The organism is Phaeodactylibacter sp. (assembly GCF_022763345.1).
Taxonomy (GTDB): domain Bacteria; phylum Bacteroidota; class Bacteroidia; order Chitinophagales; family Saprospiraceae; genus Phaeodactylibacter.
This window is the reverse complement of sequence record NZ_JALEGS010000084.1, coordinates 1-48767: the sequence shown is the minus strand read 5'-3', so window position 1 is coordinate 48767 and position 48767 is coordinate 1. Positions and strand designations below refer to the sequence as shown.

The 48767-nt window shown below is 51.1% G+C and carries 41 protein-coding genes; 27 read left to right on the top strand and 14 right to left on the bottom strand.

Features of this window, described 5'->3' with window-relative positions:
- Window positions 1–536 precede the first annotated feature (536 nt).
- Window positions 537–764: a hypothetical protein gene (locus tag MRY86_RS21755; RefSeq protein WP_293563755.1), complete on the top strand. Its 228-nt coding sequence runs from the start codon at window positions 537–539 to the stop codon at window positions 762–764.
- On the top strand, window positions 761–1564 hold the full coding sequence (gene dapF / locus MRY86_RS21750; protein ID WP_293571934.1) for a diaminopimelate epimerase: 804 nt from the start codon (window positions 761–763) through the stop codon (window positions 1562–1564). The genes MRY86_RS21755 and dapF overlap by 4 nt, the downstream gene beginning before the upstream one ends.
- Before the next feature lie 71 nt (window positions 1565–1635).
- On the opposite strand, the gene MRY86_RS21745 is transcribed toward dapF, so the two are convergent.
- Complete coding sequence (locus tag MRY86_RS21745) at window positions 1636–3201, bottom strand: NADP-dependent isocitrate dehydrogenase (protein ID WP_293563759.1); 1566 nt, start codon at window positions 3199–3201, stop codon at window positions 1636–1638.
- A 244-nt stretch (window positions 3202–3445) separates the two neighbouring features.
- On the opposite strand from MRY86_RS21745, the gene MRY86_RS21740 reads away from it, so the two are divergent.
- Window positions 3446–4183 (top strand): tryptophan-rich sensory protein, encoded by a 738-nt coding sequence (locus MRY86_RS21740; protein WP_293563761.1) that lies wholly within the window; start codon window positions 3446–3448, stop codon window positions 4181–4183.
- Window positions 4184–4206: 23 nt separating this feature from the next.
- Here the strand turns inward: MRY86_RS21740 and MRY86_RS21735 are convergent, their stop codons facing one another.
- Window positions 4207–4920 carry a TetR/AcrR family transcriptional regulator gene (locus tag MRY86_RS21735; RefSeq protein WP_293563763.1) on the bottom strand — a complete coding sequence of 238 codons (714 nt, stop codon included), beginning with the start codon at window positions 4918–4920 and terminating at the stop codon, window positions 4207–4209.
- 403 nt (window positions 4921–5323) lie between these two features.
- On the opposite strand from MRY86_RS21735, the gene MRY86_RS21730 reads away from it, so the two are divergent.
- The 5 genes from MRY86_RS21730 to MRY86_RS21710 all read left to right on the top strand — a co-directional run bounded on the left by MRY86_RS21730 (window position 5324) and on the right by MRY86_RS21710 (window position 8952).
- Complete coding sequence (locus tag MRY86_RS21730) at window positions 5324–5497, top strand: hypothetical protein (protein WP_293563764.1); 174 nt, start codon at window positions 5324–5326, stop codon at window positions 5495–5497.
- Between the two features lie 173 nt (window positions 5498–5670).
- Window positions 5671–6657 carry a retropepsin-like aspartic protease gene (locus tag MRY86_RS21725; protein WP_293563766.1) on the top strand — a complete coding sequence of 329 codons (987 nt, stop codon included), beginning with the start codon at window positions 5671–5673 and terminating at the stop codon, window positions 6655–6657.
- 5 nt (window positions 6658–6662) lie between these two features.
- On the top strand, window positions 6663–7628 hold the full coding sequence (locus MRY86_RS21720) for a hypothetical protein (RefSeq protein WP_293563767.1): 966 nt from the start codon (window positions 6663–6665) through the stop codon (window positions 7626–7628).
- 83 nt (window positions 7629–7711) lie between these two features.
- Complete coding sequence (msrA, locus tag MRY86_RS21715) at window positions 7712–8413, top strand: peptide-methionine (S)-S-oxide reductase MsrA (protein WP_293563768.1); 702 nt, start codon at window positions 7712–7714, stop codon at window positions 8411–8413.
- Window positions 8414–8535: 122 nt separating this feature from the next.
- The gene (locus MRY86_RS21710) at window positions 8536–8952 is read left to right on the top strand and encodes a hypothetical protein (RefSeq protein WP_293563770.1); all 417 of its coding nucleotides are present in this window, start codon (window positions 8536–8538) and stop codon (window positions 8950–8952) included.
- Here the strand turns inward: MRY86_RS21710 and MRY86_RS21705 are convergent, their stop codons facing one another.
- The 5 genes from MRY86_RS21705 to MRY86_RS21685 all read right to left on the bottom strand — a co-directional run bounded on the left by MRY86_RS21705 (window position 8953) and on the right by MRY86_RS21685 (window position 13531).
- Window positions 8953–10023, bottom strand: a complete 1071-nt coding sequence (locus MRY86_RS21705) for a cyclic nucleotide-binding domain-containing protein (RefSeq protein WP_293563772.1) — start codon at window positions 10021–10023, stop codon at window positions 8953–8955.
- A gap of 182 nt (window positions 10024–10205) precedes the next feature.
- Window positions 10206–10913, bottom strand: a complete 708-nt coding sequence (locus tag MRY86_RS21700; RefSeq protein ID WP_293563774.1) for a hypothetical protein — start codon at window positions 10911–10913, stop codon at window positions 10206–10208.
- Window positions 10910–12457: a hypothetical protein gene (locus tag MRY86_RS21695; protein WP_293563775.1), complete on the bottom strand. Its 1548-nt coding sequence runs from the start codon at window positions 12455–12457 to the stop codon at window positions 10910–10912. Before MRY86_RS21695 ends, MRY86_RS21700 begins: the two co-directional genes overlap by 4 nt.
- Window positions 12458–12546: 89 nt before the next feature.
- Window positions 12547–13128, bottom strand: coding sequence for a penicillin-binding protein activator LpoB (locus MRY86_RS21690; protein ID WP_293563777.1), 582 nt, complete (start codon window positions 13126–13128; stop codon window positions 12547–12549).
- 97 nt (window positions 13129–13225) lie between these two features.
- Complete coding sequence (locus MRY86_RS21685) at window positions 13226–13531, bottom strand: hypothetical protein (RefSeq protein WP_293563779.1); 306 nt, start codon at window positions 13529–13531, stop codon at window positions 13226–13228.
- A 234-nt stretch (window positions 13532–13765) separates the two neighbouring features.
- Between MRY86_RS21685 and MRY86_RS21680 the strand changes: the two genes are divergently transcribed.
- The 3 genes from MRY86_RS21680 (at window position 13766) to MRY86_RS21670 (ending at window position 16429) form a co-directional block, all read left to right on the top strand.
- Window positions 13766–14995 carry a class I SAM-dependent rRNA methyltransferase gene (locus MRY86_RS21680; RefSeq protein ID WP_293563781.1) on the top strand — a complete coding sequence of 410 codons (1230 nt, stop codon included), beginning with the start codon at window positions 13766–13768 and terminating at the stop codon, window positions 14993–14995.
- Window positions 14996–15037: 42 nt separating this feature from the next.
- The gene (locus MRY86_RS21675) at window positions 15038–15346 is read left to right on the top strand and encodes a hypothetical protein (protein WP_293563783.1); all 309 of its coding nucleotides are present in this window, start codon (window positions 15038–15040) and stop codon (window positions 15344–15346) included.
- A gap of 90 nt (window positions 15347–15436) precedes the next feature.
- Complete coding sequence (locus tag MRY86_RS21670) at window positions 15437–16429, top strand: hypothetical protein (protein ID WP_293563785.1); 993 nt, start codon at window positions 15437–15439, stop codon at window positions 16427–16429.
- A gap of 78 nt (window positions 16430–16507) precedes the next feature.
- On the opposite strand, the gene MRY86_RS21665 is transcribed toward MRY86_RS21670, so the two are convergent.
- Complete coding sequence (locus MRY86_RS21665) at window positions 16508–17431, bottom strand: pseudouridine-5'-phosphate glycosidase (protein WP_293563787.1); 924 nt, start codon at window positions 17429–17431, stop codon at window positions 16508–16510.
- Between the two features lie 195 nt (window positions 17432–17626).
- On the opposite strand from MRY86_RS21665, the gene MRY86_RS21660 reads away from it, so the two are divergent.
- From MRY86_RS21660 to MRY86_RS21650, 3 genes are all read left to right on the top strand, one after another.
- Complete coding sequence (locus tag MRY86_RS21660; protein WP_293563789.1) at window positions 17627–18940, top strand: hypothetical protein; 1314 nt, start codon at window positions 17627–17629, stop codon at window positions 18938–18940.
- A 103-nt stretch (window positions 18941–19043) separates the two neighbouring features.
- Window positions 19044–19637, top strand: a complete 594-nt coding sequence (locus tag MRY86_RS21655; protein ID WP_293563791.1) for an archaeosortase/exosortase family protein — start codon at window positions 19044–19046, stop codon at window positions 19635–19637.
- Window positions 19634–20260, top strand: a complete 627-nt coding sequence (locus MRY86_RS21650; protein WP_293563793.1) for a hypothetical protein — start codon at window positions 19634–19636, stop codon at window positions 20258–20260. The genes MRY86_RS21655 and MRY86_RS21650 overlap by 4 nt, the downstream gene beginning before the upstream one ends.
- A gap of 182 nt (window positions 20261–20442) precedes the next feature.
- Here the strand turns inward: MRY86_RS21650 and MRY86_RS21645 are convergent, their stop codons facing one another.
- A complete protein-coding gene (locus MRY86_RS21645) occupies window positions 20443–22338 on the bottom strand; it encodes a tetratricopeptide repeat protein (protein WP_293563795.1) in 1896 nt (631 codons plus the stop codon).
- 505 nt (window positions 22339–22843) lie between these two features.
- Between MRY86_RS21645 and MRY86_RS21640 the strand changes: the two genes are divergently transcribed.
- The 4 genes from MRY86_RS21640 (at window position 22844) to MRY86_RS21625 (ending at window position 31795) form a co-directional block, all read left to right on the top strand.
- Window positions 22844–23521 (top strand): OB-fold-containig protein, encoded by a 678-nt coding sequence (locus MRY86_RS21640; RefSeq protein WP_293563797.1) that lies wholly within the window; start codon window positions 22844–22846, stop codon window positions 23519–23521.
- A 43-nt stretch (window positions 23522–23564) separates the two neighbouring features.
- A complete protein-coding gene (locus MRY86_RS21635) occupies window positions 23565–25688 on the top strand; it encodes a flotillin family protein (protein WP_293563799.1) in 2124 nt (707 codons plus the stop codon).
- Between the two features lie 242 nt (window positions 25689–25930).
- On the top strand, window positions 25931–30757 hold the full coding sequence (locus MRY86_RS21630; protein WP_293566390.1) for a DNA repair ATPase: 4827 nt from the start codon (window positions 25931–25933) through the stop codon (window positions 30755–30757).
- A gap of 711 nt (window positions 30758–31468) precedes the next feature.
- The gene (locus MRY86_RS21625) at window positions 31469–31795 is read left to right on the top strand and encodes a hypothetical protein (protein WP_293566389.1); all 327 of its coding nucleotides are present in this window, start codon (window positions 31469–31471) and stop codon (window positions 31793–31795) included.
- Here MRY86_RS21625 and MRY86_RS21620 read toward each other — a convergent pair.
- Both MRY86_RS21620 and MRY86_RS21615 read right to left on the bottom strand, forming a co-directional pair.
- Entirely contained in the window at window positions 31785–33218 is a 1434-nt protein-coding gene (locus tag MRY86_RS21620; protein ID WP_293566388.1) for a hypothetical protein, read from the bottom strand. The two genes, MRY86_RS21625 and MRY86_RS21620, sit on opposite strands and share 11 nt — an antisense overlap.
- A 343-nt stretch (window positions 33219–33561) precedes the next feature.
- The gene (locus MRY86_RS21615) at window positions 33562–34809 is read right to left on the bottom strand and encodes an ectonucleotide pyrophosphatase/phosphodiesterase (RefSeq protein WP_293566387.1); all 1248 of its coding nucleotides are present in this window, start codon (window positions 34807–34809) and stop codon (window positions 33562–33564) included.
- Between the two features lie 121 nt (window positions 34810–34930).
- Here MRY86_RS21615 and MRY86_RS21610 point away from each other — a divergent pair, with 121 nt between their 5' ends.
- From MRY86_RS21610 to MRY86_RS21595, 4 genes are all read left to right on the top strand, one after another.
- The gene (locus MRY86_RS21610; RefSeq protein ID WP_293566386.1) at window positions 34931–36295 is read left to right on the top strand and encodes an HTTM domain-containing protein; all 1365 of its coding nucleotides are present in this window, start codon (window positions 34931–34933) and stop codon (window positions 36293–36295) included.
- A gap of 22 nt (window positions 36296–36317) precedes the next feature.
- The gene (locus MRY86_RS21605; protein ID WP_293566385.1) at window positions 36318–37343 is read left to right on the top strand and encodes an LD-carboxypeptidase; all 1026 of its coding nucleotides are present in this window, start codon (window positions 36318–36320) and stop codon (window positions 37341–37343) included.
- A 29-nt stretch (window positions 37344–37372) separates the two neighbouring features.
- Entirely contained in the window at window positions 37373–37807 is a 435-nt protein-coding gene (locus MRY86_RS21600) for a hypothetical protein (protein WP_293566384.1), read from the top strand.
- A 373-nt stretch (window positions 37808–38180) separates the two neighbouring features.
- Window positions 38181–40955, top strand: a complete 2775-nt coding sequence (locus MRY86_RS21595) for a TonB-dependent receptor (protein ID WP_293566383.1) — start codon at window positions 38181–38183, stop codon at window positions 40953–40955.
- 9 nt (window positions 40956–40964) lie between these two features.
- Here MRY86_RS21595 and MRY86_RS21590 read toward each other — a convergent pair whose 3' ends face one another.
- Window positions 40965–41579 carry a hypothetical protein gene (locus tag MRY86_RS21590; protein WP_293566382.1) on the bottom strand — a complete coding sequence of 205 codons (615 nt, stop codon included), beginning with the start codon at window positions 41577–41579 and terminating at the stop codon, window positions 40965–40967.
- A 117-nt stretch (window positions 41580–41696) separates the two neighbouring features.
- Window positions 41697–42500, bottom strand: a complete 804-nt coding sequence (locus MRY86_RS21585) for a response regulator transcription factor (protein WP_293566381.1) — start codon at window positions 42498–42500, stop codon at window positions 41697–41699.
- A 317-nt stretch (window positions 42501–42817) separates the two neighbouring features.
- Here MRY86_RS21585 and MRY86_RS21580 point away from each other — a divergent pair, with 317 nt between their 5' ends.
- Entirely contained in the window at window positions 42818–43837 is a 1020-nt protein-coding gene (locus MRY86_RS21580; protein ID WP_293571932.1) for a histidine kinase, read from the top strand.
- Between the two features lie 126 nt (window positions 43838–43963).
- Complete coding sequence (locus MRY86_RS21575; protein WP_293566928.1) at window positions 43964–45019, top strand: discoidin domain-containing protein; 1056 nt, start codon at window positions 43964–43966, stop codon at window positions 45017–45019.
- 189 nt (window positions 45020–45208) lie between these two features.
- Here MRY86_RS21575 and MRY86_RS21570 read toward each other — a convergent pair whose 3' ends face one another.
- The gene (locus MRY86_RS21570; RefSeq protein WP_293566927.1) at window positions 45209–46075 is read right to left on the bottom strand and encodes a T9SS type A sorting domain-containing protein; all 867 of its coding nucleotides are present in this window, start codon (window positions 46073–46075) and stop codon (window positions 45209–45211) included.
- A gap of 244 nt (window positions 46076–46319) precedes the next feature.
- Here MRY86_RS21570 and MRY86_RS27250 point away from each other — a divergent pair, with 244 nt between their 5' ends.
- The 3 genes from MRY86_RS27250 to MRY86_RS21560 all read left to right on the top strand — a co-directional run bounded on the left by MRY86_RS27250 (window position 46320) and on the right by MRY86_RS21560 (window position 48348).
- Window positions 46320–46565 (top strand): T9SS type A sorting domain-containing protein, encoded by a 246-nt coding sequence (locus MRY86_RS27250; RefSeq protein ID WP_363325417.1) that lies wholly within the window; start codon window positions 46320–46322, stop codon window positions 46563–46565.
- 403 nt (window positions 46566–46968) lie between these two features.
- Window positions 46969–47370: a hypothetical protein gene (locus MRY86_RS21565; protein WP_293566926.1), complete on the top strand. Its 402-nt coding sequence runs from the start codon at window positions 46969–46971 to the stop codon at window positions 47368–47370.
- A gap of 102 nt (window positions 47371–47472) precedes the next feature.
- Entirely contained in the window at window positions 47473–48348 is an 876-nt protein-coding gene (locus MRY86_RS21560; protein WP_293566925.1) for an RNA polymerase sigma factor, read from the top strand.
- Window positions 48349–48767: the final 419 nt, after the last annotated feature.

Sequence of the window (48767 nt, the reverse complement as noted above, 5' to 3'; positions counted from 1 at the left end):
CGTCTACGTTCGATGGTGTTGGACAATCCTGTGCGAAAGCCTGTGGAAGGCCCAGGAAAGTCAACAGCGCGAACGCAAATGCGCCTGCTAGCCGCGAAGGAGAAACGAAAGTAAACTTCGTTTTTTCCATAAGATCACGATTTGTTTTAAAAAAAATTAGGTTAAAAAAAAGGTCGTTAAACTGTATATCTATCCAAAGGGATAGAGTAATTCTTGTAGGTATCGGTCGTCTTATCAAGAAGCTGCGCGTGTTAGCTGACAGGCATCAAGCCTGCAACTTATATTATTTTTTCTCCTACAAGCTTCTCAATTCAGCCGTAAAGATAGTATTATTTTACATTCAAACACAACAATGCACCTTCAAAGAAGAGGACACACCACTACAAGAACTAAATAACTTCCGAAACAACTGACAATCAATTACTGACGTTTTTTCTGACGTTCAAAGATCTTTAAACAGGCTATTTGTCACTTATGAAAAGATTGTATTCTTCCCGACATAGGCTCTATATTTGTTCTTCAAAAATTAGATAGGTATGGCTCAGGAACCTGAAAAAAAAGACCCATTTGATGGGGAGTATATTGGCAACATATGGGGTTGGCGAATCTCCCTCATTGGTGCGGCCGTAATTGTGCTGCTTTCTGCTTTTGCAGCATACCGGCACTACACGCTTGATGTTCCATTCGGATTGGAAGCGCCGGATGAGATCAAGGAAAAATCCGCAGCAGATAGCACTCATCTTGAAAAGCCTGCGACAGAATGAAGCTCCTGCATTTTTACAAATATCAGGGTACGGGCAATGATTTCATCATGATCAATCAGATGGAAACAAAGGTATTAGATGGAAGCGAGACCGCCCTTATCAGAAGGCTTTGCGACCGGCGCTTTGGCATTGGGGCTGATGGCCTGATCCTATTGCAGCCTAGAGACGGATATGATTTTGAAATGGATTATTTTAACGCTGACGGGCGCCGAGGCTCAATGTGTGGCAACGGAGCCCGGTGTACAGTTGCCTTTGCCCGTTCCCTTGGGCTGGAACAATCAAGTTATTACTTCTTTGCCCCGGACGGGCCTCACCGGGCCCGGCTGAGCACGGAAAAAGAAAGCTGGATTGAAATTGAGATGTCAGATGTGCAAGAGATAGAACGTGGTCAGGACTATTTTTTTATAGATACCGGCTCACCGCATTATGTCAGGTTTGAAGAAAAGCTGGATGCCCTGAATGTCGAAAAAGAAGGGCGCCGAATCCGATACAACGAGCGATTTGCAGCCGACGGCACTAATGTCAACTTCGTTTCGGCATCACCGGACCTCCCCCTTCAGGTTTTCACTTACGAGCGCGGCGTGGAAGCGGAAACCCTTTCCTGTGGCACAGGTGTGACCGCAGCAGCTATAGCCTACACGCTACAGCATAAACTAACACAGGGAGCGGCTATAAAAATCCCGGTGAAAACCAAGGGCGGCCCACTTGAGATCCGAATGGAACAAAGAGAGGGAAAATACAGCAAGATTTGGTTATGCGGCCCTGCAAAAGAGGTGTTTCAGGGACACCTTAATATATAGGAGAGAAAAAGAGAAGCCAGGCTGTTGCACCTGACTTCTGCTTTTGCGACTAGATAAAAAATATAGCCTTTTTATTCTCCCTGACCGAGAGAATAGGCACGTTCGCCATTTATTTCGTAGAGGTTCTCAATCTTAATAAAATTGAGCCCTTCTACGGTAAGCCGTTGTAGCAAACCTGTGATTTGCTCGTAGGTAACGGCAGCCATACGTGGCTTTCCGCCGGCTTCTGTCCCCCCGGCGGCGGCAGCAATAAAGCGGCAGCGCCAGTGATCAGTACAGAAGGTCTCCGGGAATCCATTAGGGTACACTTTAACGCCCCGGTTCGTGATCATTTTGAGCTTAAAGTCTGCCTTGGCAATTTCCTCCAGTGCCCGGCCCAATTCGTTAGGGTCACGCTCACCTACTGCCCAGTCGATAAAGACATCTACTCCAACCAGCTTTTTATTGGCTGGTACGAAAGGCTTGACCCTAACTTCGATAGGCTTTTGAGCTGATGACGGTTCCACTTCTTTGAGGTGTTTGGGCGCCTGACCAAGACGTTCAATCAGGGCTTTTCCAAACTCCTTCGTACCAACTCTCTGCCGGGTATAAGCCTCACTGTAAAGGTCGCCTGTATGAATGCCATCCTCAAGCGTACGCAATAAGGCATTTTGAATTCGAACAGCGATATCATTTTTGCCCATGTGTGCCAGCATCATACAGGCTGCATGAATCAGACCAGAAGGGTTAGCGATACCTTTGCCTGCGATATCTGGTGCGGAACCATGAATCGCTTCAAACATGGAAATGGGGTCTCCAATATTTGCAGAACCACCCAAGCCCACAGAACCAGCCACCTGAGCCGTGATATCAGATACGATATCCCCGTAAAGGTTTAGCGTGACAATCACATCGAACTGTTCCGGGCGGTCAGCAAGCAGCGCAGACCCAATGTCTATAATATGGTGTTCGTTTTCAATATCCGGGTACTCCTTAGCCACCTCGTCAAAGATGGAGTGAAAAAGTCCATCGGTATGCTTCATGATGTTATCCTTACTCATGCAAGTCACTTTCTTACGCCCATTTGCACGGGCGTACTCAAAAGCGTACCGGATGACGCGCTCACAGCCCGGGCGGGAAACCAGCTTCAGGCACTGAACCACCTCAGCAGTTTGCTGATGTTCAATACCTGCGTACAAGTCTTCCTCATTTTCACGGACCACTACAAGGTCCATATCCGGGAAGTTGCTATCTACATAAGGAGTAAAAGCACGGCAGGGGCGCACATTGGCAAAAAGCCCCAGCGTCTTACGAATCGTCACATTAAGGCTTTTGTACCCGCCACCCTGAGGTGTGGTGATCGGGCCTTTCAGAAAGACCCGGTTGCGGCGTAAAATATCCCAGGCATCAGGTGCGATACCAGACTGATGGCCGCTGAGGTACATTTCTTTTCCAATCTTCACTTCTTCGTACTCTAGCCCGGCACCTGCAGCCTCGAGGATATCGAGGGTTGCACGCATAATTTCCGGACCGATACCATCACCGAAAGCTACGGCGATGCGATTGGATAGAGACTTTGATTCTGCTGTAGAGCCTTGTGACTGAGGGCTTGAAGCATTGCCCATGGCGCTGTTGTCAGCATTCCATTGTTCTTTCATAAATTGGACAATTGTTGATGTTTTAAAGTTTTACTATCAACAATAGAAGTGAATTACTGTTCGGTGGAAAACAAAAATTTATCGGACTAAACCGATAGAGTATTGGTGGGTAGTTTGGTTTTTATTTTTCAGAATACTTTGAAAGTATAACTATCACTAGGGTTTGGCAAAGAATTTCCAAACCTCTGCTTCAGGGCATGTGTTTATATTTAACAGGAAAAAACTATCAAAAAATTTACCCGGAATGCCAGCAAAGACCCTTAGACTCCTCAATCTACTTGGCTTCATACTCGTCATTACTCTGAATGTCTTGGCGAATGCCCTTCCTATTAACGGCATGACCACCGGCGAACTATCGGCGCTTTACCCTAACCGCTTTGTGCCCGCTGGGTTTACATTCGGGATATGGGGCGTCATTTACCTGGCTTTGCTTGGGTTCATCGTTTTCCAGTTTTTCCAGTCTGCGGGGAAAGCGGTAACAAGCATAGGCACTTGGTTCTTCGTATCTTGTGTAGCGAATGCAAGCTGGATTCTGACCTGGCACTACCAATGGCCGTTGCTTTCGCTTGGGCTCATGCTGTTGCTGCTCTTTACCCTAATTAAAATCTACCTTGCTTTAAATCCGCTCAAATGGACTTCCAACTGGCCTGCTAAGGTGCCTTTTCAACTCTATCTGGGATGGATATCTGTTGCCACCATTGCTAACACCACTGCCGTACTCATAAGTTACGGTTGGACTGGCGGGCCTTTGCCTGAAGTAGCCTGGGCTGCAATTATGGTTGCGGTGGCTGCAATTGCCGGCCTGTTCTTCGCTACCCGCTATAAGGATATACTTTATAATGGTGTGCTTTTGTGGGCGTTCTATGGCATCTACGCTCGACAGGCTTCGCAAGGGCTGCTCCAAACCACCCTCTATATTGCGGGCAGTGCTTTGATTGTAGCTACTCTTTTCGCATTACTAAGAAGGGCTCAGCGAGCCTGAGCGTACCAAAGGCTCACCGAGCTTCATTTTGGTTCTTGCTCCTGCGGTCCGCTTTCGTTGGTTTGAAGGCAGCCGAACGCAAAAGAAAATAGCATTTCCACAACCCGGTCCAGGTAATTTGCTTCAAACTTAATATCTGTCAAACGGGGCAGGTGCTCCGCGAAGTAAATATTATTATTTGCTGATTCCAGCAGCATACTGGCCAGCGCCCTGGGGTAGGAATAAGTCGGCCTAATTTCTTGGATAATATCGGCAATTTTCCCGCAAAGCATTTTATACGCCAGGAAAAAACCATACTTGTTCTCTTCGTCTACGTTCTTTTTGTGGTAAGCTTTGGGCCCCTCCGTGACCACAATCCGGTGCAGTACTTCTGTATCAATAAAATCAACACTTGTGCTTTTCCGGGAAGTATCAACAATTGCACGCAGCGCAGACTTCAACTTATCCTCCGGAGCGGGGATGTTCATCGTGAAGAAGGTCACCCGAAAACGCATCCATTCCCAGTACCAGTTTACCAAATAGATAAAGAGGTAGTGCTTATTTTCGAAGTACCGGTAAATAGAGGCTTCGGTAGAGTGAATCCGATCAGCCAGTTTGCGGAAAGTAAAGTTCTCAAACCCTACTTCGTCAAATAATATGACAGAATACTCAATAATACGGCGCCCCAGCGCAGTTTCCTGAGGGTTCTTAATGAACAGCTTCTCATTGATGTCCAGGTTTACATTCACTTGCAGCATTGACGCACTTTTTTTCCGGATTTTATGCCAGCCCTCTTTCGCAAATTATACTTTTCGAAAAAAAACTGGAAATCTAAATTAATAAAATCTGCCGATAAAATAGCTTTACTTCTACATTCAATAGCCTAAAATGTTTGCGCCGATTACTGTTTTGAGGGCATAAGATTAGTTTCACTCCATCCACAGCCTTAGACCTAAGCTGGCAAACCAAAGCTTTCGTTCAATTCTACCTTTCTATTTATTGAAGCAGGTTCGGCACCACCAAAGTAGTCCTGTCTAAACGAAAATCAAAAAAGTTCTACTTTCTGCGAACACAAAAAGAACCTGATTGTCTAATAGTAAAACTACCAATATTGACAACTAAGTAATCAGTTTCAAGGCTACGAGTATCAAAAAAGACATCATGGCACTAAAAGCAGATCTTTGGCTCTTTTTACTAAGCTTGATTGCGGTCATCGCCGGTCTGGGTTGCTATTTGTACGGTATGTACAGCCACTGTGTCTTTTTCCTGGTTATTGGTTTAGGCTATTCAGCCTACATTATAAAGAATCAAAAAGAGAAGCACTTAGGGCATTAAAGTTGTGCTTTCAGTATGCAGTAGTATGGTGCTGCCCGCTTAGTCGGGCAGTTTTTTTTGCCCCTACCCCACCCACTGCCTTGTCGGCTATTTGTCAGGTTTCGTAGAAGTAAGGTGCAGCCTATCCTCAGATTTTGCATCTTTCCAAGTATAGAAATCACCACCGACACACTATGTTATCCCGACTGTTTCTGTTATCAATGGCGCTTGCGGCTTTGCCGGTTTTGGGCAGTGCCTCTCCGTTCCCGGTGTCTTACCCTGTACTAGAGCAAAGACAAGTAGCGCCGCCACAGTTCCCCAATGCAGAGCGGCTTTCCACAACGACTATCCGAATCCCTTTCAAGCTGGCAGGGCACCTCATACTTGTACAGGCGGAAGTTGCAGGGCAGTCCGGCAACTTCATCCTCGATACCGGCTCCAGCAAGCTCATTTTGAATGCAAGCCACTATTCCGGCGGACAATCAGCGCCAAACACCGTGGGTATGAGCATGACCGGTGCTATCAAAGACCTCCGGGAAGCAACAGTCAGAGACTTTACCATTGATTCCCTGCAATACGACCGGCTGTATGCCGATGTCATAGACCTCAATCACATTGAGCGCAAAAAGAACATCCGCCTTCTTGGGCTTCTGGGTTACAACGTAGTAGAAAACTACGAACTCATGATTGACTTTCAGCTCAAGCAGCTGACCCTGACCGCTCTGGACGATGAGGGCAACCGCATAGATACCCTTGCCTTTTATGAAAAGCCGACCGATAGCCTCCGAGTAACAATGGACAAGCACTTTCTGGTTATCAACGGTGAAGTAGACGGCAAAGCCCTTAGGCTTGGGTTAGATTCCGGGGCGGAGCTCAATTTGCTGCACAACCGGGTAAACCGGGCTATTCTTGACCATTTCAAAATTAGCAGGCGGACTCACCTGGCGGGCATGTCGGGACAACAGGAGCTGGAGGTCATCGCTGGTAAACTGTACCGGTTCCGCTCAGGAGAACAGCGGTGTTCCGGTATGCGAACCCTGCTAACCAATATGCATACCTTCAACCGTACTTACCGAACACGCCTCGACGGGCTTATCGGCTACGAATTTTTGTGCGTCCGCCGTACCCTGATCAACTATAAGAAACAAAAGTTGTACTTCTTTAAATGGTATCAACCTTAATCGGAATGAAAACGCCGCATTTATATATCCTGCTCTGCCTTTGGAGTGCCTTGCAAATACCTTTGCAGAGCCAGGAGCCCTATCATGCCTATTTTTTCGAAGGGGATGAAGTCGTTTTCGAATTTGACATCCGGTACTTTGAGGAAGCTTCCCGGGCCGGTGCTTTCTGGAAGACCGATTTTGAAGACATCGACGTAGAGTCGGTTGCCATTGCCGGGGACTTCAACAATTGGTCTGCTGATGAATGGCGGATGAAAAAAGTGGGCGAAGGCCGCTATCAACTCCGCAAGCAGATCGAAGACTTTGAAGATGCTTTCCGGTGGGAATTCAAGTTTGTCGTCAACGGGAAGTTCTGGGCAGAGCCTTCTGAGACCATACGCAACAAAGGCAAAACCACGCCCACAGGCTCTTTCTGGCAAGAGACCTACAACATGGAGCTTTACACCGCCCGCCCGGATACTACTGCCGACGATTGCTTTTTCCTGCCTGGCTATCCGGATGCAGAAAAGGTAGTGCTCAGTGGCAACTTCAATGCCTGGGATGAATCTGCTTTCACCATGCAAAAAGTGGATGGTGGTTGGGAGACCTGCCTGAGCCTCGATGCAGGGCGCTATGAATATAAGTTCATTGTAGATGGCGAATGGATGCACGACCCGAGTAACCCCCAGACCGTTAAGAACCAATACGCCACCCTTAACTCCGTTTATGAAATCAAGCGGGAGACACAGTTTCGCCTGGCGGGTTTCGAAGACGCGGAGGAAGTCCGCCTGGCCGGTTCTTTTACCGACTGGGAAGACCGCGCGCTGAGGATGCACCGGGAAGGTAAAGCCTGGGTGGTCAGCCTGCCGCTTACGGGAGGCAAGCACCTTTACAAGTTCATCGTGGACGGCAATTGGATCACCGACCCCGCTAATCCCATAAAGGAATACGACTGGAAGGGCAACCTCAATTCGGTCAAGATGGTGGAATAAGCCCGTACTTGTCGCCTGTTCGCTATTGAGGACACTCTGTTTTTAACAAATAGTGCCACATTCCTGTTACCAAAAGAAAAAAAATGAAACGCATATTTCTTTTTCTAACGTTAAGTACTATGGTACTCAGTTGTGCTAATTCGCAGAAGGCCAATAGCACTATGGCTGAAAAAAGCCAAACAATTGATTACCCGGAAGGCGTCGTCCCAGTCGGCGAAATCGATGCGCCCTATGAAGACCTTTCCAAAGCGGTCTTTGCAGGTGGCTGCTTTTGGTGCGTAGAAGCCGTATTCGAACGCGTGGAAGGCGTAGAGGAAGCCATTTCCGGCTATGCAGGGGGAACCACAACCGATCCAACCTACAAAAAGGTGGCTTCGGGTATGACTGATTATGCAGAATCGGTCATCGTTTACTACGATTCCACCGTGGTCAGCTACGACGAGCTGCTCACTGCCTTCTTTGCAGGGCACGACCCCACACAGCTCAACCGGCAGGGGCCGGATGTAGGCCCACAGTACCGTTCTGCTATTTTCTATGCGGATGCGTACGAAAAGGACAAAGCAGAGGCTTTTATACAACAGCTGGAGGAAAGCGGCAAATTCCAAAAGCCAATCGTGACCAAACTAAACCCGCTCAGTACTTTCTACACAGCCGAAGGCTATCATCAGGACTACATCGTGCACAATCCCAACCAACCCTATGTGGTCGGTGTGTCGATGCCCAAGATTGAGAAGTTTATGAAGGCGCACCCGGAGCTGCTGAAAAATCAGTACAAAAAGCCCTAAAACAAGCCTTTAGCGCTGCCCTGCTCCCTATGCCCGTAAGGTAACCTTCTCCTTACGGGCATTACTTTTGATTTGAAAATCCCGCCAACTTTCTGCAATATTGCAGACAAAGCTAAACGACTATGAGCGAGTTTAAACAAGTCATCAAAGATGGAGCAGGCACAGTAGGTGGCTGGATCAAACGATTTTTCGTCATCCTACTCACTTTAGCCATACTTGGCGGAGCAGGCTACCTCTGGGTTTGCAACTGGACCTACAGTGATGGAACACGGGCGGGAACACTGATCAAGATTTCCTACAAGGGCGTTGTCCTGAAAACCTACGAGGGGCAACTCAACCTGGGCGGCTTTCGCCAAAATGCAAGCGATGGCGTTTCCGGGAACATCTGGGAATTCTCCGTGTGGGACGATGAGGTCTACCGCACTTTGCAAAACTACGAAGGCAAGCAGGTCAAGCTGTACTATCGGGAAAAATACAAGGCGATGCCCTGGCAAGGCGACACCAACTACTTCATCTATAAAGTGGAGGAGGTCAAGTGATTACTTGAGCAGTTTACTGGTCACCACCACGCGCTGAGCCAGCACTTTCGCCAGGTTGCGCCAGATGATGGTTCGGTCTGATTCCTTTGTTAACTGATCGATAGCAGATTCCTGAAAGAGGACAACTTCTGTATCCGGGCTCGCAGAGACTATTTTTGCGGTGCGCTTGGTATTGAGAATGTAAGCAATCTCCCCAAAAAGATCACCTTCTCCCAGCATCACCACTGTCTGGCCGCCGATTTCCACCCTTAGCAGCCCTTTACGCACATAACCGATGGCTTTGCCTGCGTCATTCTCCGCAAACAGGACCTCGTCCTGCCGGCAATTGACAATCATGGCATCTTTTAGGAAAGCTGCCTTCCCTGCTTCGCTCAACCCTTCCGTAATAACATGGTGACCATGGAAATCATCGTGGTCTTCCGGGTAAAAAGCGGTACCGGTCTGCAGCTCTTTGTGCTCACGAACCAGCTGATAGTACCAATCGCAAATTTCCTGATACCGGTCGAAAGACACCCCACGGAGCATGGGCAGTAAAGGTGAGTGAATGACGGCCAGGTAATCCATATCCGGCAGGCCGATCATAGGGATTTGAAAGTCGCCCCCCTCCCCCATTTGCAGCGGGCCAATGGGGCGCATGCCCAGACGCTTGTAGATAGAATAATGCCCGGGGTCGCACTGCATGAGCAAAGCCTGCCCTTCGGCCTTCAGGACTTCCACGAAGCAGTGGCTGAGCAATACAGGAACAGCGGGCGTATTGAGGTAAGCGCTATCAAAGGATAAATGAGAAACCACAGCCAGCTTGGGCAGATAGCCCGTCTTCACGTATCCGAAGGCTTCTGCCGCTTCTTCTGCCCGGTCAACGGCATTACTAAGGACCAGGCAGGCAATGATTTCACTACGGCGGGTATCCTGACAAGCCACCAATTGCCCTTTTTCGGGAAGCTCACGGGCGCTGTCATAATTCAACAATCGCTCGCAAGCTTCCCGGTCCCGCGCTTCTGTGACAAAGAAGGCCCGGTATTTACCGATCCACAGATCCCACTGCAGTGATATGTTTTGGAGTAGCCCCATGGGGCTGAAGATAAGAAGATTTAGACTATGTTGGGAATTCGCTTTTGGAGCGAATGAAGTCAAATTTTATCCTGAACAAGGCGCGATGAAGGAGCCTAGCCAAAGCTAAGCGACTGAAGAGCAACGAAGTGCAGGATAAAATTTGGCAAATACAGCCCAAAGGGTGAAATCCCAATATAGTCTTAGAACTTCAGCCCTACGCTAAACTGTAGAAAATGGGCATCTGCATTCCGGGTGCCCAGGGTGTTCTCCTGATAACGGTAGCCAAAGGAGGCCACATAAGCCATATTTGGATTGACCGAGCGCTGAATACCGCCACCAATACCAAACATAATGCCCCCCTCTGTTGCCTCGTCCAAAAAGCCAAGCCCATAGCCAAGGTCGCCGTAGAAGAAGGGCGCCCACTCGGTAAGCGTTGGATAATACCGGACATCTGCATAAAGCGGTACGAGCTCGTAATCACCATACCATTCCACACCTACCCCAAGTCCCAGGCTGACACTTCGATTGATGTGGTAGCCATTGACGGTATGGATCGCAAAGTAATCTTCATCATTATTCATGGCCCGTTCATCGCCTATTGTCCCAATGCCAAAACCGTAGCCCAGAGTGGTGATATTGGTGAATCCCTCTCCGTCGTGGACGATGATTTTGTTCTTCAGGTTATCATGCGGGACTTCCTCCCGGACAATACGGCGGACCTCATCCGGTGAGAAGGTGTAGACATCACTTTCGGTTGTCATAATTTGTACGCCATCCGCATCCATGGGTTTAATGATGGAGCCTTTGATGACTTGTCCGTTTTTGAGGTAAATGACGTCCATTTTGTCTTGCCCAAAGGCCGCAACGGCCATCAGGGTCATAAAGCAAGTGAGCAGTATCGTTCTCATGGTTGTACAGGTTTTTGATTTTTAGTGGCAGCCGGTTGCAATACACGGCTGTCGGGTGTCGTAACATGCCTGACCTGCAGCCTGCCCTCACCGTTGAGGCGCAGGTAATGCTCTTCCAGGCGTTGATTGTATTGGTTGTAAAAGGTCACTCGGATTTCATTAGCGCCCCGTTTCAATGGTACTCGCTGATAGTGGATTTCGGCAGGCAGGGTCTGCCACGACCGTATGTCAGCACGCTCGGTAGCGGCGTTGACGATGCTCATTGTGGTGCCCAGGATCAGGCCCAGTGTTTCGTCATACTCCACGTCCTCATCATTGTCTTTATCCTCGTCTTTTGATTTTTTCTGCTCTTCATTTCCATCGTCATCCTCATCGTCGTCCTCCTTTTTGGTTTTGATGGAACGCAGGCCCGCCTCCACGGCTTCCTTGGCGGCCAGGCGAATCAGGGCATTGGCCAGCTCCCGCCCAAAGCGGTCGCGCAGAGACTGCTCCGCTACCACATTGAGGTCTTCGAGCATTTCCATGCGCTGTAGGCCGCCCGGGTATTTGATATCTGCACGATGAAGTGGATACTGACGTGGCCGGAAGGCCGGCAGTGCCAGCCGAATGGTATTAATGCCGGCGAAGCCGTTGTATTCGTTATAAATGTCTTCTCCAAAATCGTACTCCATGCCCATGCTGTTGTTCACAAAGCGGACCTGCGAGCGGTCGCCCTGCCGCATCACATCAAACCCGATGATGTTTTCTTCCTTGACCGGCCCCTGCCCGTTTTCCCAAAAGAGCACGAGCGAGCCGCCTTCGCCCACATCATCTTTGCAGCGTGGGTCGAGGAGTCTGCGGTAGCGGCTCGCATCATTGGCAAACCCAAGCTGATCCGCCATGCGCACAAGGTCACATTTGAGCTGCTCGGGGATTTGCACGCCCATATAGGGCTGTACTTTGCCCTCCTGAATGAAAAGCTCCGCCGCGTTGCGGTAAGCGATGAAGGCATTGTTCCACTCTCCGTTCATCTCATAGCTCAGGCCCATGATAATATGCCCGAGCACATCATCATGATATTTCAGTGGTTTTTCGGGTACGGCGTCGTTGAGTTCCTGTAGGCGGATATTGGTCCGCCGGGCTTCGACGCGGGCCGCTGACACATCATTCAGCTGAAGATAGTTCAGGCTTTTGAGGTAATGTACAGCGATATTCTCAAAGTACTCTGTGCGGTAAGGCAATACCCGTGGGTTGCTGACTACGGCCAGCCCCTGTGAGCCGATGGAAGCTCTTCTGTCTTCGATGAGGAGATCAGCCTTATTGAGGTATTCATTGCTCTTTGCAAGATCGCCCTGCATACGAGCCAGCGCCCCCAGCTCCAGGTAGCGAAGTACTTCGTTGCGGTCTTTTTTATAAAACCGCTTGTTTTCGATCAGGCGAGTGGCCTCTTCAAAGTTGCCGGCTTCAATGCGGTCATTGTAGAGTATCCGGTAACGCTCGAAGGAAGCACAGGAGGTGAGCCCACCGGCCAGGATAAACAGCGACAGTAGGTAAAGGTATTTCATGGGCGTGTCAGGTTGGGGCGAGAAAAAGCAGGGAAAACAGGGGCTGATCACAGGGAGCAGCCCCCGAACTAACAGATTCAGTCCTTCTGTTAATTTTTCACAAACTTCTTGATCTTCTTGTCTCCAATCCAGACCACCTCATTGGTCTCCATGTTGGTCAGGGTCATGTCAATCTGATAGTAGATGACTTTTTTGCGCTTGTAGGCGTCCATAATGGAGTTGATGGAGCCCTGCAGCATGTAGTCCGCGCCGACTTCAAGCCCCCAGCTTTTCATAGTAGACTGGGAAGCGTTATTTTGCTGATCGGCCCGCTCACGGCGGATTTGCTCGCGCTTGGCACCGCCCTGTACGAGACGTACCCGGCCGCTTTTGACGAAAGCTTTCTCCAGTTCCTTGATGAAGACTTCCGCTTCGATATGTTCATGGGATTTGTTTTCCACCATACCAACGATGACCACCGGTTCTTCCCCGCTGTTGTTGCGCTTGTGGCGCTCCAGCCAGGGTTGCCCCATGATTTCGGAGACCAGTTCGGCAGCAGTCAGGCGGGCATCAGTGTCATTCCAGCGGCCGCTGAGGTCAACGGTAGTGTCGGTTTCAATACGTTGTACCTGCCGGTTGCAGGAGGTGCTGAGAAGGATAGCGAAAAGCAAAAGAGGAAGGAAGGGTTTCATGTAGATTGTGTTTTGGTGTGAGGTGCATGCCAGACTGGTAAATACGATCTGGCACGCACCTGTTTCGTTTTGTTAATTTTAGAAGGTCTGCCAGAGTTTACCAGCCGTACCAGCCCCAAGGGCGGCGTGGCGCAATAAACTGTGGGCGGCGTGCCCGTTCGAGGCGGAGCTGCCGGCGGAAGTCGCGGCGTTCCTGACGGCGGGCTTCTTTGATCAGGATGGGGTCGTAGGCTTCGTAGGTCTGATCCATCGTCACGCCCATGGTATTGGCGTGGTCAGTGGGGTTTTCCGTTTGGTACGCTTCGTAAGCCAACTGTGCCCGCGGGTTCTGATCAGCAGATTGTGCTGTAAGAGTCAGCCCGGAGACCAGGGCGAAGGATAATGCGAGCAGTTGCTTTTTCATGGCTTTTGTTTTTGATTACACTTCAAATATAGGGGCTTTACCCATACGATGCAGGGCTTTAACGGAGGGTTAACGCAAAGCCGGGCAATTTAATAGCCTGCTAACTGCCGCAAGCTGAAGAATCTTAAAATTGTTAAGATTTAACAGTTCCTGAAGCGGATGCAGCATCCGTTTTGTTCAATAAACCTGCGATGTGCCTATCGGAATAGAACGGGCAGTGCCTACCTTTGCCACATGGACACATTAGCACATTTGCCAAACCCACCTGCCCAACGACTGGCCATCCAAGTCAAGCCGGCCGCAGAGCGCGCCCTGCGGCGGGAGCATCCCTGGGTTTTTGAGGAAGCCATTACTAAACAAAATACCAAAGGCATAGCTGGCAGCCTGGTGATTATTTTTGACCGTAAAAAGGATAAATTTCTGGCAGCAGGTTTGTATGACCCCCACTCTCCTATACGGATTAAAGCCCTGCAGTTCGGTCAGCCAGCGCGGATTGATGCCCTTTGGTTCTCAGGCAAAATCGAGTCAGCCTATGAACGGCGGAAGCCCCTCCTGGAAACCGATACCAACAGCTACCGGTTCCTATACGGTGAGAATGACGGGCTGCCGGGCCTCGTAGCAGATGTGTACGATCAGGTGCTGGTCCTCAAGCTTTATTCGTTTATCTGGCTGCCTTATTTAAAAGCGGTACTGCCCCCGCTGCTCCGTTTGAGCGAATGCACCACTGTCGTCCTTCGGCTGAGCCGCAACCTACAGGCCCGCCCTGATCTTTGCTACGGATTGTCTGACGGTCAGGTTATTCACGGCACGCTGGAAAAGGAGGAAGTTCTATTTCGGGAACACGGGCTGTTGTTTTCCGCTAATGTGGTAAAGGGCCATAAAACCGGCTATTTCCTCGATCACCGGCACAACCGAAAACGCATTGGAGAACTGGCGAAAGAGAAAACCGTTCTTGACGTCTTCGCATATGCAGGAGGCTTTTCCGTACACGCTCTGGCAGGAGGCGCAACAGCCGTAACCAGCCTGGACATCAGCGCGCAAGCCCTCGAGATGGCTGCCCAAAACGTAGCCCTAAATCATTTGCAAGGCCGCCACCGGACACTAGCCGGCGATGCCTTTGAGCAGATGGAGCAGCTGAGCCAAACCGGGCAGCGCTTTGATATTGTCATCGTTGACCCACCGTCTTTTGCCAAACAACGCAGTGAACGGGAAAAAGCCCTACAGGCTTACCGTCAACTTGCTACACTGGCAGCCGGAATTGTCGCGCCGAATGGGTTGCTCCTCCTCGCTTCCTGTTCAAGCCGCATTACAGCTGCGGCCTTTTTTGAAGCCGTACTGGAAGTGCTGGACAATCACCCCCGACAATTCCGCGAAAGCAGGCGCACCTACCACGATACAGACCACCCCATTGGTTTCCCGGAAGGGGCCTACCTGAAAGCCATTTACATGGAAGCTCAACAGTAGGGCGAACATGGTCCCGAAACAGCCGTTTTACCAGAAAAGCCAATGCGACATTTTGATAACCTGGTAGAAGCTACCCAGACCCTGAAAAAAGAGGGATACGACCACGAATTTACCCTAAAGCGCGACCGCATTTATTGCGAAGACTTAAACAAGGCATTCACCCCTGACCACTTTGAGGTAGAGCAGGTGCTCCACTTTGAAGGTGCAGACAGTAGCCCTAATACACGCTCCACACTATTCCTCATCAAGACAGATAGTAATGATAACGGCACCCTGATCGAAGAGGACGGAATGTACGGCACAGATAACGTTTCTCCCCAACTACTGGAAAAATTTAAGCAGCACAAATAGGGTCTTCATAGTTGGGTGATGTATTTTTGATGCGCTGCTTTCCCCTCCACTTGCAGCGCATTATACATCATTCTCAAACTGAACAGATTTATGAAGCATCCACTACTCACTACGCTGTACATTTTCCTGCTTGTCTTAGGGCTTACCAATTGCCAGTCCTGCTCCTCAGAAGGCGCTGTGGCATCTGATCAGCAGGACACCACCGCTGTAACTACTGAAGCAGACCCAAGGCTCGATTTCACAATGGTCCCTGGCACACGTGTAGGTCTTGTTGACCTGAAATCCGCTACTGCCGCTGATGTATTGGAAGCTTATGGTGACTTTGCACTGGAAGACAGCATTCACCTGGGCGAGGGTATTTTTGAGCCAGGCATTGTCCTGTTTAAAGATAGCAAAAACCAAGTGGATTTGTACTGGGATGCGGCAATGGGTTCCGATCGCCCCAGCTATGTTAGCATCTATGGCAAGGACGGGCAATCTGACTGGTCAACCCCCAACGGTATTACCATTGGTACTACTCTTGAGGAAATGCAGGAACTCAATGGCGAACCGTTTGAATTGTACGGCTTTGGCTGGGACTACGGTGGCTACGTCAGCGACTGGAAGGGTGGAAAACTCACCGGTCAGGGGCTGAGCATCCGTTTTGAGCCAGGTGCAGGCGGTGAGACCGCCATGGAGCTCGTCGGCGATGTCACGCTGAGCAGCGACAACCCGGCATTAAAACCCGTAAAAGCAAGCGTCAGTGAGATTACGCTCAGCGATCCTTTACCCAATCTGATGGCCATGATGCAGGGCGGCTGGCGCTCGACAACCGACGAAGGATACGAAATCATTATCGAGGGTGACCAAATCAGCCATTACAACAATCAGCGGCTGACTTATTCCTCAACGATTGAGGCGGATCCCGGCTGCCGTTCGGAAGCTTGTGCGGTGACCGGCACGGCTCCCGAAGGCTTTTGCTTTATCGAAAAAGGTCAGTATGATGCACAGTGCAACCTGGTTATCAGGGCGAATACAACTACTTTGGAATACACTGCCATTGGGGCTACGGGCGGTTCATTAGTATTTGAAAGGGTGGATTAATCCCTCGGGTGCCCTTATTGGTTTACGGACCAATGAGGGCATTTTTTCCTACTTGAAAGTGTGAAGGCATAATAACCCTTAAGACAAATCACTAAGGGCAACACTCACCGCCCCTGCTAAGCGCGCATTATTCAGCACCAGTTCAATATTTGCCTGCAAGCTATCGCCACGTGTCAGCTGTTCAATACGGGAGAGTAAAAATGGCGTCAGCGCTTTACCGGTAACACCTTGCTGCCCTGCCTCTTCGATCGCCTGCCCGATAACCCGTTCCATCTCTTCCCGCGGCATGGCAAAAGCTTCCGGGATGGGATTGGCTATAACTGCGCCCCCGCGCAGCCCAAGCTGCCACTTGGTATGCAGTACCTCCGCAACTTCCGCCGGCGACTCCATCCGGTAGTCCACAAGCAAACCACTTGTACGGGTGTAAAAGGCTGGCAGTTCACTTGTCTGAAAGCCCAGCACCGGCACGCCCATCGTTTCCAGGTATTCCAGCGTCAGGCGCAAATCGAGGATTGACTTGGCTCCGGCACAAACCACTGCCACATCCGTCCGGGCCAGTTCCTGAAGGTCTGCAGAAATATCCATAGTACGCGCCGCACCCCGGTGCACCCCGCCTATACCGCCCGTAGCAAATACCCGGATGCCTGCCAGCGCTGCGATAATCATGGTGGCAGCTACCGTGGTTGCGCCGTCCACTCCCCGCGCAACCAGCACCGGCAAATCCCTGCGGCTGACTTTGGCTACAGCCGTACCCTTTTTGCCCAGGTATTCAATTTCTGCTTCGGAGAGCCCCGCCCGCAACTGTCCACCGATCACCGCTATGGTTGCGGGTACGGCGCCGCTTTCCCTGACTGTAGCTTCCACCCGCAGGGCCGTTTCCACATTCCGGGGGTAGGGCATACCGTGGGAGATGATGGTGGATTCCAGGGCGACAACGGGTTGGCTGTTTTGCAGGGCGCCAGCTACTTCCTGACCAAATTTTACATCCCGATTATTATGCATAAGCTTGATTTATTGCACTAGCAAACAGCATTTACATGACAATTACACTAAAAGAAAAGCTACAAAATAAGGTTTTGCTTATTTTATATCTTTCAAAACCGTACCTTTACAAATATCTAAATTGTAATACAAAAACACTTGGAAGAATAATTCCATTTTGTCTAGATACATTTGCTATTAACAAATCATACACCGATGAAAAAATCACTATTCCTTTTTAGCCTGCTATTGGCTTCGGGGTTAATGCTCACTTCCACTTTGGATGCGCAAACCACCGTTTATTCCTTAGGGTCTCCGGTAGAGGAACTTTCTCCACTGCTCAAGAGCACCCCGGGCGTATGCCCAACTCCTGCCGCAGCCACTGCGGTTTGTGATTGCCCAAGTGGTTATGTAGCCGTAGGCTATGAAGGCGTGGAAGGCAATGGCTACGGAGCAATGGTGCTCAGCCAGTTTCAATTGCGTTGCCGCGAATTAAATGCTGATGGCTCCCTTGGCGCTGTGGTTGAAGTAACCTGTGCTAATGGTTCTGACCCTGGAAATTCGCCAGATGGGCCTGCCGATGCTGCAACGGGTGAAGCACTGGTTGGATTTGAAGTCCGTATTGGCTGCGCCATTGATGGCATTCAGGGCTTTTCAAAACCTATCGCTGACATCGGAGCCGCAACGCCAAACTCCAGCAGTACTGCTGTGGCTTCTATTGGCGGAATGGGCGGTAGTGCCCAACCTGCTGTGTTTGTACCCGATGGGAATGTCATTGTAGGCATGCAAACGTATGAGGACCCGGGCAACAACATCTCCGCTGGTGTAGCATGGCGGTATGCGCCAATTGTTACCAGCCAGGTAAGTGGTTGTAATATCACCAGCATAGCTTTGGCTAATGCATCAGCTTGTAACGACAATGGTACTACAGACGTGGCATTTGATGATTTCTTTACTGCGGATGTTGTCGTGAACTTCGTGGATGCGCCATCTACAGGTACTTTAGATTTATCTGGCGCAAGTGCCAGCCAATCCGTGAGCGTAGGTTCTATTGGCGCTACCTCTTATACTTTCACCGGTGTACAACTGCCAGCTTCCGGCGGTAGTATTTTCCTCAGCGCTGCCTTTTCTGATGATGCTGCTTGTTCACTGAGTGCAAATGCAGGAACAGGCCCAGATAATTGCTCTCCAGATGCAACCGATATCCCAACGATGTCTGAATGGGGGCTTATCCTGCTCACGCTCATTATCTTTACGTTAAGCGTTGTATTCGGCACACAGCATCAGCGTGCATTAGCGATGGCGAACGGCGGGGCTTACACAAGCCGTCAGCGTTCCCGCCTGCCATTTGACCGTAAGGCATACTTCCAGGTGCTTCCAGGCATTTACCTGGCGATTGCTGCTGTATTTACCGCTGCTATTGCCTTCTTTGGGTACGAATTGACGAATGCGGATATCCCAGGTGCACTGCTTTCCGGTGCGATCGTTGCTTATCTTGTTCATTATGTCAAAAGTGGCTCCAAGCACTAAAACATAAATTTGAACACCTTAATCAGGTTGTTTAAATTCCGTTCATCATTCCATCATAAGCCATCATTAGTTTCTAATGGTGGCTTATGTCATAATTTTGGGCATGTCTGCAAAAAAACGTAGAAAGGCTGGGAAAACACCCCAGCAATCTAAGCGCCTCGGCCAGCGTATACAGGCCTGGTTTCAGGACAGGAACCCGGTCCTGAAGTTTTTGCTGGGCTTCACAGGCTGTATGGGAGCATTCTACCTGTTTTACTACTCTGGCTTGTACAGGAACTACCTGGAGGCCCCGTTCCTGAACGCTCAGGCCAGATTGGGCAATGCCTTGCTGCAGCTTTTTGGGCAAGATACTATTGTGACCGGATCGACGATTGGGAGCGATGCGTTTTCCGTAAATATCAAAAACGGCTGCGATGGTCTGGAAGCAACAGCTATTTTGGTCAGCGGCATCCTGATTTTCCCCGTTTCCCTACGAAAGAAATTTACCGGGCTGGGCTGGGGCATCCCCATCCTGTTTGTTGCCAATATCTTACGGATTGCAGGACTCTATCTTTCAGGGAAGTTTTTCTCTAAATCAGTGTTTGATGTCCTGCACATTCAGGGTGGATTCATTCTGTTCACGTTGCTAAGTGTGGTACTTTGGTTCATTTGGATGAATTGGGCCACTAAAGCAACTGTCAAATCGCTCCCCTCATGAAGCCAATCCTGATCGCCGGGCTGAAATATCTGCTCTATTTTTGCCTGTTGTACGGTACACTGACCGCCATCAGCCTTATTCCTCAGGTTGGTCATACTTTAAACAGCATCTACCGTAAGCCCACGGAGGCCATACTGAAGAAGACCTTCCCTTCGGTCTACCTTCATTTGAAGGCAAACGAGGCAGACGCTGACATTATTCAGGTGGAATATATTTCCCAAAAACGACTGGCCGAAATCAGGCAATCGGCAGGCCGCAATACCGTAAAGGTGCAGGGTAAATTCTATGAGTTCTACTTCTACAACACTTTCCTAAGCTTTTACATCTTCTTTTTGGCTTTGATACTGCTCTCCCCTCTACCCCGCAAAGAGATGGCCGTCGGGCTGATTGCTGGTACGTTACTTTATTATCTATTTTCCGTTTTCAGGGTCATCATGGCATTGGCGTTTTTCTTCAATAACCCGAGTGCCGATATTTACCACGCCAGTGAATTTTGGGTATCAGTCATCAAAGGCATCAATGAATTCCTCACACTGGGTATTAACATGCTGGTGGTCATCATACTTTGGGCAGGGCTTGTCTTCCGGAAAAATAACTGGCGAAAGCTGCTAATAGATACATAGCTGCACTTTTTTACTCAACCCGGATTATCGGCATAATCATGTAAGAAAGCAGGACAAATTCCTGCTCCAGACGTATCGGCTTAAACATCAATTCTTAAGAAGAGTACCATCCTTCTGTTTCGCACTGTTCTGAAGCTAAAACCTTCTCCATCATTAGAAAACCAGGCTTTTTCTTCTGCCGCTTATTGAAGTATAGCCCTTGCCCGTTCGGATTGCGGATTGAGCTGCAAGGCCCGTCTCGCCATCTGTTGCGCCTGCCCGGTTTTGCCGGCTAGCGCATGGACTTCTGCCAAATCTTCCAATAGGGTCACATTGTCCGGGCTTACCTCCAGCCCGTAATTCAGGTACTGTAGCGCCAAAGCATATTGTTTCTGCTGTTTAGCCATTAATTCATACCCTGCCCGATGGTAAAACTGCGCCAGCCGCTGTCCATTCTCTCTCCCATTCAGGTAGACCATATATTGATCGATGAAGTTGACATGCCGGGCACTTAGTATCTCGTAGAACCCTTCCAACAGCTGATCCAGGTCCCTGTTCTGCTGATACAGCCCACCAAGCAAACCTCCCTTGCACGTGAGTGCATCAGAATAAGTCGGGTATATTTCCAGCGCCCGGTTCACATAAGGAAGGGCTTCCTGATACGTAGCCAGTTGCTGCGCGCCCTGCTCCTGCAAACCTCGCTGGTACAGGGAATAAGCCATATAGCTGTTTGCCCGCGCACTGTTGGTTGACACTTTAATTGCAGCACGATTGAGGCTCATCGCATCTTTCCAGGCAGGGAGGCGTTCGTAGGTTTTTCCAGCGTAGGCTAAAGCAGTAACCAGTAAAATACCCAGACCGGCTTGTTTGGCCCATGAATACCGGCTTTGCCAGGCAGGCAGCCGGATGAGGAAGAGATAAGCCCATAAAGTGCAAAAACCCAGGGAAGAAACGTACACAAACCGCTCGTTCATCGGAGCGCCCACTGAAATGACGATATTGGATACAATGGACAGGGTAGAAAAGTAAAACAGAATGCTCCAGGCTGGAATGGATCGCTTCCGGAACGACCGGATGCCCCAGCCCAACAGGGCCAGATTGGCAGCAAGTGAAACCAGGACCCGCCAGTCCACCCAATTAAGAATGGGTACCTGATAAGGGTAGTAATCGTGCGTGAGCGGGTGCGGAAAAACCAATAGCTTCAGGTATTGCCCCAGGGTATAAGTGATCGTTGCATACTTTTCGGCTACGCTCGTCTCCACGTAGGGGTCGTTCATAATGCCCGAAACGACCAGATCGGGATTGTACAAATACCCCACCGCATTGACCCGGATCAGCAAATACAGCCCAAAGGACAGCAATAGGGGCAATACACTAACAGCCGTGGTTTTGAGGCTAGCATTAGTGAACAAATAGATACTTAGCGGGATTACCGCCAGGAAAGTCACTGCGTTTTCTTTGGCTAGTAGAGCCAGTAAAAAGAGCCCGCCTGATAGCAGCAGCGCAAACCAGGACTGTTGTTTGGCATAGCGGAGGCTGAAGTACAACGTGCTAAGGGAAAGCAGTAGCACCAGTATTTCATCCCTCCCCTTGATATTCGCAACCACCTCGGTATGAATGGGGTGGAGCACAAACAGCAGCGCAATCCAAAACGGCAGCCTTTCGTACCAAGCCTGCCCCTTTTTTCCCGGGATTAGGACGGCCAGCAACCGGAAGATCAGCAGCCCGGTCAGACTGTACAAAAGGACATTGATCAGGTGGCTGTTGCCCGGATTCAAGCCGTATAATGCATACTCTACCGCAAAAGTAGCAATCGACAAAGGCCGGTAGCGGGCACCGGCTACCAGTTCCTGCTGTTTACCCAAGTAGCCGGTAAAACTATCCGTTGTGAAAATATCACCGATGCCGTCCAGCCCCTTTTTTACGAAGTTGTTCTCAGACAACACCAGAACATCGTCCAAGACGTAGCCGAACGTGCGCGTAGTGGCGTACAGTAAAAAAGGCAGGGCGAACAACAGCAGCCCAGGCAGTGCATAGCGCCGCCAAAAGCCCGAACGTTTAGCTTTGGCTTGAGCCCTCTTGGGTACCTGCTTTTTCATTTTCCGTTTTGCCATAATGATCCAGGTTGATATATCGCTGCTCAAAATAGCAGTTTTTTTTGCAGCTGGTTTCAATGCGTGAATGTGTTTTCACCCCAGCTTGCTCAGCAGGCCAGCCCAGCTTATTTACGCTGCGGCTAAATAGTTACCCGGCGTACAGCCCATTTTCGTCGTAATTTCATACAGCTTCGCCGAGGAAAATCGAAAAATCTCCTGATTTTAACACATTTTAAGACTGTATTCGGAAATACTCCGGTAAGAAACTGAAATTTCCGAAATTATATACTGAAGATTAGGAAAGAGCACCTCCGCTCTTGGCTAAACTCGGAACAATAGGGTCGAGCGTTACAGCAAAACGCATCGGACGAGTTTATGCCGACACGAAATAGTCCATTTGGATACCATTTCGTCGTCGGTATAGCGCCTCCCCGACACCAACAACATCATTGTACAACCTTGCTTACAGCGGTCTCTGTGCCTCTGCAAGCTTGAAAATGGTATGCCTATGCAAGACTTACTCAACGCTGCAATGGCAGGCGTGAACCTGCCCTTTACCTTGCTGCTGGGCCTGGTGGTCCTGTACTGGCTCTCCGTCATCTTCGGAGCGGTGGACCTGAGTGCTTTCGACTTTGATATCGATGCTGAGGTGGATGTGGACGCAGACGTGGATACCGATGTGGACGCCGGCGGCATGAGCGGCTGGTTTGCCGGAGCACTGCACTTTTTCAACTTCGGGCGTGTACCCTTCATGCTGATCATCACCGTGACGGTGCTCACCGCCTGGGTGCTCGCCATTTTGGGCAACCACTACCTCGGGCACTACAGCCTGGGCTATGCATTGGCTACGGCAATTCCCATCCTGTTCATCGGACTGTTTGCCGCCAAGGTGGTTACGACGCCCTTCGTGCCGCTCTTCGAGCAAATCAGCAAAGAAGCCCAGCCTATGGACTACATCGGGCAGGCCTGCGAGCTCATCCTGCCCGCCAGCTTCACGCAAATGGGGCAGGCACGGGTACAGGCTGAAGACGACGAGCTGCTCATCTACGTTAAGACCGCTGTTCCGGAGCTACAGCTGCCGAGCGGTACCAAAGCCATCGTCTCCCGGGCCGCGCCCGATGGCAGCCACTACCTCGTCCGGGCGTACCCGGAGGAGGACCCGCCGGAGCGCAGCACAGTGCTGTAAAATCCGACTTCATTTTTTGACCAACCCTTAAAATCGTAACATAATGATCTTACTCCAAAACCTGGCCGGCCCTCTGGGCTGGGCCGTACTCGGCATTAGCCTGCTGGTGATTTTTGGCCTCATCGTCATGCTCATCAGCTGGTACAAAAAGGTGCCTCAGGGCAAAGCCATTATCCGTACCGGCGTGGGCGGCACTAAAGTCGCCATCGAAAACGGCATCATTGTAGTGCCCGGCATTCAGATGTACGAAGTGATGGACCTCAGCGTCCGCACCATCGAAATCAGCCGTATGAAAGAGGATGGCCTCATTTGCAAGGACAATATCCGCGCCGATACGAAAGTCGTCTTTTTTGTACGCATCAATAAGGAAGTAGCCGACATCAAAAAGGTCGCGCAGTCTATCGGCTGTCAGCGGGCCTCCGATACGGCGACGTTGCGGGAGCTGTTTGAAGCCAAGTTTTCCGAAGCCATCAAAACGGTGGGCAAGCGCTTCGACTTCGTAGAGCTCTACGACAGCCGCGAGAAATTCAATTCGGAAATACAGAACGCCATTGGGCTCAACCTGAATGGCTACATCCTCGAAGATGCCTCCATTGACTACCTGGAGCAGACCGACATCAGCTACCTCAAGGAGAACAACATCCTGGACGCTGAGGGTATCAAGAAGATCACGGAGCTCACCGCCCAGCAGAAGGTGAAGGCCAACTTCATCCGCCGCGAGGAGGAGAAGACCATCACCGAGCAAAATGCGGAGGCGAAGGAAGCCATACTGGAATACGAGCGCCAACTCATTGAGAAAGAAGAGCGGCAGAAGCGCGAGATTGCTAACATCAAGGCACGGGAAGCTGCCGAGATTGCCAAGATCAATGAAGAGGAGCGTCTTCGCTCCGAGATGGTCCGCATCAAGACCGAAGAAGAACTGCAGGTAGCGGAAGAGAACCGCATGCGGCAGGTCATCGTTGCCCTGAAGAACAAAGAGCGCACCGAAGCCATTGAGCAGGAGCGCGTAGAGAAAGACCGTATGCTGGAGCGCACCGAGCGCGAAAAGATCGTCACCCTGGCGGAGATCGAGAAGCAGCGCGCGGTGGAAGAGGAGAAGAAGAACATACAAGACGTCATCCGCGACCGCATCATGGTCGAAAAGAAGGTGGTCGAGCAGGAGGAAGTCATCAAAGACACCAAGGTGCTGGCCGAGGCCGAGCGTTTGCGGAAAAAGGAAGTTATCCAAGCACAGGCCAAGGGCGAAGCCACCGTCATCGAGCAGCAGAAGCTGGCCGAAGCCGCCAAACTGGCCGCCGAGATCAACGCCGAGAAGCTCCTGATTGATGCCGAAGCGGAGAAGAACGCCGCCGAGAAAGAAGCCGAAGCCCGCAAGATTCAGGCCGAGGCGACTGCTGCCGAGGAGGCCACCATCGGATTGTCCGAAGCGCAGGTCATCGAGGCCAAGGCAAAAGCCAAAGAGCTGGAAGGCAAACTGGAAGCCAGCGTGCTGGAGCGCAAGGCACAGGCTGAAGCCATCGGCATAGAAGCCAAGGCAGAAGCACTGCGCAAGCAGGGCCGTGCTGAGGCAGAAGTGGCCGATGAGAAAGGACAAGCCGAAGCCCGCGTACTGGAGCTGAAGTTTGCGGCTGAAGCTAAGGGCATCGAGCAGAAAGCCAACGCCATGAAGGAGCTGGACGGCGTAGGCCGCGAGCACGAGGAGTTCAAGCTGCGCCTGGAGACCGAGAAGGAGATTCAGTTGGCCAATATCAACGTCTCCAAAGACATCGCCAACGCACAGGCGGGTGTCCTGGGCGAGGCGATGAAGCACGCCAATATCGACATCGTCGGAGGCGAGATGCAGTTCGTCAACAGCATCCTCAATTCCGTACAGCGCGGCAAGAGCATCGACGGCCTGCTCAACCACAGCAGCCACCTGAACAGCCTGAGCCAAAACCTGCTGTCTTCCGCATCCGGCAACGGCGAGGGCCTGCTCCCCCAACTGGGCAACCTCATCCGCCGCGCCGGCCTGACGATGGACGACATCAAGGACCTGACCCTCACCGCTCTGCTGCTGCGCCTCGGCGAGCAGTCCGGCACCGTGGAGGAGAAAAGCCTGCTCAAGCGCCTGACGGCCAAAGTGGAGGAGCTGGGGCTGGGGGCGCTTAGTGCGGGGCAGTTGCTCTAGGGGAATTCCAGGGTAGGCTGAGGTTGAGGTTAAGGTTGAGGCAGACACGGCATGTACTCCGGGCGCGGCAGCAAGCTGCCTTTATCCTCTGAGGGCGATAGGCAGCTTGCTGCCGACCCGGGCGTATACGTTAGCTTTGCCTCAACCTCATCCTTCTCTGGCCGACGTAGCTTCAGCGAAGTTGGCAGCCTCCTCCAGGGGGCTCCATAGCCGCCCATTTCAAACCAACAAAACCTCAAATAATGACGCAAACCACCACCTACGATATCATCCGCAACCGCCTGCAGCAGCAAGCCGATGAGCTGCGCAACCGGCTACAGCAGCTTAATACCGCCCGCAGGGACGTCTTCGGCGCGGTGGAGAGCGCACTGATTGCCAACGACCGCATCACGACCGGCAATTACTGTACGGCGCGCGATATCGTGGCGGTAGGCGAGCACTGCATCCTGGGCTACAATGTCCACCTCGGGTTGCGCACCGGCATACAGCTGACGGACGTCTTCAGCATTTACCGCTTCCACGGCAAGGGGTTCGAGGAGGCCGGGTTGTCGCTCTTGCAAAAAGAGGAATTTCAGACCGACTTCCACAACCTCTACCGCTACTACAAGGAGGCTTACTTTGCGCGCTTTGCACAGCGGGGCCGTCACCTGTACATGATTTTCAACCTTAAGCCGGGCGGCACGGACTTCAAAGCCTTCAAGTGGCTGCGCACGGACGAGGGCTTACTGTACGTTGATAACCGCTCCGATCAGGAAGTACGCTTTCCCAATCAGTATGAATTCCGCTGGCAGCAGGCCGGGCGGGACGAGCAGCGCCACGGTCGGCACCCGCATGTCTCCATCCTCGACCGGGTATTTGTGGAAACGACCGGGGGCGACCTGACCATCAAGGTAGAGGACAATACCGATGACGGGCGGGGCATTTACACCGAGCCGGTAGAGTACAAAGACCAAACCCTGGACGATGCGGAATTTGCCTATGCCGACCTTGGGCATCTTATTGCCCTGCGCATCAAGCCCTATCAGGAAGACTACCGCTACTTTGTTTTCAATGAGAAGATGCAGAGCATAGAGCGCGTAGCGGCACTGGCAGATTCCGGCGTACTGCTGCCCGATCAGCAGGGCCTCATCTTTGCCAATGGCTACTACCTGCAAACGGGGGAGTACAAGCTTTTCGACCACTCTCCGACCGGGCTGCTGTTCAAAAAGCGGATTGCTTCGCCCAATGGGGAGGACTTCCTGTTTGTGTTCTACGGAGCGGACAGCGGCACCTATCTGCTGCTGCATTACAACATCATCAATCAGGAAGTAGCCACGCCTATCGTCTGCAATGGTTTCACCCTTTTCCCAAACGGAGAGCTAGCCTACTTCAAAGCCGAGGAAGAGCCTACCAAGCACCACGTGCTGCAGATTTGGCAAACGCCTTTCCTCGAAGGGGAGGTCATCCCTTCCGAGCATACGGATGCCTACCTGTACAAAGTAGGCAACAAGGACATCGTGCGCGCTATGGCCGAGTGCCAGGAGATCCTCACCCTTACGGGAAAAGAGGACGCCTACGCCAATCTCTACGATGAGCTCGTCAAGCGCACCACCGATGTACTCGACCGCTACTACTGGATCGATCAGCCGGACGCTTTCCAACTGGATGCGCCCCTAAAAGCCTTACGGCAAACGGCCAATACAGCCATTGAGGAATACGAGAAAAAAGTAAGTGCACAACGGCGCGATCAGGCAGAAATGCAGCGGGTGGAAAAAGAAGCACAGGCACGCTTTGACGCCATCCGCCGCGCTTCCTTCGACCGTATTGAGGACTTCGTGGCCAACCTGGCCGGGCTGCGGGCACTCCGGGGAGACATCGCCGGGCTGCGCGAGCTGCGCTATGCCGACATAGAGCAAGTGGATGCACTGGAGGAGCAAGCCCAAAAAGCGCAGTCGCAACTGGCAGAAGACTGTGTAGCCTTTTTGCTGAAAGAGGATGCCCTGCTCCCCTACCACAAGCAGATTGAAGCCGAAGCCGCCCGCATTCCCCAATTGGAAACGGCCCGGCAGGCAGCGGAACTGGAAGCCGCCTTTGATGAGATTGGCAAGGCCCTGGAATTGCTCATCGAGATCGTCAGTAACCTGAAAATCGAGGATGCGACGCAGACCACCCGCATCATTGATGGCATTTCTGCCCTTTTCACGCTGCTCAATCAGCATAAAGCGGCGGTGAAGCAGCGCGGGAAGCAGTTCCGCACGCAGGAGTCCAAAGCCGAGTTCGATGCACAGCTCAAGCTGCTGGATCAGAGCATCATCAACTACCTCGACCTGGCCGATACGCCGGAGAAGTGCGACGACTACCTCACCAAGCTGATGGTACAGCTGGAAGAACTGGAAGGCAAATTTGCAGAGGTGGATGCCTTTATCACCGAGCTGTCCGTCAAGCGGGAGGAGGTCTACGCCGCCCTGGAGAGCCGCAAGAACAGCCTGGTGGAAGCCCGCAACAGCCGTACCGCTAATTTGGCGAAGGCCGCCGACCGCATCCTGTCCGGCATGCAAAAACGCGCCGCTGCCTTTAAGGAGGAGGCCGAGGTCAACAGCTTCTTCGCTGCCGATCTGATGGTGGAAAAAGTACGCGATCTCATCCGCCAACTGCAGGAGCTCGATGACAGCAACAAAGCCAATGCCGTACAGACCCAACTGAAAACGCTGAAGGAAGACACCCTGCGCAGCCTGCGCGACCGCAAAGAGCTTTTCGAGGAAGGCGAGAACATCATCCGCCTCGGGCAGCACCGCTTCTCCGTGAATGTGCAGCCGCTGGAGCTGACTGTGGTGCAGGACGACGGGCAATTGTTGTACCACCTCACCGGCACCAACTTTTATGAGCCGATTGAGGATGAGGCGCTGTTGCACACCCAAGCCGTCTGGCAGCAAAGCCTGATTTCGGAAAACCCGGAGGTCTGCCGCAGCGAGTACCTGGCTTACCAGTTGTACCGGGAGCATCCGGACTGGCCGGTCAAAACAGGGGCGCTGCTACCGCTCGTAACTAAGGCCGCCGGGCAGCGCTACTCGGAGGGCTACACCAAGGGCATCCACGATGCTGACGCTACGATTATGCTTTCTACGCTGCTGGAAATGAGTCAGGGTATCGGGCTGCTGCGCTTCCCGCCCACTGTGCGGGCTTGCGCCAAAAGCTGGTGGACGGCCTTCGTGGAAGCCGACCGTAAGGCTCTCCTCCAAAAGCAGCTCAAGAGCGCCGGCGAAATTCTGGAGCTCTTCCCCAATACCCGGGAATTTGATTACCTCATCGAGGAATTGACAGAAGACCTGCAGGCTTTTGTGGATCACACCCGTTTGTTCCCGGCCTTCACCGTGGAGCGGGCCGCCGAGTACCTGTTCCGCGAGCTGGCACAGGACGACCACTTTGTCATCAGTGCAGAAGCCGGGCAGCTGTACCGGCAGTTTGTAGACCTGCTCTCCGGTAAAAAAGCCCTGAAGCGCTTCAAGCAGTCACTCGATGCCCTGCGCGAGCGCCCCCGGGAGCGTTACCTCCTCATCCGTAAATGGGTGCATGCTTTTCTGGAGGAGCAAGGGGAGGCGCAGTGGCTGCCGTATCAGGAGGAAATTGCTGCGTTGTTGTTCGCAGATGATTTTGAGAAAACACGGGTGATCGAATTACAGACCAGCCGCCAACTGAAGGGACTGCGGAGTGACCACCCTGTGCTGAAGGAAGGCCGGTACGAGCTCAACTTCCATGCCTTCATGGACAAGCTGGAGCGCTACTGCGGGGAAACCGTGCCCCTGTTTGAGCAATTCCAAAGCCGGAAGCGGACGATCACGGCGGAAGCGAAAGAAGCCCTGCAACTCGACAGCTTCAAGCCCCGGGTGATGAGCAGTTTTGTGCGCAACCGCCTTATTGACAAGGTGTACCTGCCCCTGTTTGGTGACAACCTTGCCAAGCAGATGGGCACGGCGGGCGAGCAGGCCCGCACCGACCGCATGGGCCTGCTGCTGTTGCTGTCCCCTCCCGGCTACGGCAAGACCACGCTCATGGAATACATCGCCAACCGCCTGGGGCTCATTTTTATGAAAATCAATGGCCCGGCGATCGGGCATCAGGTGACCTCCCTGGCACCGCAGGATGCCAATAGCATGGCTGCTGCCAAAGAGCTGGAGAAGCTGAACCTAGCCCTGGAAATGGGCGATAACGTCATGCTCTACGTAGACGACATACAGCACTGCCATCCGGAGTTCTTGCAGAAGTTCATCTCCCTCTGCGATGCGCAGCGCCGTATTGAGGGCGTGTACAAAGGCAAGGCGAAAACCTACGACTTGCGGGGCAGCCGCTTCGCTGTGGTCATGGCAGGCAACCCCTACACGGAGAGCGGTGACCGTTTTCAAATCCCGGACATGCTGGCCAACCGCGCAGACATCTACAACCTGGGCGACATCATTGGGGATTCTGCAGCAGCCTTCAAGCTCAGCTATCTGGAAAACGCCCTGACTTCCAACTCCACTCTGGCGCAACTTGCCGGCAGGAGTATGAAGGATGTGCACATGCTCATTCAAAGCGTGGAAACCGGGCAGCTCGAAGGGTTGGAGTACGAAGGCAGCCACAGCGCACAGGAGCTAGCCGATTACCGGAAGGTGTTGCAGTTGCTGCTAAAAGTCCGGGATGTGGTCCTGACCGTCAATCAGGCGTACATCCGTTCGGCAGCGATGGCGGAGGACTACCGCACAGAGCCGGCCTTCAAGCTGCAAGGCTCCTACCGCAACATGAACAAGCTGGCGGAGAAGATCGCCCCCATCATGAACGAGTCGGAGCTGCGTACCCTGCTTCTCGCCCACTACGAAGGCGAAGTGCAGACGCTGACCTCAGATGCAGAGGCCAACTTCCTCAAGCTGAAGGAACTGCTCGGTTGGCTGAGCCCCGAAGAGGCAGCGCGCTGGTCGGCAATTAAAACGGCCTTCCAGAAAAAGCAGCGCTTCGGCGGGGCGGACGGCAGCGACCGCATGGCGCAGGTCATCGCACAGATGGATGCCTTTAATGAGGGGCTGTCGGGGATACGGCAAGCCTTGGAGGCGGGGTAATTGGAAGTAAATACCTGCAGAGCGGGCAGAAAAACTGCTCTGCAAAAGAGAGTGATGATGCACTTTATCGCGGAGGCTGGCTGGAAGGTCAGTCTCCGCTTTCTATTAAACGGTTAAGCAAAAAGCCGAAGCCTTACTGGCTTTTCCTCTGAACGAAAAAACTTCAAAAAATCATGATTGGTTGGGAACGCTTTCATTTCCCTTGCCGTTGACATTTATAACACTGCAACCATCTCACCATTTCTTACGGATAAAAAAGATTAAGTATTTACTTTTTATCTTTTCACCTATCCATTTTACTAACAACATACAAGAGGCTACTATATCTGCACCTATTACTGTACAATGATGCAGTACGCCTTAAAGCGGAAAACCAAAGCAACAAATTTACCGGATTACTACGCTGAGTCAGAACCACGCGCCTGCTCAGGGCTGAACTCCTTTTGCCAAAAGCCCGGAATCAAGCCCCTGACAAGGCAAGCGTAACGCTGGCAACAGCCTGGCTTATACCCACAAATCAGCATACAATGTACGTGATGTAAAACCCACGGTGCAAACAGATAGCAATTACCTGCGAAAGAAGTACACCAAGCGGAAACAGGCTTAGGCAAAGGCTCAAAAAGCTGAACCGGCCTAACCTGCGATGCCTGCCCAACGGCAAGGCCACACCGGGCAGGCCTGAACTACCTATTCTTTCATTTCAAACTTACTATGATGAAAACACTATTGCAATTTGTAACGGTTTTAGGTCTTTTTTTACCCATGAGTACACCCGATGGGTCCGGGGCACTGCCAGAAGACACGCTGGGAGGTAATGTGGGAAATGAAGACAACGTAGTCTTAATTACGTCCACCAATGACCCGAGCGAGGACATCCTCAACATTGAGCTGTACAAAGCTGGCGTACTCAAGCTTACGATCACAGGCTGCGGCAGTAATTATTGCCGTGATGGCATTTCCAGTCTTGGCACAGGAACGTATCAGGTCATCGTGACTACTGATGCAGGTTCCTTCAGCGGCACAATAATCAAGACGTAGATTTCGCTTTGGCGAGCAGCCGCTCACCCCAAACCTGATCAATCAGTGGCCAGCCTTCTATCCGCTCAGCGGTGAGAGGCTGGCCGCTTTGGCTACAGTCCAGCAAATCATCAAAGAAGCTCAATATCTGCTGTTGTATAGCCGATGAATACTGGCTCCGGCTTACATACCCCCGGATACTTCGGATTTGACGCTCTAAAGCTACAAACTCCCCATTTTCAAAATAAATCTTGCTCAGCACTTTATCAGAGCCAATTCTCATAACAAAATTGGAGTAACTGGTTTTGCTGTAAAGCACAGAGCGCTGAAAAGCATAAATGTTGTCCTGCGCATTCGATAGGTTTCCTCGATATAAAGCTAAATAAGCTAATGAAAAACGTTTGAATGCTTTCCGTTCTTTTCCTGAAGCCAAAGCCACTTTATCCCAGTTCCGCTCCAGGAAACCTGCAAACCAGTCTATATTCCCGGAAATCACCGCAGCACCCATAACACCATTAATTCTGGCCAATATGATAACATGTCCGTCACTCAAGTGAAGGTTACTGTTTTCAAGGCGTATCATAATCCGGACGAGCTCTGCTGCAAAGCGGCGGTCTTTGTGCCGGTTTATGCGACCCACACAGTAATTAAATAATTCCGTCCAATATAATTTTTGGTAAATGTGCGCTACTTCCTTATCGAAAGAGTTTTGTTCCTTGGTAATTTCAAAATACTCTGCTGGCGGGCATTGATCAAGAAGCCGGATTAATTTACCAAAATGCTTAATATTTTTATCTCCTGTGTTGTCTACGATAGCTTTGACCCTTTCACGAATCTCTTCAACTTCAGAATCGCTTCCTCCGAACACTTTTATCTTACCGTAAGCCACAAAAAGCAGGCTCAACCGCATATATCCGCTAAATTTATCCAGCGCATCATCCCATTTTTTAAAGACAGCGCGTGCCTTTTGAGGGTCATTCTTTTCCTCCTCAGAGAAGGCTTTGATCAGGATATACTGCCCCAGCGCCTCTCCCAGATAAGGCCCAATAATTTGTTCCTCATCGCTTTGGTGCTCCTTTTCCAGCTCCCGCAGATGGTGATCAAGGTGTTTCCTAAGCCCCAGGTGATCGTATTTGCCCGCCAGCAGGATGTGCTTGAGGCGGGGTTCTTTATCCAGTGCATCTAGCAGTAGAAATCGCTCCAGCGCACGCAGCACGCGGGATTTAAATTTATTGGCAGCTAGCGGCTTCATGTCATTGGCTTCCCAGAACGCGGCCTCTCCCTGTGGAAACTTCCGGTTGATGATTTCTTCTACATACCGTTGTGCCAGTTCCTGATCATTTTGTGACAGGTTGTTTTCCTTTAGTCCCAGTGTTGTCAGAAAACTACGTCTATCAGCTGGCTTAAGCCGGTCAAATACCTCGTACAGCTTGCTTTTCCGCATCTATTGCAAATTTTATTTAGAATAAAATTAATAACAAATCCCTGAAAAACAATTTTTTAAACATTAAAATACATGGACAATACGCACCGCTACCAGGATTAATCCTATGTATGATTTTGCAAGCTGGCCTAATTTCATATCGCATTATTTAAGTAATGTATCTCAGTTGAGTCCCTGATGGCCGCTTTTGGTCATCAGGGTAACTGGGCAAAGACACAAATACACTCAGTGCACCGGCGACCCGTAAAAAGGAAGCCGGCTTTTTTCTCCAAAAAACTAAACCTTTTTTTACGGGCAGGCTGCCGCTATATGGATGGCAGCCTGCTTCGTTTTTAGGCGTTTATCAGTGCTTGAGCGTTCCTGAAAGGACTTCCAGCTGTCCATCTATTCCTTCCGGTACAGGCAAGCCCAGGATATTGCAGATAAGCGGGTACACATGTACATTTCGAAAGGAAGGTACTGTTAGCCCACTCCGAAATGCCGGGCCCTTGGCATAAAAGATAGCGTGCATTTCCGGAAACTCCGGATGAAAACCATGCTCCCCGCCCTGAGAAAACTTCCCGCTTTTGACCAACTGAATACGGCGGCTGTCGGCCAGGTAATAGCCATACGCCGGGTAGAGGATAAAATCGCCAAGGCGGGGGTCAGATTTATCGCTGTAGTGTGGGAATTCAGCAATAGGGTAAACCTCCAGCGGTAACCCCTCTGATTTTTCCTTCATAAAGGCTAAAGCTTCTTCCGGATCGGCACCGTCCTCCAGGTAGACATGCGCCAGGGCACCGTTATTGGCTACCCGGTAGCGGCTGTCTTGCAGCAGGGGATCGATGTTGACCAGTTTTTCGGGGCCGACATCAATCATGCCATGATCGGAGACCATAATGATATTCACGGGTAGCCCCGTGGCTTCAACACCGTCAAATAACTTGCCCAACGCCCAGTCCAGCTTCATCAGCGCAGCGCGGATAGCTTCATCGTCGGAAGGACCGTGCCGGTGGCCGGTGTCATCCATATCTGAAAAGTAGAGGGTAATCATATGGGGGCGCTCCGCTTCCGGCAACTCCAGCCAGTCGAGGACCTGCTGTACCCGGTCTTCATTGGGGACACTACCATCGTAGGGATAATAGTAACTCGGCCGCACGCCCTGAATATCGGCTTCCGAGCCCACAAAGAAAAAGCTGGCAGCCTTCATCCCATTTTGAGCTGCATTCACCCAAAGGGGCGTTCCGTTGTACCAGCAGCCATCCTCCACCGCATCCCGGTTGCTGATGCGGTAGAGCTGCGCTCTTTCCGGGTCGTAAAAAGTGTTATCGACCAGTCCGTTGTGCTCCGGCAGCAGCCCGGTGGCAATGGCGTAGTGATTAGGGAAAGTCTTGGAAGGGAAACTCGGGATCATGGAGTACGCCTGCACGCCCCCGGCTATCAGTTTGGTGATATTCGGCGGGCGGAAGCGGGCGGTATAATCCCACCGGTAGCCATCGCAGGAAATCAGGATCACGTAGGGCTGATCGGCCGGGACGTTGGCTTTTTCCTGGGCGGAAACCGTTAAGATAAAATGGGCACTAAAAAACAAAAGGAGGAGTAAACGAAGCATAAGTTTCTGATTTGAGTGCGAAAATAAGAAAACCACCTGACCAGTTTTGGACATTTTGGCTTCGGTGTTACCTGGACCGGCCTGAAAATCCATATCTTTATAGGCATACAACCCGACTTCCATGCAACGCCTGTTTCAACCTGTAGACATTGCTACCCTCATTATGCTCCGCATCGTATTTGGCATATTGGGCTTTGCTGATGTTTTTGGTACCTGGATTTACTACCATATGATAAAAGGAGCCTTCGATACGGAAGGGTTCCAGTTTAAATATTACGGTTTTGAATGGGTGCGGCCGCTGCCCGAGCCCTTCATGTCCATATTGCTGCTGAGTATTTGTGCCTGTGCCATCCTCGTAGTGTTAGGCAAGTGGTACCGCATATCAGCCACCCTTTTTGCCTTCGGATTTACCTATACCTATTTTCTCGAGAAAGCTCATTACCTCAATCACGGCTACCTGTTTTGCTGGATCAGCTTTCTGATGATTTTCCTGCCCGTGGACCGGCAGCTGTCGCTGGATGTCAAAAAGAACCCGGACCTCAGGTCTGATACAGCTCCCTATTGGTGCCTCTTCATCCCGCAGTTTCTCATGGGCGTAGTGTACTTTTTTGGCGGCATTGCCAAGCTCAACAGCGACTGGCTCCATGCCATCCCCCTGAAGCAGTGGATTGGGTACCGGGCAGACCACCCGGTAATCGGTTTTTTGCTGGAGCAGGAGTGGATGGCCTACTTTATGGCTTATGGGGGACTGTTCCTGGACTTATTCGTGGTCTTTTTCCTGGTTTTCAAAAGGACACGGTTATGGGCGTTTGCAGCCGTACTGTTTTTCCATTTTATGAATCTGCTGGTGTTTAGTATCGGCATTTTCCCTTTCCTCTCCGTTACCCTGACCGCCTTGTATTTTGCGCCGGATTTCCCGCGCCGGTTCGTGCATTGGCTTGCAGGCCGATGGGGCTGGCTGAAAAAACAACAAAACGCCTGGATTTCGAGGATGCAAACCAGTACTGGAGAGATTCCAATGTGGCAGGCCGCTCCCCGCAACCGCACTGCTATCCTCAGCGGGCTTGGCGTACTGATGGCGGTCCATTTGCTGCTGCCCCTGCGCCACCACCTGTACACGGGTGATGTAACCTGGACAGAAGAGGGACACCGCTATTCCTGGCGGATGATGCTACGCTCAAAAATTGGTTTTGGAAAGTTCAAGGTTGTCAATCAGGGCACCGGAGAAGCAACAATTGTCCGCCCCCGGGAATACCTCTCAGAGCGGCAGGAGCGTAAGCTGTACGGCCACCCCGATATGATCCTGCAATTTGCCCACTTCCTGGAAAAGGAATTTGAAAAAGAAGGGCAGGAAGTCGCTGTTTATGCCAACATTCGCTGCAAGCTCAACTACCGAGACTACCATGACTACATCGATCCCGAGCGGGACCTCACACAGGTAGAATGGTCGTTTTGGACGTCTTCCGATTGGATTTTGCCGGAATAAGCCTATCTTTTTGACCAAAACGATGAACCGCAGATCCTTTTCCCGGAAAGCCTTAGCCTTACCCCTGCTTGCGGGCAGCACCCGATTTTTTGGCTCGCAGGCCAAGCGCATTTTTCCCAAACGCCTGCGCCCGGGCGATACTGTCGGGTTCATCACCCCCGGCAGCTACATCAGTGAAGAATCGCTGGACAAAGCTGTTTCTAATATGCTTCAGCTTGGGCTGAAAGTAAAAATGGGCAAAAACATCCGCGCGAAGCACGGCTTTGTAGCCGGCACCGATCAGCAACGCCTGGATGACCTGCACATGATGTTTTCGGACCGCTCCGTTGATGCCGTATGGTGTGCCAGAGGCGGCTATGGCTGCACCCGCCTGCTGCCTCAGATTGACTATGGGCTCATCCGCAAAAACCCCAAGATACTGATCGGTTACAGCGACATTACGGCACTGCTCAATGCCATTTTCCACAAAACGGGTTTGGTCACCTTCCACGGCCCGGTGGGCGCTTCCGAATTTTCGGGCTACACCGAAGCACAGGTACGGGCTGTACTGATGGACGGGACAGCCCCCTACTCTATCCCCTTATCCGAAGGCAACGAAACCTCCGATGATCCGCTTTATCAGCCGGAGGTTATCCGCAAAGGGGATGTGGAAGGGGTGCTGATGGGCGGCAATCTGTCCTTGCTGTCGGCTATGGCAGGCACCGGGTATTTACCTGACCCAACCGGCGCTATCGTGTTTATGGAAGATGTTGGGGAGGCGCCCTACCGGGTGGACCGTATGCTCACCCAACTCCGGCAGGCCTGGCCCCTGAAAGCCGCCAACGGGATCGCTTTGGGCGTGTTTGCCGACTGCGCCAAAGCGGAAGGCAGTGATTCGCTGACCTTGTCCGAAACCCTAAAGGAACAACTACAGCCTACTGCTACCCCAACCGCTTATGGTTTCCCATTTGGTCATATTGACCATCAATGTACTTTCCCCGTGGGCGTACGAGCTCGGATGAATGCATCAGAGCGGTCCATCATTTTACTGGAAGCGGGCGTGCGGTAAGCGCAAGAAAGACCTGATAAAAAATACTTATGCTTAGTTTAGAAGACTTTGAATTTTCCGTTTCCTCTAATATCAAAGAAAGAGGATGGACCTATTTCCACCACGGCGCAGTGAAAGACCTGCAGCAGATTGGGGAAGGGCACTGGCATGCCATTGTATTTGGAAGTGCAGAATATGAGGTATCGGTTCAAATGACAGGTACAAGCATTGACGCTATGCAATGCGACTGCCCCTATGACTATGGGCCCGTTTGCAAGCATCAGGTAGCCATGCTATATGGCATCAAAGCAGCTTTGGATGCAGGACCGGGGGCTGTCACTGAAAACTCGCCGCGAGCTGCTCTGAACGCCTCAGAACAACTGGAACGTATAACCAATGAAGAACTGGCATCCAGGCTGTTAGCCCGTTACCCCAGGAGGCCAGCCATAAAAGCGGAGCTGAGCAGTGTGTTCAGCAGAGGCTAATAAACACAGCCGCAACATGATCATTGGTATACTGACGATTAAGTGGTTTGCCACAGCAAACCTACTCAATGCTTGCCCGCGTCTCGTCGCCTTTGGGCTTTGACCACCTTAAAGGCAGGAGGGTCAGCATTTACGCTGGGAAGTGGCTTGGCTTGCCCTGACAAGCTATGCTTCGTCAGTGGCCGATGTCGCAAATCCAAGATTCCAGACGATGAATGTCTGGATCAGTGACCCAGACGATGAATGTCTGGACTTTAAGCCCGACATTCATCGTTCCCCGTGCTGGCCGTCAGCGCCAGTAGGTGACCACTTCGTATTGCGTATAACAAATAGCTTAAACACCGTATATTGAATTGATAAAAAATACGCCCTTATGTTTTTCTATATCCCCAACAACATACACTTCCGTACATCAGCGTATATCGTGTTTGCCTTTTTCTTATGCATTCTAAGCCTTCCTGCACAGGATGCCGGGCCGGCGCAAAAAACCACCAACAACGTATGGGGATACACGGTTGGCCAACCGCTGGGACAGGTCACGGCAACGGCTACTACTGACACAGCAAGCTTCAATCAGGGGCTCCTTTCAGACCCGGCTGAACTGCTACAGGGGCAATTACCGGGCGTTCAGATTTACAACCGGGGCGGCAACCCTAATGCATTGCCGCTCTTTCGGATCAGAGGATTGTCTTCCTACTCACAGCAGCAGCCTTTGCTGGTGATAGATGGTATTGCGGGAGCTTCCTGGTATAGCCTTGATCCGGAGGATATTGCCTCTGTAACGGTGCTTCGGGACGGGGCAGCGCAAGCGCTTTACGGCATACGTGCATCCAATGGTGTCATCCTGGTGCAGACCAGGGGCAGCGCATTCCGGCAGGATACTCTTACTGTAAATTATACCGGGCAGCTAGCGTTATCCACCCCCTATGAGGGCTTCCCGAGCATGGATGCGGCTGCTTTCCGGCAAGCCGGGCACTGGGATTTCGGCAGCTCTACCAACTGGCTGGACGAAGTGCAACGCGATGGCAGCAGTCAGGCACACAGCTTGTCGGTCAGCGGGTTAAAAAAAGGGACTCAATTCCGCGTGGGCGGGCACTTCCGGAATATCGGAGGAGTGCTACAGCGTTCCGGCTTCGAACAAGCCAACCTGCGCGCTTACCTCAACCGGTCTTTCCTGAAGAATGCCCTGGATGTCAAAGTCAATGCGGCTTATACCAACCGCAACAGCCAACTGGGATTCCCGGAAGCCTTCCGCTACGCAGCGGCCTTCAACCCGACAATCCCGCTCGATGCTGCCAACGCTCCCTTCCCCTACAATACGGACCTGTTTGGGGGCTATTTTGAAACGCCCGGGCTATTTGACTCCTTCAACCCTAAAGCTATCGTGGAACAGAACTCAAATATGGGGTTGGTAGAGGTCCTGCAAGCCTCCGCTCTTGCGCAATACCGGTTCAGCGGCCGCTTGTCGGTACAAGCCCGTTATGCCTATCAGTACCTATTCAACAACCAACGGGCCTTCTACAGCCCTCAGTCCCAATTTCGCGGCAGCGCCTACAGCCCCTACGAGGAAAGGCGCGGGCGGGCCGACCTGACCGATGAAAGTGCGGCGCTATCGCTTTACGAAGTCTTTGTGCATTACCAGCAGCACACCGATAAATTGTCACTGCGGCTCACCGGTGGAACGTCATACTCCAATACCGCACATACTTTTGACCAATTGCAGCTCTTCGGATTCACGGATGCCGGCCTGTTGTCTAACAAGGAAATCAGCAACTACGGAGACTGGGCGGAGCGTACTTACCGCTCCGATACGGTCAGTAGTGGCTGGTCAGAGAAAGTTTCCGCATTCTTCGCGCAGATGCACCTGACGGTACAGGACCGCCTGCACACTTATGCCTCATTGCGGTATGAAGGGTCGAGCAAGTTGGGCAACGACAACAACTGGGGGTTGTTCCCGGCAGTAGGGGCTGGATACGAACTGATTAACAACCCAGCCTCATCAGGCCTGGAACAACTCTTGGTACGCGCCAGCTTTGGCGTTACCGGCGCCCTGCCAGACGAAGCGGGCTTGTCGCAACAACGCATTCGGATTACTACCTATCCTAATGGTTTTGTAGACACCACCGTTATTCATGCCGCCAACCCTAATTTGGGCTGGGAGCAAAAGCAGGAATTCAATATCGGGCTGACCCTGCAGGCCGGCAAGCTAAGGGCCCAAATCGACTGGTATACCCGGACAGTCAGCGACTGGATCAGCAGCAGCTTTGTTTCTAACACCCCGTACACTAATCAAAACGCTTTTCGAACGACTGGGCTCGACCTCAACCTGCAGCTTACCCTATGGGAGCGCCCCGGTTTTGCCTACACTACAGGCTTGCAAGGTACCACCTACCGGTCTGTATACCGGGAAACAGGCGCTGAATCCGCTTCCCTCCTAGTTGTACCCGGCAATATTTACGGCACACCTGTAGTCATAATGCAGAATGGCGGACAGCTGGGCGAGCTGGCAGGCCCTCAGTTCACAGGGACCGTTGATGCAGAAGGTGCTCCGGTTTTTGAAGATTTGAACGGCGATGGGGTAATCAACCGGCAGCCCGATTGGTTTGGGCAGCCGGAAAGTGACCTGGCGGAATTAGGCAACGGGCTGCCCACCCTGGATTGGGGGTGGTCCCACCGGATAAAATGGAGAAGCTGGGAGGCCCGGGCCTTGCTAAGAGGTGCTTTGGGGCATAGCTTGGCTAACATGCACCGGTTGCGCTACGAGCCCCGCCCTATTGAGCCTAGCCCTTTCAATTTGTTCCAGGGCGAACAGGTTATAGAAAACCTGAATGCTTATCAATTTTCCTCCTATTACGTGGAGCGAGCGGACTTTATCAAGCTTGACCACATTCAACTAGCTAAAAATTTTACGCCTAAAACGGGCAAGCGGGCACTTCACCTTAGGCTATCGCTGACTGCGCGCAACATTCTACTCGCCTCCCGCTACTCCGGAATAGACCCCGAGCCGGTACTGGAGGACCCGGGAACGACCATTTTTGGGGGCACCCTATCGCCGGAACAACGTACACCTCTGGTAGCAGGCGTTGACCGGTTGGATTATTACCTGCCTGCCCGGCAATTTGTTTTTGGGCTGGAAGCAGCGTTTTAGAGACAAGAACTAACCCCACATTTGCCCCACCTGCATAAGTGCCAGGAGCAGGAACAATCCACTCAGCCCCGCATTCAGCCTTTGGTAGAAAGCCGGGCCGGTTTGTTCAATACGACGGGCGGCCAGAGTGTAAAGCGACAGCATAGCGAAGGCGCCAACGGCTGTTCCCGCCACATAGAAAAACCGGTAAGGCGATGCAAAGACAAGCAACCCCCGCGCCCGAAGCACAGTAGTCAGCGCGAACATACCTGGAATGTTAACCAGGTTGAATAACGAAACAAAAAAGCCTTTCAACAACGGCTGCCCTTTCTGCTCACTCGCCTGAATCGTTTGCTTCCGCAAAGCCTGCAGGCCGAAAAAAGCACTTAGCGCCAGAAACAGCAGTACGGCCCCCTGCCGCAGATAGGTGAGGTAGGCCGGTTCGCGGGCCAGCAGCCCGGCAAAGGCAATGGCGATATAGGCATGGATAAACACAGCGACTGAAGCACCGAGGTTAAAGCGTAAGGCTGCACGGGCGCCCCGACGCAGGTATTCGCGGGCAGCCGTTAGGTTTACCATACCGGGCAGCAGCATGGCGAGCATGGTCACCACACAACCCAATAAGCTATGGTTCAGGTAGGTCATGAGGGGCAAAGGTAGGGAAAAAGGGCAAGGGCTGCGTTTCGCTGATAGCTTCCGTACCCATTTTCGTTTTAAGCCTCTCCAAGGCTGATCAGAGGATAGTCAAAGGTGGAGAAAAGCTTATGAGAGCAATCGTTGTTTTCCTGCTTTAGAAACAGGCAGGACGGCTTGATCTATTGTGATGACCCATCCTCCGGCGGCCTTCTTATCTTTTCCAGCCGGCTCAGGGGGACTGCCACCGTCTTTAATGTAGTTTTTCAGGTGCAGCCGGTTGACGAGGTGGCTTTGATGGATACGGCAGAAAGCGTGCCCTTTCAGCAGTTCCTGCTCAACCGTTTTCAGGGTTTTCGAGCAAAGGATGGGGTTCTTCTGCGTTTTCAGGTAGAAAAGCGTTTGGTTGCCTTTTTCCGTAGCTGCCTGGCACCGGATAATATCTGCGGCTTTGACAAAAGAGCAGCCTTCCATGGTAGGCACTGAAACCTGTGGCGAGGGTACTTCCGGGTTTTGGTATACCGTTTTTATTTCACTCAATAAGGCATTTGAAACCAAGGGTAGTTGCCGCTCTTCAATAATGCTCATAGCCTTGACCAGCCGCTTGGGGTCAATAGGCTTGACGAGAAAGTCGATAGGGTAGACCTCAAAAGCCCGCATGGCATGCATATCGTGCTGGGTGGTAAAAATCACATCGAAAGCCCGTTCCGGCAATTGTTCCAAGAGTTCAAAACCTGCTACGGGGGTCTCCATTTGGATATCCAGAAAAACCAAATCAGGCTTGTGCATTTTTATAGATTCCAGCCCTTCTTCGGCTGAGCGGCAGGTGTCGCAAATTTCTACCTTGGGGCAGTTGCGTTGCAACAAGATCAATAAACTACTTAAGTGCAGTTTATTGTCGTCTATAAGTATCGTCTTAATTGTATCGGGCATGGAAAAGCTGAGTTTCAATTGCTATAAAGTTCATAATATGACCATTCTTGGCAAGCATAGGTAAGCAAAAATGAGAATTTGTCTATTTTACTGAGAATTTGGCACCTCTTCCAATAAAAATGGACACTAAAAACCCTGTTCGTCATTCAATTTTTACGAAAATGCATTTGCTGGTCTTAGCAAATGTGTTCTTTTGGGTATCCTTTGCCATTTTTGACATCCTATCTTCAGGCGGTGCTCTGGGGGGCTATTACAGTGCGCTCACAGTCCGGTTTTTCTTGCATGCTTTTTTGTTCTCTGCGCTAATCTACCCTAATTTGTACTATCTATATCCCAGGTTCTTTTCAAGGGGCAGATACCTTACGTACATCTTACTGATCATTGCGCTCATCGTGGTAGTGAATTACCTACGGATCAGGCTGGATTACTTTTTGCTTACTTCCGAAAGCACCAAAACATTGCTTGGCGACATATACAATCGGGGGGCTGCTGAAAAAGCCAAGACAAGCTTGATCAATGCCGGTTTATTCTCTCTAAAATACGGTTTTCTGCCGCCTTACTACCTAGGAATGACCATAGGTACAGTAGGCGTCTTTTTCATTACGTCCCCTATTCGCTTAATAGAAAGTTGGTTCAATCAAAAAGAGCTGGAATTACAGTTGCTCCGAAACGAATTGAAGCAAAAACAAAGCGCCATCCGTATCCGGGAGGAAAAGCTAAAATTCCTTAAAGCACAGACAGACCCCCATTTTCTCATCAATGCCATAAGTGGGGTTTATCATTTGGCTCTCGTAGAAAGCAAACGTGTGGACCATGCCCTACTACGCCTTTCTGAATTGATGGGGTACTTATTGGGCTATGGTAAAGAAGACGTGATTGCATTAAGGCATGAAATCGCGTTTGTGGAAAACTATCTCGACTTTAATACCACAATTTACCAAGATGAATTTGAGGTTACGTTTCAACACAGTGCCACTCCGGAGCAAATGCAAACTATCGTTATCCCCCCTATGCTGTTGCAGCCTTTTTTTGAAAACGCCTTTAAATACGGCAGTTACAGTCCAGGAAAGGCATTGGTCAATGCCTCATTGGAGGTCCGGGAAACGTATATACAGTTCAACATTGAAAACACTTATGCCCCCTCCAGGTCAGGTGCGGATAAACCCATTTCCTATGGTATTGGCATCAGAAATGTACAGGAACGCCTGAAGCTTTTCCTGCCTGACCAGCATACCCTGCACGTTTCGGCAGAAGGCGGGCGCTTTAAAGTGGAGCTGGTACTCTTTATACATGCAGCAGCTACTGAGATGCTTCCTGTGACAAGGGAAAAGGATTAGGATTGGTCAATTTTTCCAGATTCTCCCCTATTGTTCCAAATTCTCAATTGTGGTTCTACCCCAGCAGGATTGCCCATTACTTTGTCAGCGAGTTCAAGATTTACACTAGACCAAAATTTAACCTTTATGCAATCCTCAAAGAACCTCATTCAATTCATTTGCCTGGGAGCCTTTATCTTATTTATGGGAATGGGACTTTCGGCTCAAAACAACGTAGCACTCAACAAGCGTGCCACCCAATCCAGTAATTACACCAGCAGCTCCGGCCAACCTTCAAAAGCCGTGGACGGCAATACGGATGGCCGCTGGCAGAGCGGCTCGGTCACCCATACCCAGGGTGGCGGCTCAAACAACCCCTGGTGGACCGTTGATCTGGGCGAAGTGCACGACATCAGAAAAATCCGGGTTTGGAACCGCACCGACTGTTGTAAGGAACGCTTAGATAACTTCGTGATATTGGTCAAAAACACCGCTCAGGAATCTTGGAGAGGCTTCATCTCAGGCTCCCAGCGCAATACAGGTACCAACCCGCTTACCTTTGAAGGCCAAGCTGAAGGCCGCTATGTAATGATACAGTTAAGAAACCCAAAAGGCATCCTTTCTCTGGCGGAGGTGGAAGTCTACGGCCTGCCCTACCTGGAATCTGTCGATACTCCAAACGGCAGCAGCATTACGGTAAGCAATGAATATAAGCCTGCCACAAAGGGAGGCCAGGTTGGCTGTGGCAACGGCACCTTCTACGACCCGATTGACGGCGGTACTTGCTGGACGTGCCCGCAGGGCTACAAGCGTACCGTATTTTCTGTAAAGAGTGACAAAGCCTGCGAGCGTGCCGGTGGAGAGAAGCTAGTTCGCGCTACCCGTCACGGGCGCGGTGGTGGCTTAATAGGTACGGACTGCCCTGGCGGACAGTTTTTAGACCCCAATGGCTACTGCTACAGCTGCCCGCAGGGCTACAACCGCACAGCCTATCCCGTCACTTCTGACAAAGCCTGCTCACAGCGCGTGCCAGCTGATTACCAAAATGCCCAGCTGGTCAATAGTGCTAAAACCTGTGGATCTGGCTACTTCTTTGACATAGGTACCAATAGATGCTGGAGCTGTCCGGAGGGATATAAGCGCACGGTGTTTTCTGTAAACGGAGACAAAGCTTGTGAAAAGATTTCGGTGAGCACGAATTAGAAATAGAACAACCAGAGCGGAGCAAGGCTTTACTGCTGTATTGCCTTCCTCCTCTTCCTTTTTGGGAGCCAGAGTGTGGCGTCACGTTTAACTACCTCACCACAAAAGCCACCTGTACAAAAAAGTGCCGCCCCCGATCTTAAACGGAGACGGCACTCTTTTTACCATCCATTCAGAAACAAACGCTGATTAACGCTTGATGAACTTCAAGGTCTGCTGTCCTTCTGCAACCTGTACGCGGATTAGGTAGGTTCCGGCTACCAGGCTGGAAACGTCGATGTTGTTGTTATTTGCCTGTCCCATTAGTACGGTCTGTCCTGTGATTGTTGCAACCTCATAGGCTTGTACGGGAGAATTGCTCTTAATCAGGAGCAAATCAGTCGCCGGGTTAGGAAACACGCGGATGTTGTTCTCCTGCTCAACCAGTCCATCAACGGATACTGCCATATCACTGATTACGACGCTGCCCAGAGCCGCTTCGTTAGCAGGATTAGCATTTCTGCCAGTCACACTGAAACCACACTGAATAAGTAAACCAGCAGCCAGCTGATCTCCAGAAATGGTTACTGTGAACATACCGCTTTCCGGCATATCCATGATTCCCGCCCCTCCGAGTGCATCTGAAAAATTGTCATCAGGATTGAGCGCCTTGATGAAATACCTCACTTCGTAAGACTCATCCATGGTGTTGGACACTACAGCACCTGAAAAAGTTAAATCTTCGCCATTAAAGCTTGTACCCGGCTCAATGAAAGTGGAAGCCTCCATCATTTTCGCACCTTCGCCCGTTGCAGGGTCAATCCAGTATGCATCACCGGGGTTATCAGCGTAGGTATTAAAATTAGGCTGCAGGGTAACTGTATTGGCATCCGTGTCCAGAACGGTTTTCAAATCTGCAATGCCCCATTCAGAGCCAAATTCGTATCCTCCTCCCAAATTGAAAACATTCATAAAGCCTTTCCACTCGGCCGAAGCGCTTACCTCAATTGTATTTTGCCCAAAGAGCGCAGGGAGGATAAACAAACTAAGTACAATACTTGTAAAAATTGATTTCATAATTTCTAAACTTTTAGTTGATTAAAACAAAGAAAAGCCCCTGAATACCCAGGTGGCTAGATCTGTTACTGTAGCAAACGCACAGATGAATAAATCACCTGCACGTCCTAGTGCTTAAATGAAACACAGCGGATAAAGTTAGGGTTTAACCCTCAGTTTCCAGTAAATAACCACCACAACAAAGACTCAACTATACCACGACATGACCACAACAAATCATTCAAAATAGCTATCCACCGTTTCCATAGGACACGAAGCCTTCGCTGTTCGGGTATTCCCAAATCCTGCTACAGGCATCTTGCATATAGCGTCTGGAGAATATGGAGCTGGAGAACAGTCCTTGTCACTTTTTGATGCGATGGACCGTGAAGTGCGGCAAATCGATTGCACGTCCTGTAGCATAAATATTTCAGATTTGGCGGCGGGGATATGCCTGTTGAAGTTCACCTTTGAAGGCGGAAGCCTGGACAGGAAGCTGATCAAAAAATAAAGCCGTTGGCAATACGCACTTTTCAGAAAAAGCCTTGATTTTACAACATGCTGATGGAGCCTGGTGGAGGTGTTTGGGCCCAGCTTTATTATGCAGCCGGTTGTCCGGTTTTGTAGCCTTAGCAATAGCACGATAGGCTGAGGCTTTAGAACTATTCTACACAGCCAAGCCCTGTCGTCCTCAGCGGAAAAATACTCTTTCAATTCAGCTCCTGTTATCCGGCTTCTCAAACTCGCTAAGGTATTCGCAATGCTTTCCTTAACAGTCTCGCTTAGGGGGGCATTGTAAATGAAAAACCGAGCCCCAATCGAGCCATCTATGGAATTTTTTCAAAAAAATTTACAGAAACTGTCACACCCCACCCTCCCCGCGATCTAACCACCAAACATTTAAACGAGACTGTATGAACAAGGTAATTTTCACCGGGTTGGCTATGGCTTTTCTGGCCGCTTGCAGCCCATCCATTCAAAACACAACAGCAATGACAACAAACGCAAGACAAGCCGGCATAGTAGAAGTGACCACCTTCCAGCTTCGGGCAGGCGTGGACACAAAGGACTTTGAAGCTGCCGCCCGTGCTATGCAGAAAGGGTTCCTGGCTCTTCAGACTGGCTTCCTTAAACGGACGCTAACCGTTTCGCAGGACGGTACCTGGACAGATATCGTCTATTGGGAAGACCAGGAAAGCGCCGAAAAAGCCATGCAAATGGCGGAACAGTCCGAGCTGGTAATGCCCTTTATGGAAAAAATTGATTTCAATTCCGTAAAAATGAACCTGACAACACCGATCTTATCTGCAGAATAAGCTTACCAGCCCCTCCGGGCCTATGTAAACCTGGCCTGGAGGGCTATTTTTAGGCAAAGCCGTTGTTATCGGATTCTAATTTTCAAAATCAGATCATAGAAAATGAGCAACCCCTTTCAACCCTCCTACCCGGACAAAGACGACCACGAACTGATTGCACTGGCACGAGAAGGCTCTAAAATTGCCCTGGAGACGCTGGTAAAAAAGCATCAGCACTACATTTACAACGTGGCGCTAAAGATGACCCTGAGCCCTTTCGACGCAGAAGACATTACTCAGGAAGTCCTCATAAAGGTCATCACCAATTTGTCGCAATTTAAGGGCAAGAGCAACTTCCGGACCTGGCTTTACCGCATCACTTTCAATCATTTCCTTAAAATGAAGAAGGTCTGGCTGGAAGACTACATTACCTCTTTTGATCAGTATGGGGATGAGCTTGCGCAAATGGAAGACACCGAGCTCTCTGCGCTTGAGAAAGCCGAAATGAAAGAGTTGATCACAGAAGCCAATATCAGTTGCATGAGCGGCATGCTTTTGTGCCTCGACCGGGAGCAACGGTTGGTATATATTCTCGGTGAGATTTTCGGTGTAGACCACACGATAGGCTCGCAAATGCTGGACTTGTCCAAAGACAACTTTCGCCAAAAGCTCTCACGTGCCAGAAAAGACCTCTACCACTTCATGAACAACAAATGCGGCCTGATCAACAAGGCAAACCCCTGCCGCTGCCACCGAAAGACCCGGTCGTTCATCAAAGCAGGGTGGGTTGATCCAGACAACATGAAATACAATATTTCCTATTTGAAAAAGATTCGCGAGGAAGTCCCTCAAAAAGCCGAAGAACTGTGTGAGCTGACTGAAATAGATTATGCTGGCTTGTTCAGGGACCACCCGTTTCAAGAGAAGGCTCATGACCGGAGGTTGTTTGAGCGGATCGTCGCAGATAAAAAGATCAGGAGTTTGTTCAACTTGAATTGATGGGTGTAGGTTGGGCGCGGACTAGGCGTCGACGCTTCCGCAGCTGTACACTTTCGCATACAGCTTCGGCATAGGGACGGAGCTGTAAAACTAACTATAGCGTACGCTTATCGGCGCTAGGCTGTTTGCTTTCCAACCGCTTACAATCGAATTTAGCGTTTTGAAAAGAGATTCCGGGAGCGGATTGGGCTGCGCCCCTTCCGCGAGTGGGCTGCCTTCGCCATTAGCTTCGGCGCCGGGACAACGATTCAAAACCCTCCACAGCCTCCGCCTGACGGCGGTGGGCTGTTTGCTTTACAGACGCTTACGATTGAACAGGCTATTTGGTAAGAAGATTTGGGAGCGGATTGGGCTGCGCCCCTTCCGCAATTGGTGGAGATTCAAAACCCTCCACAGCCTCCGCCTATCGGCGGTGGGCT

Bases quoted from the DNA above. Each gene is read 5' to 3' on its own strand.
- MRY86_RS21755 (WP_293563755.1), top strand. From the start codon at position 537: ATGGCTCAGGAACCTGAAAAAAAAGACCCATTTGATGGGGAGTATATT.
- dapF (WP_293571934.1), top strand. From the start codon at position 761: ATGAAGCTCCTGCATTTTTACAAATATCAGGGTACGGGCAATGATTTC.
- MRY86_RS21745 (WP_293563759.1), bottom strand. From the start codon at position 3,201: ATGAAAGAACAATGGAATGCTGACAACAGCGCCATGGGCAATGCTTCA.
- MRY86_RS21740 (WP_293563761.1), top strand. From the start codon at position 3,446: ATGCCAGCAAAGACCCTTAGACTCCTCAATCTACTTGGCTTCATACTC.
- MRY86_RS21735 (WP_293563763.1), bottom strand. From the start codon at position 4,920: ATGCTGCAAGTGAATGTAAACCTGGACATCAATGAGAAGCTGTTCATT.
- MRY86_RS21730 (WP_293563764.1), top strand. From the start codon at position 5,324: ATGGCACTAAAAGCAGATCTTTGGCTCTTTTTACTAAGCTTGATTGCG.
- MRY86_RS21725 (WP_293563766.1), top strand. From the start codon at position 5,671: ATGTTATCCCGACTGTTTCTGTTATCAATGGCGCTTGCGGCTTTGCCG.
- MRY86_RS21720 (WP_293563767.1), top strand. From the start codon at position 6,663: ATGAAAACGCCGCATTTATATATCCTGCTCTGCCTTTGGAGTGCCTTG.
- msrA (WP_293563768.1), top strand. From the start codon at position 7,712: ATGAAACGCATATTTCTTTTTCTAACGTTAAGTACTATGGTACTCAGT.
- MRY86_RS21710 (WP_293563770.1), top strand. From the start codon at position 8,536: ATGAGCGAGTTTAAACAAGTCATCAAAGATGGAGCAGGCACAGTAGGT.
- MRY86_RS21705 (WP_293563772.1), bottom strand. From the start codon at position 10,023: ATGGGGCTACTCCAAAACATATCACTGCAGTGGGATCTGTGGATCGGT.
- MRY86_RS21700 (WP_293563774.1), bottom strand. From the start codon at position 10,913: ATGAGAACGATACTGCTCACTTGCTTTATGACCCTGATGGCCGTTGCG.
- MRY86_RS21695 (WP_293563775.1), bottom strand. From the start codon at position 12,457: ATGAAATACCTTTACCTACTGTCGCTGTTTATCCTGGCCGGTGGGCTC.
- MRY86_RS21690 (WP_293563777.1), bottom strand. From the start codon at position 13,128: ATGAAACCCTTCCTTCCTCTTTTGCTTTTCGCTATCCTTCTCAGCACC.
- MRY86_RS21685 (WP_293563779.1), bottom strand. From the start codon at position 13,531: ATGAAAAAGCAACTGCTCGCATTATCCTTCGCCCTGGTCTCCGGGCTG.
- MRY86_RS21680 (WP_293563781.1), top strand. From the start codon at position 13,766: ATGGACACATTAGCACATTTGCCAAACCCACCTGCCCAACGACTGGCC.
- MRY86_RS21675 (WP_293563783.1), top strand. From the start codon at position 15,038: ATGCGACATTTTGATAACCTGGTAGAAGCTACCCAGACCCTGAAAAAA.
- MRY86_RS21670 (WP_293563785.1), top strand. From the start codon at position 15,437: ATGAAGCATCCACTACTCACTACGCTGTACATTTTCCTGCTTGTCTTA.
- MRY86_RS21665 (WP_293563787.1), bottom strand. From the start codon at position 17,431: ATGCATAATAATCGGGATGTAAAATTTGGTCAGGAAGTAGCTGGCGCC.
- MRY86_RS21660 (WP_293563789.1), top strand. From the start codon at position 17,627: ATGAAAAAATCACTATTCCTTTTTAGCCTGCTATTGGCTTCGGGGTTA.
- MRY86_RS21655 (WP_293563791.1), top strand. From the start codon at position 19,044: ATGTCTGCAAAAAAACGTAGAAAGGCTGGGAAAACACCCCAGCAATCT.
- MRY86_RS21650 (WP_293563793.1), top strand. From the start codon at position 19,634: ATGAAGCCAATCCTGATCGCCGGGCTGAAATATCTGCTCTATTTTTGC.
- MRY86_RS21645 (WP_293563795.1), bottom strand. From the start codon at position 22,338: ATGAAAAAGCAGGTACCCAAGAGGGCTCAAGCCAAAGCTAAACGTTCG.
- MRY86_RS21640 (WP_293563797.1), top strand. From the start codon at position 22,844: ATGCAAGACTTACTCAACGCTGCAATGGCAGGCGTGAACCTGCCCTTT.
- MRY86_RS21635 (WP_293563799.1), top strand. From the start codon at position 23,565: ATGATCTTACTCCAAAACCTGGCCGGCCCTCTGGGCTGGGCCGTACTC.
- MRY86_RS21630 (WP_293566390.1), top strand. From the start codon at position 25,931: ATGACGCAAACCACCACCTACGATATCATCCGCAACCGCCTGCAGCAG.
- MRY86_RS21625 (WP_293566389.1), top strand. From the start codon at position 31,469: ATGATGAAAACACTATTGCAATTTGTAACGGTTTTAGGTCTTTTTTTA.
- MRY86_RS21620 (WP_293566388.1), bottom strand. From the start codon at position 33,218: ATGCGGAAAAGCAAGCTGTACGAGGTATTTGACCGGCTTAAGCCAGCT.
- MRY86_RS21615 (WP_293566387.1), bottom strand. From the start codon at position 34,809: ATGCTTCGTTTACTCCTCCTTTTGTTTTTTAGTGCCCATTTTATCTTA.
- MRY86_RS21610 (WP_293566386.1), top strand. From the start codon at position 34,931: ATGCAACGCCTGTTTCAACCTGTAGACATTGCTACCCTCATTATGCTC.
- MRY86_RS21605 (WP_293566385.1), top strand. From the start codon at position 36,318: ATGAACCGCAGATCCTTTTCCCGGAAAGCCTTAGCCTTACCCCTGCTT.
- MRY86_RS21600 (WP_293566384.1), top strand. From the start codon at position 37,373: ATGCTTAGTTTAGAAGACTTTGAATTTTCCGTTTCCTCTAATATCAAA.
- MRY86_RS21595 (WP_293566383.1), top strand. From the start codon at position 38,181: ATGTTTTTCTATATCCCCAACAACATACACTTCCGTACATCAGCGTAT.
- MRY86_RS21590 (WP_293566382.1), bottom strand. From the start codon at position 41,579: ATGACCTACCTGAACCATAGCTTATTGGGTTGTGTGGTGACCATGCTC.
- MRY86_RS21585 (WP_293566381.1), bottom strand. From the start codon at position 42,500: ATGCCCGATACAATTAAGACGATACTTATAGACGACAATAAACTGCAC.
- MRY86_RS21575 (WP_293566928.1), top strand. From the start codon at position 43,964: ATGCAATCCTCAAAGAACCTCATTCAATTCATTTGCCTGGGAGCCTTT.
- MRY86_RS21570 (WP_293566927.1), bottom strand. From the start codon at position 46,075: ATGAAATCAATTTTTACAAGTATTGTACTTAGTTTGTTTATCCTCCCT.
- MRY86_RS21565 (WP_293566926.1), top strand. From the start codon at position 46,969: ATGAACAAGGTAATTTTCACCGGGTTGGCTATGGCTTTTCTGGCCGCT.
- MRY86_RS21560 (WP_293566925.1), top strand. From the start codon at position 47,473: ATGAGCAACCCCTTTCAACCCTCCTACCCGGACAAAGACGACCACGAA.